At 72.4% G+C, this 57,671-nt stretch carries 43 protein-coding genes, 3 tRNA genes and 1 pseudogene (1 of these 47 cut by a window edge); 6 read left to right on the top strand and 41 right to left on the bottom strand.

Going from position 1 to position 57,671, the window contains the following annotated elements:
* The 5 genes from JOD48_RS05375 to JOD48_RS05355 all read right to left on the bottom strand — a co-directional run.
* Positions 1-196: the 5' end (the start) of an FAS1-like dehydratase domain-containing protein gene (locus tag JOD48_RS05375; protein WP_191791631.1), read on the bottom strand. 272 nt of this gene lie to the left of the window's left edge; 196 of the gene's 468 nt are visible here — the first part of the coding sequence; its start codon is at positions 194-196; its stop codon lies beyond the left edge, outside the window.
* 31 nt (positions 197-227) lie between these two features.
* A complete protein-coding gene (gene rpmG / locus JOD48_RS05370) occupies positions 228-398 on the bottom strand; it encodes a 50S ribosomal protein L33 (protein WP_030151977.1) in 171 nt (56 codons plus the stop codon).
* Between the two features lie 86 nt (positions 399-484).
* A tRNA-Met gene (locus tag JOD48_RS05365) sits at positions 485-561 on the bottom strand.
* 63 nt (positions 562-624) lie between these two features.
* A tRNA-Thr gene (locus tag JOD48_RS05360) sits at positions 625-697 on the bottom strand.
* 365 nt (positions 698-1,062) lie between these two features.
* Positions 1,063-1,144, bottom strand: a tRNA-Tyr gene (locus JOD48_RS05355).
* Positions 1,145-1,377: 233 nt separating this feature from the next.
* Here JOD48_RS05355 and rarD point away from each other — a divergent pair.
* The 4 genes from rarD to JOD48_RS05335 all read left to right on the top strand — a co-directional run bounded on the left by rarD (position 1,378) and on the right by JOD48_RS05335 (position 5,015).
* Positions 1,378-2,289, top strand: coding sequence for an EamA family transporter RarD (gene rarD / locus JOD48_RS05350; RefSeq protein WP_204810381.1), 912 nt, complete (start codon positions 1,378-1,380; stop codon positions 2,287-2,289).
* A 109-nt stretch (positions 2,290-2,398) separates the two neighbouring features.
* On the top strand, positions 2,399-2,893 hold the full coding sequence (locus JOD48_RS05345; RefSeq protein WP_191791633.1) for a YajQ family cyclic di-GMP-binding protein: 495 nt from the start codon (positions 2,399-2,401) through the stop codon (positions 2,891-2,893).
* A 221-nt stretch (positions 2,894-3,114) separates the two neighbouring features.
* Positions 3,115-3,963, top strand: a complete 849-nt coding sequence (locus JOD48_RS05340; protein ID WP_204807921.1) for an HAD family hydrolase — start codon at positions 3,115-3,117, stop codon at positions 3,961-3,963.
* Positions 3,963-5,015, top strand: coding sequence for an alpha/beta hydrolase family protein (locus JOD48_RS05335; protein ID WP_204807919.1), 1,053 nt, complete (start codon positions 3,963-3,965; stop codon positions 5,013-5,015). Before JOD48_RS05340 ends, JOD48_RS05335 begins: the two co-directional genes overlap by 1 nt.
* Positions 5,016-5,078: 63 nt before the next feature.
* On the opposite strand, the gene htpX is transcribed toward JOD48_RS05335, so the two are convergent.
* The 7 genes from htpX to JOD48_RS05300 all read right to left on the bottom strand — a co-directional run bounded on the left by htpX (position 5,079) and on the right by JOD48_RS05300 (position 11,394).
* The gene (gene htpX, locus JOD48_RS05330; protein WP_204807917.1) at positions 5,079-5,954 is read right to left on the bottom strand and encodes a zinc metalloprotease HtpX; all 876 of its coding nucleotides are present in this window, start codon (positions 5,952-5,954) and stop codon (positions 5,079-5,081) included.
* A 205-nt stretch (positions 5,955-6,159) separates the two neighbouring features.
* Entirely contained in the window at positions 6,160-7,590 is a 1,431-nt protein-coding gene (locus tag JOD48_RS05325; protein WP_204807915.1) for an FAD-dependent oxidoreductase, read from the bottom strand.
* A gap of 242 nt (positions 7,591-7,832) precedes the next feature.
* Entirely contained in the window at positions 7,833-8,360 is a 528-nt protein-coding gene (locus JOD48_RS05320) for a hypothetical protein (RefSeq protein WP_191791759.1), read from the bottom strand.
* A complete protein-coding gene (locus JOD48_RS20090) occupies positions 8,357-8,833 on the bottom strand; it encodes an LpqN/LpqT family lipoprotein (protein WP_204807913.1) in 477 nt (158 codons plus the stop codon). The genes JOD48_RS05320 and JOD48_RS20090 overlap by 4 nt, the downstream gene beginning before the upstream one ends.
* 79 nt (positions 8,834-8,912) lie before the next feature.
* Complete coding sequence (locus JOD48_RS20085) at positions 8,913-9,701, bottom strand: hypothetical protein (RefSeq protein ID WP_204807911.1); 789 nt, start codon at positions 9,699-9,701, stop codon at positions 8,913-8,915.
* Entirely contained in the window at positions 9,680-11,095 is a 1,416-nt protein-coding gene (locus tag JOD48_RS05305) for a hypothetical protein (protein ID WP_191791756.1), read from the bottom strand. The genes JOD48_RS20085 and JOD48_RS05305 overlap by 22 nt, the downstream gene beginning before the upstream one ends.
* On the bottom strand, positions 11,092-11,394 hold the full coding sequence (locus JOD48_RS05300) for a hypothetical protein (RefSeq protein ID WP_191791755.1): 303 nt from the start codon (positions 11,392-11,394) through the stop codon (positions 11,092-11,094). The genes JOD48_RS05305 and JOD48_RS05300 overlap by 4 nt, the downstream gene beginning before the upstream one ends.
* 124 nt (positions 11,395-11,518) lie before the next feature.
* Between JOD48_RS05300 and JOD48_RS05295 the strand changes: the two genes are divergently transcribed.
* A complete protein-coding gene (locus JOD48_RS05295) occupies positions 11,519-12,475 on the top strand; it encodes a hypothetical protein (protein ID WP_204807909.1) in 957 nt (318 codons plus the stop codon).
* A 15-nt stretch (positions 12,476-12,490) separates the two neighbouring features.
* On the opposite strand, the gene JOD48_RS05290 is transcribed toward JOD48_RS05295, so the two are convergent.
* From JOD48_RS05290 to JOD48_RS05150, 29 genes and pseudogenes are all read right to left on the bottom strand, one after another.
* Positions 12,491-13,036: a hypothetical protein gene (locus JOD48_RS05290; protein ID WP_204807908.1), complete on the bottom strand. Its 546-nt coding sequence runs from the start codon at positions 13,034-13,036 to the stop codon at positions 12,491-12,493.
* Positions 13,033-13,329 carry a WXG100 family type VII secretion target gene (locus JOD48_RS05285; RefSeq protein WP_030151988.1) on the bottom strand — a complete coding sequence of 99 codons (297 nt, stop codon included), beginning with the start codon at positions 13,327-13,329 and terminating at the stop codon, positions 13,033-13,035. Before JOD48_RS05285 ends, JOD48_RS05290 begins: the two co-directional genes overlap by 4 nt.
* Positions 13,330-13,436: 107 nt before the next feature.
* Positions 13,437-17,894 (bottom strand): type VII secretion EssC family protein, encoded by a 4,458-nt coding sequence (locus JOD48_RS05280; RefSeq protein WP_204807905.1) that lies wholly within the window; start codon positions 17,892-17,894, stop codon positions 13,437-13,439.
* A gap of 37 nt (positions 17,895-17,931) precedes the next feature.
* Complete coding sequence (locus JOD48_RS05275) at positions 17,932-18,630, bottom strand: FHA domain-containing protein (protein WP_191791751.1); 699 nt, start codon at positions 18,628-18,630, stop codon at positions 17,932-17,934.
* Positions 18,627-20,399: a serine/threonine-protein kinase gene (locus tag JOD48_RS05270; protein ID WP_204807903.1), complete on the bottom strand. Its 1,773-nt coding sequence runs from the start codon at positions 20,397-20,399 to the stop codon at positions 18,627-18,629. Before JOD48_RS05270 ends, JOD48_RS05275 begins: the two co-directional genes overlap by 4 nt.
* Positions 20,396-22,354 (bottom strand): FHA domain-containing protein, encoded by a 1,959-nt coding sequence (locus JOD48_RS05265; RefSeq protein ID WP_307823981.1) that lies wholly within the window; start codon positions 22,352-22,354, stop codon positions 20,396-20,398. Before JOD48_RS05265 ends, JOD48_RS05270 begins: the two co-directional genes overlap by 4 nt.
* Positions 22,351-23,193, bottom strand: coding sequence for a PP2C family protein-serine/threonine phosphatase (locus JOD48_RS05260; RefSeq protein WP_191791749.1), 843 nt, complete (start codon positions 23,191-23,193; stop codon positions 22,351-22,353). Before JOD48_RS05260 ends, JOD48_RS05265 begins: the two co-directional genes overlap by 4 nt.
* The gene (locus tag JOD48_RS05255; protein WP_204807901.1) at positions 23,190-24,734 is read right to left on the bottom strand and encodes an RDD family protein; all 1,545 of its coding nucleotides are present in this window, start codon (positions 24,732-24,734) and stop codon (positions 23,190-23,192) included. The genes JOD48_RS05260 and JOD48_RS05255 overlap by 4 nt, the downstream gene beginning before the upstream one ends.
* Positions 24,734-27,238 (bottom strand): transglutaminase-like domain-containing protein, encoded by a 2,505-nt coding sequence (locus JOD48_RS05250; RefSeq protein ID WP_204807899.1) that lies wholly within the window; start codon positions 27,236-27,238, stop codon positions 24,734-24,736. The genes JOD48_RS05255 and JOD48_RS05250 overlap by 1 nt, the downstream gene beginning before the upstream one ends.
* Positions 27,238-28,734 carry a DUF58 domain-containing protein gene (locus JOD48_RS05245; RefSeq protein WP_204807897.1) on the bottom strand — a complete coding sequence of 499 codons (1,497 nt, stop codon included), beginning with the start codon at positions 28,732-28,734 and terminating at the stop codon, positions 27,238-27,240. The genes JOD48_RS05250 and JOD48_RS05245 overlap by 1 nt, the downstream gene beginning before the upstream one ends.
* 4 nt (positions 28,735-28,738) lie before the next feature.
* Positions 28,739-29,713 (bottom strand): AAA family ATPase, encoded by a 975-nt coding sequence (locus JOD48_RS05240; RefSeq protein WP_191791745.1) that lies wholly within the window; start codon positions 29,711-29,713, stop codon positions 28,739-28,741.
* Positions 29,714-29,771: 58 nt separating this feature from the next.
* On the bottom strand, positions 29,772-35,834 hold the full coding sequence (locus JOD48_RS05235; protein ID WP_204807894.1) for an Ig-like domain-containing protein: 6,063 nt from the start codon (positions 35,832-35,834) through the stop codon (positions 29,772-29,774).
* A 392-nt stretch (positions 35,835-36,226) separates the two neighbouring features.
* The gene (locus JOD48_RS05230; RefSeq protein WP_307823980.1) at positions 36,227-37,249 is read right to left on the bottom strand and encodes a polyprenyl synthetase family protein; all 1,023 of its coding nucleotides are present in this window, start codon (positions 37,247-37,249) and stop codon (positions 36,227-36,229) included.
* The gene (gene nuoN / locus JOD48_RS05225; RefSeq protein WP_204807892.1) at positions 37,246-39,075 is read right to left on the bottom strand and encodes an NADH-quinone oxidoreductase subunit NuoN; all 1,830 of its coding nucleotides are present in this window, start codon (positions 39,073-39,075) and stop codon (positions 37,246-37,248) included. The genes JOD48_RS05230 and nuoN overlap by 4 nt, the downstream gene beginning before the upstream one ends.
* Complete coding sequence (locus tag JOD48_RS05220) at positions 39,072-40,637, bottom strand: NADH-quinone oxidoreductase subunit M (protein ID WP_191791742.1); 1,566 nt, start codon at positions 40,635-40,637, stop codon at positions 39,072-39,074. Before JOD48_RS05220 ends, nuoN begins: the two co-directional genes overlap by 4 nt.
* A 7-nt stretch (positions 40,638-40,644) precedes the next feature.
* Positions 40,645-42,684: an NADH-quinone oxidoreductase subunit L gene (nuoL, locus tag JOD48_RS05215; protein ID WP_204807889.1), complete on the bottom strand. Its 2,040-nt coding sequence runs from the start codon at positions 42,682-42,684 to the stop codon at positions 40,645-40,647.
* Positions 42,685-42,694: 10 nt separating this feature from the next.
* The gene (gene nuoK, locus JOD48_RS05210) at positions 42,695-42,994 is read right to left on the bottom strand and encodes an NADH-quinone oxidoreductase subunit NuoK (protein ID WP_138825647.1); all 300 of its coding nucleotides are present in this window, start codon (positions 42,992-42,994) and stop codon (positions 42,695-42,697) included.
* A gap of 1 nt (position 42,995) precedes the next feature.
* The gene (locus JOD48_RS05205; RefSeq protein ID WP_191791740.1) at positions 42,996-43,919 is read right to left on the bottom strand and encodes an NADH-quinone oxidoreductase subunit J; all 924 of its coding nucleotides are present in this window, start codon (positions 43,917-43,919) and stop codon (positions 42,996-42,998) included.
* Positions 43,916-44,584, bottom strand: a complete 669-nt coding sequence (nuoI, locus tag JOD48_RS05200) for an NADH-quinone oxidoreductase subunit NuoI (RefSeq protein WP_051703076.1) — start codon at positions 44,582-44,584, stop codon at positions 43,916-43,918. Before nuoI ends, JOD48_RS05205 begins: the two co-directional genes overlap by 4 nt.
* The gene (gene nuoH, locus JOD48_RS05195) at positions 44,577-46,034 is read right to left on the bottom strand and encodes an NADH-quinone oxidoreductase subunit NuoH (RefSeq protein WP_204807886.1); all 1,458 of its coding nucleotides are present in this window, start codon (positions 46,032-46,034) and stop codon (positions 44,577-44,579) included. Before nuoH ends, nuoI begins: the two co-directional genes overlap by 8 nt.
* A complete protein-coding gene (locus JOD48_RS05190; RefSeq protein WP_204807884.1) occupies positions 46,031-48,766 on the bottom strand; it encodes an NADH-quinone oxidoreductase subunit G in 2,736 nt (911 codons plus the stop codon). Before JOD48_RS05190 ends, nuoH begins: the two co-directional genes overlap by 4 nt.
* Positions 48,766-49,959, bottom strand: a pseudogene (gene nuoF / locus JOD48_RS05185) (NADH-quinone oxidoreductase subunit NuoF); the annotation flags it as partial. The pseudogene nuoF and the gene JOD48_RS05190, both read right to left, overlap by 1 nt.
* Positions 49,908-50,771: an NADH-quinone oxidoreductase subunit NuoE gene (gene nuoE / locus JOD48_RS05180; protein ID WP_204807882.1), complete on the bottom strand. Its 864-nt coding sequence runs from the start codon at positions 50,769-50,771 to the stop codon at positions 49,908-49,910. The pseudogene nuoF and the gene nuoE, both read right to left, overlap by 52 nt.
* Positions 50,768-52,117, bottom strand: a complete 1,350-nt coding sequence (locus JOD48_RS05175; RefSeq protein WP_204807879.1) for an NADH-quinone oxidoreductase subunit D — start codon at positions 52,115-52,117, stop codon at positions 50,768-50,770. Before JOD48_RS05175 ends, nuoE begins: the two co-directional genes overlap by 4 nt.
* Positions 52,114-52,818 (bottom strand): NADH-quinone oxidoreductase subunit C, encoded by a 705-nt coding sequence (locus JOD48_RS05170; RefSeq protein ID WP_204810378.1) that lies wholly within the window; start codon positions 52,816-52,818, stop codon positions 52,114-52,116. The genes JOD48_RS05175 and JOD48_RS05170 overlap by 4 nt, the downstream gene beginning before the upstream one ends.
* A gap of 89 nt (positions 52,819-52,907) precedes the next feature.
* Complete coding sequence (locus tag JOD48_RS05165) at positions 52,908-53,459, bottom strand: NuoB/complex I 20 kDa subunit family protein (RefSeq protein ID WP_191791733.1); 552 nt, start codon at positions 53,457-53,459, stop codon at positions 52,908-52,910.
* Positions 53,460-53,484: 25 nt separating this feature from the next.
* Complete coding sequence (locus tag JOD48_RS05160; protein WP_030152013.1) at positions 53,485-53,847, bottom strand: NADH-quinone oxidoreductase subunit A; 363 nt, start codon at positions 53,845-53,847, stop codon at positions 53,485-53,487.
* 148 nt (positions 53,848-53,995) lie between these two features.
* Complete coding sequence (locus JOD48_RS05155; protein ID WP_204807877.1) at positions 53,996-55,297, bottom strand: geranylgeranyl reductase family protein; 1,302 nt, start codon at positions 55,295-55,297, stop codon at positions 53,996-53,998.
* 211 nt (positions 55,298-55,508) lie between these two features.
* Entirely contained in the window at positions 55,509-56,204 is a 696-nt protein-coding gene (locus tag JOD48_RS05150) for a demethylmenaquinone methyltransferase (protein ID WP_191791731.1), read from the bottom strand.
* Positions 56,205-56,237: 33 nt separating this feature from the next.
* Between JOD48_RS05150 and JOD48_RS05145 the strand changes: the two genes are divergently transcribed.
* The gene (locus JOD48_RS05145) at positions 56,238-57,650 is read left to right on the top strand and encodes an isochorismate synthase (protein WP_204807875.1); all 1,413 of its coding nucleotides are present in this window, start codon (positions 56,238-56,240) and stop codon (positions 57,648-57,650) included.
* Positions 57,651-57,671: the final 21 nt, after the last annotated feature.

Raw genomic sequence — 57,671 nt, 5'->3', positions numbered from 1 at the left:
GCTGCGCGACGATGACCGCGAACGTGGGCGGCGCGATCAGGTCCGGATAGCCCAAACCCCGCGCAGTGGCCACATCGTGGTGCGCGGGGTGGGTCGAACCGACAGCAGCGGCGAACTCGCGGATCTTCTCGCGGCCGACCGAGTACGGGGCGGTGGCCGGGTACTCGCGACCGGCGTAGTCAGCGTTGATCGCCATGCGTGCGGAGCTGCTCAGTGGAGCCGCTGGATCAGCGGGTCTCGCGGTGAGCGGTGTGCTTGCCGCAGCGCGGGCAGAACTTCGCCAGCTCGAGACGGTCGGGGTCGTTGCGGCGGTTCTTCTTGGTGATGTAGTTCCGCTCCTTGCAGTCCACGCATGCGAGCGTGATCTTCGGGCGAACGTCTGAGCTCTTGCTTGCCACGGTAGTGCCACCTCTCGCGCCTCCGGAGGGCGCTACGTGCTTGCTAGGCCGCACGGCGCCGGCCGCCGTACGGTGTTGTCAGGAAGTGGTAGCGGGGGCGGGGCTCGAACCCGCGACCTCACGATTATGAGCCGTGCGCTCTGACCAGCTGAGCTACCCCGCCGCGTGATGAACGCGGGGTCGTGTCGCCAGTATTCCAGCGAGACGACCCCGCGTCACTTCACAGAGCCCCGAAAGGGAATCGAACCCTTGACCTTCTCCTTACCATGGAGACGCTCTGCCGACTGAGCTATCGGGGCAGCGGTAAGAAGATTACACGGGTTCTGGCGTGGTGCGAAATCGACCCCGGCGACCGCCCCGGACCCCAGTGATCAGGCCGATTCTGCGGCCCGACCGGGAGTCGCCCTCCTCGCTCTGCGGACGCGCGTCGGGCGAGCGGAACCGGTCCGACATGTCACGACTTCACCCCCGCCCGCACGAACTGCCCGTGCACACCGACGCGTCCCGGAGGTGCGCCGCCGGCCGGACGACCCTGGTGAGCTCCGCGGTCGGGCCGCAGACCGCGCCCCGGGAGACCCTGCCCGCGCCCCCAGGGCTCGACCCCGCACGTCGACCTCAACGCGAACGAGGCGCCACCCGACGGGTGACGCCTCGTTCATGTGCGTGGCAGGTGAGGGATTCGAACCCACGAAGGCTATGCCGTCTGATTTACAGTCAGATCCCTTTGGCCGCTCGGGCAACCTGCCATGTTGAGTTGTGCACTCCCGTCGGCCTCGCCCCGACCGTGCCGAGGCACAACCGAAAGACGCTTCCGAACTGCGGGAGCGTGGCAACAGTACAGCGAATCGGACCCCGGAGGAAAATCGACCCCTCACGATCCGCCTGCACACGCTTACAGTGGACCGTGAGCCAGGCACCCCAGCACCCCGTGAACGACCTCTCCGCGCCACCGGGCGCCTCCCGTCCGGGCGCTCCGGGCATCCCCACGCCGGCCCCGATCGACCGCCTCGGCGTGGTCCTCGGGGCGAGCGCGTACTTCCTGTGGGGCGCGATGCCCCTCTTCTTCCCGCTGCTCCAGCCGGCGGGGCCGCTCGAGATCATCTCCCACCGCGTGGTGTGGAGCCTGCTGTTCTGCCTCCTCCTGCTGCTCGTGATGCGCAAGCTGCCCGCGTTCCGGGCCGCGTTCCGCGTGCGCCGGACCGTGGGGCTGCTGGCGATCGCCGCGGTGCTCGTGGCCACGAACTGGACCGTGTACGTCTACGGCGTGCTGTCCGGGCACGTGCTCGACGCGGCCCTCGGGTACTTCATCAACCCCCTCGTCACGGTGCTGCTCGCGGTGCTCGTGCTCAAGGAGCGGCTGCGCCCCGCGCAGTGGGTCGCGCTCGGGATCGGCACGGCCGCCGTGGTCGTCCTCACGATCGGCGTCGGCCGGCTCCCGTGGATCGCGCTGACCCTCGCCGCCTCGTTCGGCCTGTACGGACTCGTCAAGAACCGTGTCGGGCGCGACGTCGAGGCCCTTCCCGGCCTGGCGGTCGAGACGACCCTGCTGTTCCCCGTGGCGCTCGGCTACCTGGTCTTCCTCGGGGTCACGGGTGTCGGGACGTTTGCCGCCGAGGGCACCGGTCACGCCCTCCTGCTCGCATCCAGCGGCGTCGTCACGGCCCTGCCCCTCCTGCTGTTCGGCGCGGCGGCCCGACGCCTGCCGCTGAGCCTCGTGGGCATGCTCCAGTACCTCGCGCCCGTGCTCCAGTTCCTCGTCGGGCTGCTCGTGTTCCACGAGTCCATGCCGCCCGCTCGGTGGGCCGGCTTCTCGCTCGTGTGGCTCGCGCTGATCGTGCTCAGCGTCGACGCCCTGCGCGCGATGCGCGTGTCCCGGCTCGCGGCTCGCTGACCGATCGGACCGCGGTCGGCTCGCAGGCGGGTGCCCGAGGCGACGCCCCCGGCCCCCGCCCACTACCGTTGACCCCAGACCAATCCACCTACCGTGTCAGGAGAGCACCGTGGCCGATTCATCGATGGACATCGTCAGCAAGGTCGACCGCCAGGAGGTCGACAACGCCCTCAACCAGGCGATCAAGGAGATCCAGACCCGCTACGACTTCAAGAACATCGGCGCGTCGATCGCCTGGAGCGGCGAGAAGATCGTCATGGTCGCGAACTCGGAGGAGCGCGTCCTCGCGATCCTCGACGTGTTCCAGACCAAGCTCATCAAGCGCGGCATCTCGCTCAAGGCGTTCGACACGGGCGAGAACGAGCCCAAGCTGTCGGGCAAGGAGTACCGCCTCGAGGGTGTGCTGAAGGAGGGCCTCGCGGGCGAGAACGCGAAGAAGGTCACCAAGATCATCCGCGAGGAGGGGCCCAAGGGCGTCAAGACGCAGATCACGGGCGACGAGGTCCGCGCGACGAGCAAGTCGCGCGACGACCTCCAGACCGTCCAGGCGCTGCTCAAGGGCGCGGACCTGGACTTCGCGGTGCAGTTCACGAACTACCGCTGACCAGCTCCTGACGGGCGCGTCGCTGCTCGGGCTCCTGCCCGACGGTGGCGCGCCCGTCCGCGTTCCGGGCCCCGCCGTGTCACGCCCGCGACGTGCGGGCGTGTCGCTACCGCGCCGACCTAGACTCGCGGCGTGGACACTCACCGACTCCCGGCGGTGGCGCCCGTGCTGAGCCACGGGGCCCTCGACACCGTCCCGGCGCGCGCCGCTGGGTCCCCGGCATGACCAGCCCCCTGCGCCGTCCTCGCGTGATCGCGACCGACCTCGACGGGACGCTGCTGCGCTCGGACGGCACGGTCTCCGACCGCACCCGCCGTGTCCTGGCCGCTCTGGACGAGGCCGGCACCCAGGTCGTGTTCGTCACGGCCCGCCCGCCCCGCTGGCTGACCGAGGTCGGGCGCCTGGTGGGAGGGCACGGCGTCATCATCTGCCTGGGCGGGGCGTGCGTGTACGACGTCGGCACGCGCCAGGTCGTCGAGTCCCGTGGCTTCGCGCTGCCCGCCCTGCGTGACGTGGTCAGCGACCTGCGCGCCGCGGTGCCCGGTGTCGCGCTGGCCGTCGAGCAGATCGACGGCCCGGTGTTCGACTCGACGTTCCGGCACGAGGAGGACATGCCGGACTCCTGGCGCGGGCCGGTCGAGCGCGCGCTCGACTCCCCCGTCGCCAAGCTGCTCGCGCGCACGGACGCCCTGGGCCAGGACGAGTTCTTCGAGCAGGTGCTCGACGTCGTGGGAGACCGTGCCCTGCTCGCGTTCTCCGGGGCCGCGGGGCTCGCCGAGCTCCTCCCTCCCGACGTGACCAAGGCCGGTGCGCTGGCCGCCTGGTCCTCGTCCCACGGCATCGGGGCCCACGAGGTCTGGGCGTTCGGCGACATGCCCAACGACCTGCCGATGCTCACCTGGGCGGGAACCTCGTACGCCGTATCGAACGCGCACCCGGAGGTGCTCGAGGCCGCGACCCACGTGACGGCGTCGAACGACGAGGACGGTGTCGCGGTAGCCCTGGAGCGGTTGCTCGACGGGGCAGCCCCATCGAGCACGCCGACGGCAACCGAGAGACAGGGCAGCTGATGCGCGCCCGACAGGGCACCGGGCCCCGCCAGGCACCCTCGGCCGCGACCGGCCGACGCGGCCGGACGGCGGCCCTCGCGCTCGCGCTCGCGCTCGCGCTCGCGACCACCGGGTGCACGAGCCCCGCCCCTGCGGATCAACAGGTGCCCGCATCGACCTCCTCCCCGGCCACCGCGCCCGACGACGCGATGCTCACCACGTTCTCCTACGGCCCGCGCCCGGCCCGGACCGCCGACCTGATCCTGCCCGCAGCGCTCGCCGCAGGCACCGAGGAACTGCGTACGCCGTCCGAGACCACGGAGGTCAAGGAGGCGGGAGAGACCGTCGACGTCGTCGTCCTGGTCCACGGCGGCGGCTGGGGCGCCGAGTACGACCGCTCGTCCGAGGCCGCGGTGGCCCGCGACCTCACCGACGACGGCGTCGTGGTGTGGAACCTCGACTACCGCGGCGTGGGCGCGGCCGACCCTGCCGACGACGGCGGTTGGCCCGGCACGTTCGAGGACGTCGCGGCAGGCCTCGACCTGCTCCCCGAAGCCCTCGGGACCGTGGGCCTGACGCCCGGGCGCGTGGCCGTCGTCGGGCACTCCGCGGGCGGGACCATGGCCCTGTGGCTCGCGGCCCGGCACACCCTGCCCGACGGCGCCCCCGGAGCCTCCCCGCACGTCCGGCCCGACCTCGTGGTCACCCAGGCGGGCGTGAACGACCTGGCGGCCGCGGGGTCGGTGCACGGGTCGCGGGGGCCGGTCGAGGCGCTCATGGGCGGCTCGACGAGCGAGGTCACCGACGACCGGTACGACCTGGCGGACCCCACCGCGCGGCTCCCGCTCGGCGTCCCGACGCTCGTGACGACCGGCGACCTGGACGCCGTGGTCCTGCCCTCGGTCGCGACCGGCTATGCCGAGGCGGCGCGAGCGGCCGGGGACGACGTGACGCTCGCGGTGATCCCTGGCGAGGACCACCTGTCGCCCCAGAACCCCCGCTCGGGCGCGTGGGCCGCGGTGCGCGACTGGCTGGCCGAGCGCGGCATCACGTCGGCGGGGGCCGCGAGATAGAGGGAGCTCGGCTCTCCCTCGGCGGCAGGGACCTTCAGCGACGGGTGCCTCGGCGACGCGGGCTCAGTAGCGCGTGATGCCACCCTGCTGGCCCGCCATGCGCTCGAGGCGCTGGATGCGGTCGGCCATGGGCGGGTGCGTCGCGAACATCTTCGCGACGCCCGCGCCGCGGAACGGGTTGGCGATCATGAGGTGCGAGACGTCGACGAGGTCGCGGTTCTGCGGCAGCGGCGCGCGTGCCGTCCCCTGCTCGAGCTTGCGCAGCGCCGAGGCGAGCGCGAGCGGGTCGCCCGTGAGCTTGGCGCCGTCCTCGTCGGCGTCGTACTCGCGTGTGCGGGAGATCGCGAGCTGGATCACCATCGCGGCCACGGGCGCGAGGAGCGACATGGCGATCGCCGCGAGCGGGTTGCCCCCACGCTCGCGGTTGCCACCGAAGATCAGCAGGAACTGGGCCAGCGACGTGATCACGCCGGCCATGGCGCTGGCCACGGACGACGTGAGGATGTCGCGGTTGTACACGTGCATGAGCTCGTGCCCCAGCACGCCGCGCAGCTCGCGCTCGTCGAGGAGCGTCAGGATGCCTTCGGTGCAGCAGACCGCGGCGTTCTTGGGGTTGCGACCCGTCGCGAACGCGTTGGGGGCCTGCGTGGGCGAGACGTACAGCTTGGGCATCGGCTGACGCGCGGCGGTCGAGAGCTCCCGCACGATCCGGTACATCGCGGGCTGCTCGAGCTCGCTCACCGGCCGCGCGTGCATGGCCCGGATCGCGATCTTGTCGGAGTTCCAGTACCCGTACGCCGTGGTCACGAGACCGATCGCGACGAAGATCCACAACGTGCTGGCCGACCGTCCGAACACGGCCCACAGGCCCAGGATCACGACCCACATGATCCCGAAGAGCCCTGCGGTCTTCAGACCGTTGAAATGCTGATGACCCACGCTCAGCCCCTTCCGTCGAGCACAGGATGCCGTGGTGCGAGCATCCACCGGGAGAACGCTCGGCGCACGCGGGGGGTTCCCTGCGCCGCCTGACCCGGACGGCTCGGCATGCCGGGCCTGAGCGCGGCTCCGTCCTCGCAAGGACGACGACGGCGCCCCGGCCCGGGTGGGCTGGGGCGCCGTGGCGTGGTGCGCGTCGTGCGGGTCAGGCCTCGGTGGCTGCCTCGGTCTGGCGGCGGGCGATGCGGATCATGTCCTCGCGGGGCACGACCTTGATGCGCTCGCGCCCGTGCGGCTCCCCGAGGGTGCGCTCGTGGGCGTCCAGGACCTCCCAGTCGGCCCACTGGACGACGTCCACGCCGCGCTCGGTCAGGAACTCCAGGACCGCCTCGGGCGAACCGTGCGGCGCGACGCGACCGGCCTCGAGGTCACCCTCGACCGCCTCCACGCCCTCCGAGGCGGCGACCGCACCGGTCACGTCCTCGACGAGGTGGCGGACGGTCTCGGACGCGTCGGACTTGGTGTGCCCGATCAGCCCGACCGGGCCACGCTTGATCCACCCCGTGGCATACACCCCCGGGATCTGCGCACCATCGATGTCGATGACCCGACCCTCACGGTTGGGAATCACACCCTTGAGGTCGTCGAACGGGATCTCGGGCAACGGCGACCCGAAGTACCCCACCGCCCGGTACACCGCCTGCACCGGCCACTCGAAGAACTCCCCCGTCCCGCTGACCGTCCCGTCCCCGTTCAACCGGGTCCGCTCGGTACGCAACCCCTCGACCCTGCCCTCGCCCAGCACCGCGACCGGCGCATGCAAGAAATGCAGGTGCAACCGCCGCGAAGCCGTGAACTGCGACGGGTCCTTGAGCGTCCAGTCCGTCAACGTCTTGACGACCTGCTTGGTCTGGTTCGAGGAATTGATCGCGGCCATCGACCCCTCGTCGAACTCGAAGTCCTCCGGATACACGATCACGTCCACGTCCGGCACGTGCCCCAGCTCACGCAGCTCCAACGGGGAGAACTTCGCCTGCGCCGGACCACGACGCGCGAACACGTGCACGTCCGTCACCGGCGACTCCTTCAACCCCTGATACACGTTCTCCGGGATCTCCGTGGGCAACAAGTCGTCCGCATGCTTGGCCAGCACCCGCGCCACGTCCAGCGCCACGTTCCCCGCCCCCAGCACCGCGACCTGCTCGGCCTCCAACGGCCACGTGCGCGCCACATCCGGGTGCCCGTCGTACCACGACACGAAATCCGCCGCACCGAACGACCCCGGCAGATCGATCCCCTCGATCGCCAACGCCGCATCCCGGATCGAACCCGTCGAGAAGATCACCGCGTCATAGAACTGCCGCAGATCATCCAGCTTCAGATCCACCCCATACTCCACATTCGCGAGCAGACGCACATCACCCCGGGCCAACACCTTGTGCAACGCCACGATGATCGCCTTGATCCGCGGATGATCCGGCGCCACCCCGTACCGCACCAACCCGAACGGCGCAGGAAGACGCTCGAACAAGTCGATACTCACCTCGACGCCCGTCTTCGACAGAATGTCCGCCGCATAGATACCAGCAGGACCAGCGCCAACAATGGCGACACGCAACGGACGAGAGCTGCTCACAGGAAAGAACGCCTTCCGGTCGAGGAGGGGAGGTCGGCCCGCAGGAGGTGGGCGGACCGGTCACGCGGGCTGTCCGGGTGAGTCCGCGGCCGCCAACGGGAGAACCACTCGATTGTACGACTGAGGTGAACCTTCACACTGCCAGCGAATCTCGCCTAGTGGAATGGCGTCTCATGATCCGGCCGAATGTTACGGCGCGGGCGGGGCGGGCGGCGGTCAGAGGCAGCCTCCGCTCGTGAGCCTCACCTCTCGAAGAGGCGCACGAAACGGTTGTCGACGCGAGGCCGCCAGCCGAGAGACCGGAGCGTCGAGAAGACCGGGACCTTGATGGTCGACGGGCTCGCCGACACGGCGGCGAGGTGCGCGACCTCGTAGGCCCGGTCCCCCGACGAGGTCACGCGCTGCGCGACCACCAGGCTTCCCGACCGTGTACCGAAGGTCTTGCCGCGGTGGGCGTCCCAGCGCGCCTCGGCGTGGACACCGACCGGCGAGGCGGCCACGCTCCTGCGCGACCTCCCGCTGATCTCCGTGAACCGGTAGACCGCGCGTCGGGCGTCGAGCCGCACCACGAGCCGGTACGACCTGGTCGCCTTCCCCGCCCCGAGCAACGAGCGCCACCGGGCCTCCCAGCCCGTCCAGGTCAGCGTGACCTGGGCGCCGTGCTTCCACTCCTCGACCGATGCCGAGTACGGCAGGTCGCCGGAGCCGAGACCCAGCAGGGCCGCGACCACGTCGTCGAGCGGTGCGGCGTCCGCCACCGCGCCGGTCACAGGGCGATGCTCAGGCTGTCCTGGATCGCACGGATCTCCGGCAGCGTGCTCGGCATCTGTGCCCCCGTGCACGACCCCGTCACCTGCACCAGGTCCTTGACGGGCCCGCGGTCGACGAGCACGATCCGCACCGCCTGGACGAGCGCGCCGAGAGTCGGCTCCGCGAAGATCCCCTCGATACGGAACCCGGCGTGCCCCTGGACGTCGATCTCCGAGCGCCCGAGCTCCTTGTACTGCGGAAGCGCGGTCAGCCGCGCGACGACCTCGCCGATCGCCTGGTCGAGCGTGTGCTCGGCCCGGACCCGGTTGAGGACCGTGATGACGTTGGCGCGAAACTCCCCACCGGCGGCGTCCTTCGCCAACGCGAGCGGCAGGCCCACCTCAGGGAGCGGCTGCCAGCCGTCCGGTTGGTCGAGGCTCACACCGGGGTAGGCGGGGAACTGCTCGCTCGGGAACTGCAGGGTCGACGGCACGGTCACTCCTCTTCGGGGTCCACGGGGCCCGGACAGTCTAGGCGGCAGCGCGTCCTGACGGCCCGGGCCTCGCGGGACGTCAGGACGCCGCGACCTCGCCGGCGTCCTGCAGCAGCCCGACGAGGGCACGCCACACGTCACCCGGGCTCCGCCGTTCCAGGACGACGGGCGTCGCGGGATCCGGGACGTCGAGCCCGAACGGCTCCGCGGGCGCGACGCGCTCCCACAGGCCGAGCGGCCCCGCGTCGACGACCGCGAGCGCGCGGACCGTGGACCCGCCGGGCGCATGGACCGTCACGCGCCACGTGAGCCTGGCGGCGTCGAGGACGTCGGCGGCGCCGCCCAGCGCCTCCTCCGGGTCGGCCGTGCCGTCGGACGCACCCAGCGCGCCGACCGTCGTGGTGAGGACGTCGGGCAGGGAGCCGCCCCCGGTGGCGCCGTCCCGCCCGAGCCCGACCGTCGTGGCGATCCACGGCACGACCATCCCGACGTCGACCGGGAGGTACTCGGCCTGCGCGGTCCCCGGCCAGCCAGAGCGCGCCCAGCACACGGCCACGCCGCCGACCGAGGCGAAGGCGAGGCCGTGGTAGACGATCCCGTCGTCGCTGCTCGTCTCGACGTCGACGAGGAGCGAGCTCCCCGCCAGCGCCTGGGCGAGCTCGCCGGCCGCCGGGTCGACCGCGTCGTCGGCGCCGAGCACGCCCGCCTCGCGCAGCGCGTCGACGGCGGCGTCGAGCCCTTCCTCCACCACGCCCTCCTGGGCCAGCTGGCCCAGGACAGCGAGGTGGTCGGGGAAGAGCAGGAAGCGCCGACGACGACGATCCATCGCCGCGGGCAGCCCTTCGGTCAGTCGAACGGGTTGAGCCACGAGCCGAACTCCTTTGCCTTCTCGACGCCGGCGTCCACCGCGTCGCCCACGACCTCGGTCGTGGCGTTCCATCCGTCAGCGACCATCTCCGCGCCGTTCGCGGCGAGGTCCTCGATCTCGTCCCAGTGGGCGATGATCTCGGTCGTGCCATAGATCGCTCCCGTGATGACGGCAGCGCCGATCGTCACGGGGTTGGGGGCGATCATCGCAGCCGTGAGGCTTACGTTGAAACCGAGCTCCGCGACGTCCGCGACGTAGTCGATGCCGTTCTCCTGGAACGCATCGATCGGGTTGCCCTGGGAGGCCACGTTCACGAGGCTCATGCCTGTCGCGCCGACGGCACCGACCACGCCCAGGCCGCGCAGGACGCCCGAGGCCTTCGCACCTGCGCTGAGGCCTGCGCGCAGAGCACCGGTGTCAGCGGCCGCGGCAGCCGCTCGACCTGCTGCCCACGGCGTCATCCCACCGGCCGTCCCCGTCACCCCGGACGTGCCGAACATGACTCGTCCGAAGGCGTTGAGCCCGTTGAACGTGTTCGCCCCGACACCGGCCCCGAGGCCCAGGCGGAGCCCGAGAGCGTCGAGCCGCGGGCTCAGAGCCTTGACGATCAGGCTCGAGACCGAGTTCTGGGTCAGCATCTTGTCCCTGGCCCAGTGCATCCACAGCGCCGCGCCGTACTTCGCCGTGTAGAAGCCCGAGTAGGCGACCCCGCCTGCCGCCGTCGCCGCCCACACCGTCGAGCCGAGAGTCCCCTCGTGCCCGGCCATGCCGGGAAGCATGCTCAGACCGTTGGCGACGATGCCGTTGACGTAGTCCTCGAACGACTCCCGGTGCCCCCGCACCAGCACCGAACGGGTGTCCTCGAGCGCACGGCGGCACGCGAGCGCCGCGGCCTCGAGCGTCTCCCGAGCCCGGTCCGCCGCAGCGGTCTGCGCCTGGAACGCCACCTGCGCGTCCCAGATCGCTGCCTGGCGCTGCTGGCCGGTGTAGAAGGCCATGTCGGGGCTAGCCGTCGTGTCGATCGTCCGCAGCGCGGAGCCGCACGACGCGGCAGCGTCGTCGGCGAACCCTTGTGCCGTGGCGACGGTCGTGCGCGCCGTCTCGAGCGCGTCGGCATAGGTCCGCAGCGCGCCGGCTCCCGTGCTCATCGCCCCCTGCACGTTCTCCACGAGCAGCGCGACGCCCTCGACAGCGACGGGCGCCGCCTCGCCGGCGACCCCGACCCAGTCGTCGCCGAGCGCACGGGCTCGGGCTCGCAGTGCCCGCAGCGCGTCGCCGAGGCCGTCGTGCACCGTTTCGAGGCCGCGGGCGGCGGTACGCAGCCCCTCCGGGTCACCTTCGACCGGGGCGAGCCGGGGAGCGGACGGCGCCGGCGTGTCGACGAAGTAGGTCATCGGAGCTCCCTCGCACCGTTGGCCAGCACCTGGTCCTGCTCCGCATAGGCCGCCGCAGCGTCGCCGAACTGCGTCGCGAGCTCACCCAGCGCCACCGCCAGGGCGCCGAGACCGGCACCCCAGTAGTCTCCGAACTCGCTCGCGCCCGCAACGACGTGCGGGTGGCCACCTGCTGCCGAGGCAGCTGCTGCCTGCTGAGCGATGTCGCCTGCCAGGTCCCCCAGCGTCCCCGCGGTGGTTCCGAGCGAGATCGCTGCCGCATCGATCGCCTCGGTGTCGACGCGAAGCGTCATCGTCATGTCCTCTCGTCCGCACGGCTCTCCACCGCGCGTGGCCATGCTGCCAGATGCTGCCGATGCTTCACCATGGGGACAACTCCCCACACGCGCTGTCGCGGCAGCCACCGACGGTAGCCTGACTCCCGTGACGCACCACGACGAGAACGGCGGCGCGCTCCCGCAGCCGCAGGGCGACGCCCGGGAGACCTCCGCCGAGACTGCGACGGACGCCGCCGACGCCGCTCGTCGACCTGACGCGCGGCGGGTCCCACGGCTCGACGCGCTCGTGCCGGGGTCCTTGCTCGACCGGGGCCGCGCGGCGCTCGCCGGGGTCGAGTCGGCCCGCGCGAACGTCGAGGCCACCGGTGCGAGCATGCGCGGCCTCGGTCGACGGCTGCGCGCACCGGGCGCGCTCTTCGGGCCGCCGGCACCCGCGGTCGGCGTCCCTGCCGCGCCCGAGCAACCTCTGCACCGCAGCCAGGCCGAGGTCGCCGCGCTCCTCCCCCGCTCGTTCGAGGTCGCCGTGCCCGAGGCGCGGGGGGACGTCGGCCAACGGGGGTGGACCGGGCGAGTCTTCCTGGTCGGTGAGCACTCACCGGGATACCTGGTCCGCCGCTGTCCTCGCGCTCCGCTCGGCACGGGGGAGATCGCCTCCGGCCTCCTGGAGCTGGCGGTGGAAGGGCTCGTCGGCCAGCACACCGGCGGCAGCGACGACCCTCACACCGTCGAGCTGCTCGACCCCGAGGGGCACGTGCTCCTGCGCAGCACGCCCCTCGTCCCTCGTCGCCACGACAGGACCCTGCGCGAGGTGTCGCTCGCGGACGGGACCCCGGTCGCAGCCGTCGTGGGGGGCTCACGAAAGGCCCACCATCGCGAGGTCGTGCCCCGCGGCGCGCTCCGCGGCGCCCCCGTGCTCACGGACCTTCTCGACCTCTACCCCGGCCGGGACAACGCCGCGCGTGTCTGGCGCGGCCTCGACGAGCTCGCGTCGATCCGCACGGAGGACCGTCAGCGCATGCTCACCGTCCGCGACCTCACCGCCGACGACGAGGCTCTGCTCGTCTGGGCAGCGGCGCTCTGCTGGTGGGGTGCAGGCACCTGACCGTCGGCCCGTCGTTCAGACCGTCGCGCCGGCCGCCCCGGCGAGGCAGACCTGCAGGGCAGCGACGACCTGCTGAGGCTTGCTGCACTGCACGCGGATCCAGCTTCCGTCCGTGAGGCGCAGCAGCAGGAGCCCTGCACCCAGGGTGGGGGCATAGGCTCCGCCGACAAGCTTGCCCCCGGCGACGGTCGTGCCGTCCGGCAGACGTTCGCCCTCGTGGAGCAGGCCATGGGCTGCGACGTGCGCGACCACGCTCGGGTCGATCGTGGCGGCGGGGAAGTGGTCCCTGCCGGCCCGCAGACCCGTCTGGTCCACGACGATCTTCTGGTACCGCCGGGTGGAGTACACCGTCACCAGCACGACCGCCCCGACGATCACGCCGATCATGGGCCACACGAGCGCGTCCCACCAGCCCCGGACCACGGTGTCCACGAGGAACGCGACGGCCGTCGGTACCGCGACCCACGTCGCCGCGCGGCCGTACCCGCCGCCCGACTCCCGGTACGGCAGGACGGCCGCCCCGACGTCGGGGCGGCCGTCCGAGGGTCCAGCAGTCGTCACCGGGCGATCGCGGAGCCGAGACGCGCGTCGAGCTCCTCCATCGAGTCCGCGGCGCGCGCGAGGAACGTGTGCATCTCGACGAGCCCCTCGACCGCGTTCTTCGCGCCGAGGTTGAACTGGTCGTAGGAGGCCATGAACTGCGTCGAGGCCTGGTCCGTCACGAAGCCGGACGAGACGAGCGCCGTGACCTGCTTCATCAGATCCGCGAGGATCTCGTCGAGGTGCCCCTTGCCGATCTCCAGACGGCCCGCTGCGTCCCGCATCTCGCTGTAGGTGACGTTGACGTTCGCCATGTCGATTCCCGCTCTCTTGATCCATCGTCGGCCTCGCGGCCCGTTGTCGTCGCAACCGTACCGAAGGTGCGGTCGCATGGGTATGGGGAGAACTCCCCACGCGCGCGTCAGCCCATCGGGACCTGTACCCGGGTGGTGCTGCCGCGCGCGATGTAGTAGCCCCGGCCAGGGGGGAACTCCGCACGGGAGACCCTGGGCAGGGAGGTCTTGAGCAACGAGTCGCCCTCGAGCGCCTCGGGCTGCAGCAGCAGCCCGCGGCGGCCGTTCTTCATCTCGGCGAGCAGGGGCCACGGCGAGCCCCACCGGGAGGACTCGGCCTCCGCGACCACGAGGCACGAGCCTCGCTGGGCCGCCTTCATGAGCGCGACGAGCGGTGCGTCCGCCGGTGACTGCAGGTACTCGTCGACCCCCTCGACGAAGACGGCGACGGGTCCGGCCGCCAGGTCCTCGGCGACGTCCTGGGCGAGGGCCACGACCTCGTCGACGCTCCGCGCGACCCGGTCCCAGGGCGCAGCGGACACCAGCGAGGACCCGGGGTGCGCCGCGAGGACGATCCGGGTCTTCGGGGCCGCGCGGACCAGGGACCTCGCGAGCGCCGCGAGCGCCGTCGTCCGACCGCTGCCGACGGGCCCCGACACGAGGAACGTCCCCTCGGGTGCCCAGCCGAGGGCGTCGAGCGTCTCGTCGCCGATCCCCAGCACGGGCTGCCCGTCGACCTCGTCCGGCAGCACGTCGGCCGTGTACTCCTGCGGCAGGGCGCCGATCCTCGGTGCCTGGAGCACCCCGGCCTTGCGCATCGAGTCGCCCAGCCGCACGCAGGAACGCGCCTGCTCGGCGGCAGAGGTCGTCCCGCCGATGACCGCGACCTGGGTCTCCGCACCGTCGACCACCGCGCGGCCCGGCGGCGACGACGGGGTGAGCACGTCGCCGGGGACGTCGAGCAGCCCGTACCCGTCGTCGGAGAGCCGGAGCACGACGTTGCGCTGCACGGCCGAGCGGACCGCGGTCGGCACGGCGCCCGCACGGTCGGCCGTGAGGGCCACGTGGATGCCGAGCTGGCGTCCCTCGGCGAGCACGTCACGGAACACGTCGAACCACACGGCCCGGCCCGCGCCCTGCTCGAAGTCGTCGCGGAACGCGCCGAAGCCGTCGACGAGCAGGAGGATGCGCGGCACGTCCGTGCGGCCCGTGAGCGCGCGGTACTCGGTGACGCTCGACGCGGAGGCCTCCGCGAAGAGCGGGCCGCGACGGTCGAGCTCGGCGCGCAGCATGCGCAGCAGGCGGACCACGCGCTCGACGTCGTCGCCCATGATCACGGACCCGACGTGAGGCAGGGACTCGAGCATCCGCAGGCTACCGCCCGCGAAGTCGAGGCCGTAGACCTGGACCGCCCCGCCCCGGGGCGTGATCCCCGCCGCGATGCCCAGCGTGCGCAGCGCGGTGCTCTTGCCCGCACCGCCCGTGCCGTACACGGCGAGGTGGCCGTCGGTGTCCGGGCGGAAGTACGTCGGCCGTTGGGCCTGCACCTCGGGCAGGTCGGCGACGCCGATCAACAGCTCGGTGTCGGTGCGCTGACGCAGGCGGGCGAGGTCGTAGACCCCGGCGAGCGAGTCGAGCCACGGGCGGCGCGGGCTCGGGATCTCGGCGTGCCTGCTCGCGGCCCCGATGCACGCCACGAGGCGCTGCTGGTCGTTGGGGCCGAGGTCCGTCTCCTCGGGCACGACCGCGGGCTGCGGCGCGTCCCAGCGGATCTCGCCGCCGAACCGCAGGGCCGCGACCTCGATGCGCAGCGGCTGCGCCTCGTCCGAGGTCCAGCCGCCGGCGTAGGCCGACTGGAACGGGCGCACCCTGCCGGGGCCCGTCTTGGCCAGCCCGCGCCCCGGGAGCCCGGGATCGAAGTGGGCCGCCTCGGGGGTCCCGACGACGTCGGACGAGTCGGACTCGTCAGCCATGCGCAGGGCGACGCGAAGGTTCGTGTTCGCCCGCAGGTTGTCGCGGATGACGCCCGCCGGGCGCTGGGTCGCCATGATGAGGTGGATCCCGAGCGAGCGCCCTCGCTGCGCGATGTCGACCACGCCGTCCACGAAGTCGGGCACGTCGGAGACGAGCGCCGCGAACTCGTCGATGACGATCACCAGGGCCGGCGGAGCGTCGGGGTCGCCCCGCTTCTCGAGCTCGAGGATGTCCTTGGCCTTCTTGCGGTTGAACAGGTGCTCGCGGTGGTGGAGCTCGGCCCGCAGGCTCGTCAGGGCACGCCGCACGAGGTGCTGCGACAGGTCGGTCACGAGGCCCACGCAGTGCGGGAGCTGGACGCAGTCCGCGAACGCGGAGCCGCCCTTGTAGTCCACGAACAGGAACGTGACCCGGTCCGGGCTGTACTCGGCAGCCATGGCCAGCACCCACGCCTGGAGGAACTCGCTCTTGCCCGAGCCGGTCGTCCCGCCCACGAGGGCGTGCGGGCCGTGCGTGCGCAGGTCGAGCTGCATGGCCTCCGACCCGGCCGAGCCGACGAGCGCCCGCAGCCCCCCGGCGCGACGTCGCCTCGGCACGGCCCCCGGCGTCCGGTCGGTGATCGAGAGGTTCTGGTTCCACCGGTCGATCACGGCCTCGCCGGACGTCGCCATGTCGGGGCCGAGCAGCGTCAGCAGGGACACGGTGCGCGGCAGGTCGCTCGCGTCCTCGTCGACGACCCCCGCGTCGAACACCGGTGCCATGCGACGGCCGTACTCGACCGCGGCGGCCGCGTCGACCGTCTCGAGCACGACGTCGTCGACGGACAGGCCGAGCCGGACCATGCCCACCGAGGTGCGGTCGGGACCGACCTCGACGTAGGTGCGGCACGCGGCGGGCAGTCCCCGGACGCTGTCGGCGACCCACACGGGGAACACCCCCGCGTCGGGCCCCGTCTCCGCGAGCTGGGCGAGACGTGCACGGTCCACGTCGACCTCGGAGGACACGAGGACGACGACCGCGGGCAACGGCGAGCTCGTCCCCTCGACGGGTCCGCCTCCGCCCTCCCCGACGCTCGCACCCCGCTCGAGGGCGGCGTCGCGGGTCCGGGCCGCGCCTCGACGCGTGGCGCGCTGGCTCTTGAGCCGGGTCCGGATCAGCTCCTCGAGCTGGGCCAGGAGCACGGCGCCGCTGCTGGCGCTGTCGGCGAGGTGGTTGCCCTCGATCGGGCTCGTCGAGGCCGACGTGTGCGGCATCCACTTGAGCCACTCGAGCGAGCGCGACCACGTCGGTGTCACGAGGGAGCAGACCACGAGGTCGGTGGGCGAGTGCAGCACCGTGAGCTGGACGAGCACGGAGTTGACCACGGGCTCCACGAGGTTCTTGGCCCCGGCCAGCCCCAGCGCACCGGCGTCGTGCAGGTTCTCGACCACGGGCACGCCCGAGACGAGCTCGTGCCGGTCGACCAGCTCGTCGAGACGCCCCTGGAGCTCGGGGACCATCTCACCGCGCCCCGGCGTCTCGACCTCGTTGCGCGAGGGCATCGAGCCGAGCCCGAGCCGCACGTTGAGGAAGGACCAGTGCTCGGGGCGGCGCGTCCACAGCAGCGGCCCGCGACGCAGCCCCTCGGCCAGCGTGAGCGGCGTCGCCGGTGCCTCCTGGAGCCTCGCCGACCGCTCGGCGACCTCTTCGTCGCGCAGCGCGGCCCGCAGGCCCTCGAGCCGCTCGTCGAACCTCTTGACGTCGCGCTCCAGACGACGACGGCGCCGCTGGCGCTCGGTCACGTAGCTGCCGACGAGCATGAGCGGGCTCATGAGGATGAACAGGAGCGCGGTCGGGCGCTGCGTGACGAAGAACATCAGGAGGCCCATCACCACCGGCGCGACGAGGGCCAGCGCCGGGAAGGTCTGGGGCTCCTCCTCACGGTTGGCGCTGGGCGCCGTGAACTTCTCCCCCGCGTAGCGCGGCTCGACCTTGGGCGAGCGGTTGAACGGGACGGGCCCCGCGACCGGACCACCCGCAGCGCTGCCGAGCGGGTCGACCACGACGACGGTGTCGCCGAGCACGAGGGTCTGCTGCCGGTCGACGCGCAGCCGGGTGACCAGACCGCCGTCGACGACGATGCCGTTGGCCGAGCCCAGGTCGACGACCTCGGTACGGTCGGACACGTCGATCCGGGCGTGCTTCTTCGAGACGAGGGGGTCGGACAGCACGAGGTCGCACCCCGGTTCGCGTCCCACGACGTAGCGCCCCGCGACGAGGTCGCGCTGCAGCCCGGCGTCCGGCCCGGCCACGACCCGCACACGGGCCAGCACGTTCTGGACGTCCTGCATCGTGCTGGCGGCGCGGGCGGCGTCGAGGAGGTGCACGACGGCCCCGGAACCGAGCCACGCCTCCGCGATCGGGACGTCGGGGTCGAGGACGACCGACTGCTCCTGCCCGGGGAGCTGGGCGCGCAGGGTGAGCGGGGGGACGTCGACGAGCGACCCCATGTTCCGGGGGTCGCGCACTGCGACGGCGCGGGCGACGTCGCCGACCGTGCTGCCGGCGTCGGCCGTGACGACGATGTCGTCGCTCGTGCCGTCGTGGCGCACGAGAGTCATCTTGAGACGCACAGGGACGTGTCCTTCGTAGCAGGTGCGTGGACGGGGTTCAGGAGCTCTCGTCCACCAGGTCGAGCAGGGGCAGGTCCTCGGTCGTCACGAGGCGTGAGGCCACCGCGTACTCCACGAGCCGTGCACGACGGTTCGTGGCGAGCGCCCCGACTCCCCCGCGCAACCCCTTGACGCCGATGCGGTCCAGCCGCTCGCACACGTTGTCGAGCTTGCGGTTGAAGCGGGTCGTGGCCCAGCCGAGGCGGCGTGCGGCGTCGGCGGAGGTCGGGATCTCGGAGAGCCCGGTCCCGTCCCGGCGCAGCACGGGCTCGGCGAGCGCCAGGATGAGCTGCTTCTGGGTGATCGTGAACGGGATGGCCCCGATCGTGGTCGCGCCGTCGGACGGCTCCTCGGAGCGGATCTCCTGGTAGGGCGCTCCCTGGAGCTGGACCAGCAGCTCGTAGGTGGTCGGCCCGGCCGTGAAGACGACCGACATGGACGGGAACACGAGCGGCAGGCGGTTGCCGGGCGACAGCCACGACTGGACGCCGCCGCCGGCGTCGCAGACGGTCGCCGAGATCAGCGAGCCGACGTTCGCCAGCCACCAGATGCCGTTCTCGTGCGAGATGCGAAGAAAGTGCCGGTGCAGGTACGGGTTGTCCTCGATCTCGAGGTCGCCGTCGCGCCCGATGTCGAACGTCCCGCCGGGGACGGGGCGGAACCACTCTCCGCAGAACTCGATCGCGAGGTCGCTCATGGGGTCACGCATTCCTTCACCGGGACGGACGGCTTACCGTCCCGGACGGTACGGATCTCGACGCAGACGGTCTCGTTGGCTCCCGCGGGGACCGCCACGGACAGTCCTCCCGGGGGCGCCGGGGCCGGCGAGGTCTCCTTGGTCGGGTCGATGTGCTGCCACACGTAGGTGTCGCCGATCAGGACGCCCTCGGGGGCGGACCAGGTGAACAGAGCGCTCCCGTTCGCGGCGTCGTACTGCGCCTGCAGGTCCTCGGGGGGCGGGACCAGGTCGCCGAGGTTGTCGTAGGGCACGTCGGCCGGCTCGTCCGCCGAGGTCGTGCCGCCCCCCGTGTCCGTGTCGGTCGCGGTCCCGTCGGGCAGGAGCGCGTAGATCCCGACCGCCACGAGCACGAGCACCCCGGCGCCCGCCAGGAACGGCCAGAGGGCACGCCGCGGCCGCGGTCCTGCCTGCTCGGGCTCGGGCGAGGAGCCCGGGGCGCGGTGCACGGTGTCGTCGGTCGGCGGCCCCCACACGGCGGTCCCGGTCGCGGCGGTCCCCGGGCCGGGCGCGGGGCGCGGCGGGACGTACCCGGTGCCCGACGCCGGAGCCTGGGCCGGGCGCGCGGGTGCGGGCGCGTAGTACGCGACCTGGGCGGGCGTCCCTGCCCCGGGCTGCGCGGCGTAGGCACCGGGCACCTCGGGAGCGTGCGGAGCAGGAGCGTGCGCCGCAGGAGCGGAACCGCCCGTCGCCGCTCCGACGGGCACGTGCCGCTGGACCGGCGCGGTACCGCTCGTCGTCGACGGCGCGCCGGTCGAGTAGGTGCCCCCGGCACCTCCTCCGCGGGGGTCGATCGAGACGACCGCGCGCAGCCGCGTACCGCCGTCGTCGTCGGCCTCCTCCTCCTGCGTGATCCCCGTGTCGGCGAGCACGTCGATGGGGGTGACGGCGAGCGAGAGCTCGTTCTGGACCTGCTGGAGGGCTCGCGCGAAAGCGAGCATCGTCGGGTACCGCGAGGCCGGGTTCTTGGCCATGGCGGTCCCGAGCACGCGCTCGAGCGACGGCGGCACGTCGGTGCGTCCGGTCGGGGCCAGCGGCGTCGACTCGATGCGCGTGATGAGGCTCGCGCTCGAGTTGGACCCTCCTGGCAGCTCGAACGGCGCCCGCCCGGCCAGCAGGGTGTACGTCGTGGCGGCGAGCGCCCAGACGTCCGTCTCCTTGCCTGCCCACGGGTCCTCGGCGAAGGACTCCGGGGGCGACCACGGGATCGACATGCCCTCGGCCCGGGAGGCGTCGTCCATGGTCGAGGAGATGCCGAAGTCCGTGAGCGCAGGGTGGCCGTACTCGGTCACGAGGATGTTCGCCGGCTTGATGTCCCGGTGCAGGATCCCCGCCCGGTGCGCGGTCTCGACCGCTCCCGCGATCTGCACGGCGATGCGCAGCGCCTCGGCGACGCTCAGCCGCTCGGACCGGTAGCGGGCCCCCAGGTTGGGCCGCGAGCAGTACTCCATGGCGAGGTAGGGGCGCCCGTCGGACGTCACGTTCGCCTCGTACATGGTCACGATCGACGGGTGGGTCGAGAGCGTCGCCATGAGGTCGGCCTCGACGTCGAACGCGGCGCGCTGCGACTCGCTCGACCACTCGTGCAGCAGGACCTTGATCGCCACCCGGCGACGGGGGCGCTGCTGCTGGTAGAGGAAGACGTCGGAGAACCCGCCCGAACCGACGACCGACACGTACTCGTACCCGTCGATCAGCGGGGGCGGCGACGGGGCACGCTTGCTGCTCATAGCAACCCTTCGAAGGTGAACGTCACGCCGTCACCCACGTCGACGACGTCGTGCGACCCGACCATCGCGGGCTCCCCCGGGTGCAGGCGCCGAGGCGGCTGACCAGGGCGCAGGAGCGTGGTGCCGTTGGTCGTGTTGAGGTCGCACACCAGCACGTGCCACCCCTCGAGCTGGATCTCGACGTGAGAGCGCGAGATGTCCTGCTCCGGGCTCGGCACCGCGACCAGGCGCGGCAGGTCGTTGCTCTGCGCTCGCGTCGTGCGGGGGCGGCGTCCGAGCACCACCGGGCGGTCGAGCTCCACGACCTGCCCGTTGGAGAGCGTGAACCGGCCCAGCGAGGGCCGGGTCACGAGGTGGGCGTCCCCCACCAGGACGTGTGCGCAGCTCCCGCAGGTGTCCCGCGACGGAGGGTTCGCGTGACCGTCCACGCACACGCGGGCCAGGATCTGCTGGGAGCCCGGAGGCGCGGGCGGCGCGAAGGTCGGGCCTGCGGCCGAGGCCCGGCCGTCGACCGGTGCGGGACCTGGCGCCGGGACGCCGGTCGGGAGCGGCACACCGCCGAGCGGCACGGCCGCTCCGGGCTGCACGGGAGGTGCGGGCGGCACGGGAGGTGCGGGCGGCGCAGGGACGGCGATGCCCGCACCGGCTCCGGACACCTGGGCGCGGAGGTCGGCGATGACCGAGGAGAAGACGGTGTGCCCGTCGTGGTCGTCCCCCGCCAGGTCTTCTCCGACCGCCACCTCGTGCCCGGTCGTCGAGTGGCCGCCGGCGGGCGCGAGGTCCACCGGGGGGCCCGGTCGCCGGGCCTTGTCGCCCGTGACCGTGGCGGCGCGCACCGACGCGGCGGGCGTCGACCCGGTCCACTCCCGAGGGATGCCGTCGATCATGCTCGCAACAGGCTCGGGCGTCGCAGCGGGCGGCACGGGGGTCGCGTTCTCGACCGACGCCACGGAGACGGGGGTGGGGACGGGAGGCACGTCGTCCTGCTCGTCCTCCTCGTCGATGCGGATCGCGGCGTCCTCGACGGTCCGCAGGACGGTGGACTCCCACAGGTGCCCGTAGCCGTCGTCGACGGCCGCCACCGCGTCGTCGAGGTCGTCGAGGTCGTCGACCGGAGGGACGACCGTGAGCTCGGGCGCGATCGTCTCCATCGAGACGATCGTCTCGGCCGACCGTTCGTCGACCGGCGAGCGGGTCGGCACGACCTCGTCGTCCGGCGCGGCGTCGAGGCCCGGTACTGCTGCGACCAGGGCGACCGGGGCGGCGTCGTCGTCGGGCCCGACGGCGACGGCGGCCAGGCTCGGTACCGCGACGAGGGGTGGTTCCAGGTCGTCGTCCTCGGCCAACGCCGCGCTCCCCACCAGGACCGGCTCGAACGCGGACGCCGGGCGCGCAGCAGGGGCGACGGGGGGCTCGGCGGTCGCCTGCCCGGTGTGCTCCGCACGAGGGGTGGCCGCGGGCACGGCGGACGTCCCGACGAGGTGCCGGACGATCCGCGACGCCAGCACCACGCCCTCGTGGAGCGGCAGGCCGACGAGCGCCACCTGTCCAGGACCCGCCTCCAGGGCCGGGGCGTCCTCGACCCCGAGCTGGACGGAGACCTCCTCGACGTCGTCCACGAGACGCTCGGACCAGGTGGTCACGTCGTCGCCGTCCACGTGGACCCGGGACGAGGACGTGCTGAGCGTGACGGAGACCGCGCCACGGACGGCGACCTGGGCGCGTCGCCCCGACACGACCGCGACGGCGAACGGCGGCATGGTCCGCAAGGTCGCCCCGAGGACCACGGTCAGGAGCTGGATGACCTCGATGACCTCGACGTCGGCGTCTCCTGCCGCGTCGAGGCCGTCCCACAGGCGTCCGACCAGCTCGCTCGTCGCTCCCTCCGGGAGGACGACGATCGCACCACCCCGGACGAACCCGAACGCGCTCCCGGTGTCGTAGCGCAGTCTCACGACCTCTCCCCCATCTGCAGGCGAATCTCTCGCGGCAAGGTGTCCTCGTCGGCATACCCGAGGTTCTCGCGGGGGGCCGTGGAGCCGTCGTCGGTGTCCCCCCACGCCCCGGTCGCGTCGACGACGACGACAGTGATGTTATCCCGCCCTCCGGCGACGATGGCCTCGTTGACCAGACGGTCGGCTGCGGCCTGGGGGTCCGGCTGTGCGAGCAGGATCTCCGTGATCCGTTCGTCCGAGAGCTCGCCCGTCAGGCCGTCGGAGCACACGAGCATCCGGTCCCGCGCGGCGATGGGCACCCAGCAGAAGTCCGGCTCGGGCGGGAGCGAGGCCCCGACGGCGCGCGTGACGACGTGGCGTCGCGGGTGGGTCAGCGCCTCGGTCGCCGTGAGCATCCCCGCGTCCACCATCTCCTGGACCTCCGAGTGGTCCACGCTCAGCTGCTCGAGCACCCCGTGCGACATCTGGTAGGTCCGCGAGTCGCCGATGTTGACCACGAGCCAGTAGGGCATGCCCTCCATCTGGGCCACGACGACGCCGGTCACGGTCGTCCCGGCGCCTCGGCCGGGCTCGGTGCTGATGGCGCGGACGTCGTCCTGCGCCACGACGAGCCGGTCACGCACGTCCTCGGGTGAGACCGTGGCCAGCGCGCCGAGCGGGCGGAGGGCGTCGATGGTCGCGGAGCTCGCGACCTCGCCGGCGTCGTGCCCGCCCATGCCGTCGGCGACGAAGAAGACCGAACGGTCGGCGAGGAACCTGTCCTCGTTGAGGAGCCGTCGCGCCCCCCGGTGCGAGCTCGCGCCCCAGACGAGGCTCACCCCGGCGGGCCATCCGCTCATGCGACAGGTCCCGGGTGGACGACGATGCGCCGGTCCCCGACGGTGATCACCGAGCCGACGGGCACGGGCACGCGCACGCCCGGGTCGAGCGCCACCGGCGCCCCGCCGGGCGGCAGGAGGACGGTCCCGTTCGTCGACCCACGGTCCTGCACCCACAGGCCGTCGGCGTCGAAGCCCAGCTCGGCGTGCGTCTTGGAGACGGACCGCGTCGGGTCCTCGACCCGGACGAGAGTCGTGGCCTCGGCCCCCGTCGCCTGGGGGTTGCGTCCGACGAGCGCGGGTCCGGAGAGGGGGACCCGCTGTCCGGACTCGAGCTCGAGCACCGCCCCGGGCGTGCGGGCCGCCTCGTGCGCCTCGCGCCGGATCTCCCGGGCGCTCAGACGCGTCGAGTCCCAGTCGGGTTCCTCGTAGGCAGGTGCCGGTGTCGCCGTGGTCGCAGGGCCCCCGAGGGGAACGGGGCCCGGCTGCGGCGCGACCGGTGCGGGGCCCGGCTGCGGCGCGACCGGTGCGGGGCCCGGCTGCGGCGCGACCGGTGCGGGGCCCGGCTGCGGGACGGCGCCTGGCACACCCGTGATCAGCCCGTCCGCGGGCACGTGCGAGGGCTGCTGCGGCTGCTGCGGGAAGGCCCACGGGTCACCGACGGGAGCGGGCCCGGCCCCCGGGGCCGGGCTCGCTGGCTGCGCGGCGAACGCCCCGGTGACGGGCACGTGTCCCGACGCCGAGGAGCCGCCGTACCCGCTCGGGTTCGCCGCGACCGGCTGGGTGCTCGGCTTCCCGACGACGCCGACCGTGGCGCTCCCGTCCTGGAGTCCGCGGACGTCGAGCACGAGCGCCTTGGCTGCCTTGTCCTGCCATCCCTGGTTCCGTCCCGAGCCGTCGAAGGCCGGGGAGAGGACGACGAGCAGCTCGCCGATGCCCAGGGCGAGGGCTCCGAGGAAGGTGATGATCCAGCGCAGCGCCGCCCGCCCGAAGCCCAGGGGCGACCGGTCCTCGGCCCGGACGGACCGGACACCCGTCGCGAGGTTGCCGAGCGTCCGGCCGGTGCTTCCCTCCCAGACCCAGATACCGACCCAGGACGCGAGGGACACCGCTCCGGCTACCGCGTACACGAACAGCAGTCGGCCGAGCAGCTCCTGCGCGTCGGCCTGGGTCGTGACCGAGGCCAGCGCGGTCGCAGACACCCCGGCCACCGCGCCGCCGCCGAGCAGGACGGCCGCGAAGACCACGGAGACCGCGGCGGCGTCGACCAGGAACGCGAGGAACCTGCGTCCTGTGCCGGCCACCGGCGCCCCGTCGAGCCCTGCCCGGGGCGCGGCGGCGTCCGTCCGTCGCAGGAACGGCACCGCGCGCTGGGTCGCCGCAGCGACGTCGCGCTCGGTCGTGACCGCGATCGACGGCTCGCGGCCCGACGACGGTGCGTCGCCGACGGTTGCGCCGTACGGCACCGCGGTGCTGGGCATCTTCGTCCCGCAGACGGCGCAGAACGACGAACCCGCCGGCTGCGCCGTCCCGCAGGCGCTGCAGCTCAGCTGCTCGGACATCAGGACTCCCCTGGCTTCGGGCCGGAACCGGTCGGTGGTCTCTTCACGGTCCGGACGGGCGATCGGGCCGACCGGCGCAGCGCCGGGACCCAGGAGGGGACCCATGCCGGTCGAGCACCCCGCAGGGATCGTAGCGACACCGCTGCACGCAGGCGTTGTCCGCGCGGCCTCGTGGAGCGCATGCCCACCAGGACCGAGTCCACCTCGCTCCAGAAGGCGTCGACCTCCTGGGCGCTCGGGTCCCCGGTGCCGAACACCGTGGCGTCGGCCGAGCGTGCGAGGGTCACGGTGGGCGCCGCCGCCACGGGGAACGCCTCGGCGAGCGTGCCTGCGCCCTCGCGGCGGGTCGCGCCCGCGGGGACGGGAGCACCCAGGTCCGTGGCGGCGTCGAGCACCTCGCGCCAGCCACCGCTGATGCGGTCGACGGGCCTGTCGGCCGACCTGCGCCTCTTGCGGCGCTGCGACTTGAGCAGCAGGACCAGGAGCAGGGGCAGCGCGAGGACGAGCAGCGGGACGGCCACCGTGACGGCGACCAGGGCTGCCCGTCCCCAGTCGAAGGCGTCAGACTCGGCGTCGTCCTTCTTCTCCTCGTCGTCGATCGTGCCTGCCTCCGCGTCCGCAGGCTCCTCGGGCGGCTCCGGGTCCTCGAGGACCGGCGGCTTGGGCACCTGGTCGCTCTTGGGCTCGGGCTCGATCTTGTTGTCCTCCTCGGGGATGGCGTCGATCGGCACCCAGCCGTAGCCCGCGAACGGGACCTCGACCCACGCGTGCACGTCTGCCCCCGTCGCGACGAACGGCGTGCCCTCCTCCCAGACCTCCTGGTCCGGGTAGAAGCCCATGACGACGCGCGCGGGGATGCCCGCCGACTGCGCCATGAGGGCGAGGGCCACCGCGAACTGCTCGTCGTCGCCGACCATCTCGTCGGCCGCGAGCAGCGTGTCGATACGCTCGGCCGAGTGGCCGGGACGCGAGGGGAGCTGGGTCTCGAGGCCGCTCGAGAAGATCCCGCTCGCCTCGAGCCCCGTTTCGAGGTTCTTGAGCTGGACGACCGGGTCGGTCTCCTCGGCCATGAACTGCGCGGCCTTGCCCCCGACCGAGTCCGGGACGTTGAGGGACCTCGGGAGCTTCGCGTCCAGGATGTGCGACGACTCCAGGTCCTCGGGAGAGGGCGTCGGCGCGACGATCGCGTCGAGCCGGAACGTGTCGCCGGGGCGCAGGCCCGCGGTCACGACCCCGGTGCCCGTCTCCGAGTTGTAGAAGGTGGTCCCCCGCAGCGCCTCGCTGCGGTCTCCCGTGTACTCGATGCCCGCGAGGGCGCCGACGTCGGGCAGCCAGACGCCCCGGTAGTCGCCGACGGTGATCGTCAGGTCGGTAGGCGTGCCCTTCGCGACCGTCGCGATCTGGTCGCCGGCGCGCGTGAAGACTCCCGAGCCCGCACCGCTCGAGACGTCGTAGACCACCCCGTTGTACGTATCGAGGGTCGCGAGTCGTACACGGGCCCCGGCAGGGAGCCCGTCGACCGTGAACAGCTCGTCGTCCGTCATCTCCTTGGCGTACTTGCGGAAGGACGCGAGCGGGCTCACGTACTCGTGCAGGTCGAGCGGCGGGACGATCTGCTCTCGCAGGACCATCCGCTCGGTGTCCGGGGTCACGAGCGGGACGAGCAGGACCGCGGCCACCGCCCCGAGCGCGAGCATCGCCGCGCCGCCGCGCGCACGGTGCCAGCGCAGGCGCCGGGTCGCGACGACGCTCGCAGCCGTCAGGACCTGCCGCTCGCCGAGGCGCGCCTCGGTCGCGCGCCACGCGCCCCACAGGAGCCCGACGACGACCAGCACGAGTCCCTGGACCACGGGGAGCGCCGGGACGACGGTCCCCAGCAGGATCACGGCGACGAACACGACCACGACCGGGACGAGCGCCCACTGCCCGGCACGGACGCGCCAGGCGATCGTGCCGGCGACCAGCGACGCCAGGAAGAGCAGCAGGAAGGGCACGACGCCCAGCTCCGGGAAGGACTGGAGCGGCGGGACCGAGGTCACGCTCTCCTTCCAGCCGGTGACCGAGCCCAGCAGCAGGCCCCGGACGGTCTCGAGGGTCGGCAGGACCCCGGCGACCGTCGTGCCCGGCAGCGCGAACGGCCCACCGAGGACCACGTACGCGACCATGGCCACGGCGGTGACCGTGACGGTGCCCCAGCGTCGCCAGGCACCGAGCCACGCGACGCCCAGCCCCAGGCCCAGGCCACCGAGCGCGGGCAGGAGGTAGCCCGCCGAACCCCACGCCGGGCCGAAGCCGACCACGGCGGCCCCCAGCATCACGACGAGGGCGAGCGCGTCGACGGCCCCCGTCGCCCGCACCGCACGCGGCGCGTCGGCCCCGCGCAGGCGGGTCGAGGAGCGTGCGGTCGTCACGTTCGACCGCGTGCCGGTGCCGCCCGTGTGCCCGGGTTCCGTACCGGGACCGGTCGGCGGGGCCTGCCGGCCCCGCGTGTCGTTCTCGGTCATCAGTCGTTCAGCCTCCGCAGCGCGAGGGGGAGGTCGCCGAGCTCCCCGATGGTGAGCACGACGAGCTCGGCGATCCGGTGACGGCTGACCTTCGCCCCCGGGACGCACTGGATCGCCATGACCCGCACGTCCTGGGGGAGCCGGGCCGAGGCGGCGCGCAGCTCGGTGGGCGAGACCGAGCTCCCCACGACGAGCGCGACGACCGACGCGTCCGTGACGGCCGCACCGGCCACGCGCGCCAGGTCCACGAGGCTCGTGCGCAAGGACCTCGTCTCGACCCGAGCCAGGTCGTCGAGGAGCCGCACGCGGTTGTCCCCGCGCAGGCTGCCGTCGTTGACGAGGACGGTCAGACCGCGGTCCTCCTTGATGGCCTGGAGGCCGAGCGAGCCGCACGAGCTCACCGCGAGCTCGAACTCGTCCGGGTGGGCGTAGTCCTCGGCGCGGGTCGAGAGCACGACCGCGAGGTGCGACCGCCGCGTCTCCTCGAACTGCCGGACCATGAGCTGCCCCGTGCGGGCGGTGGTCTTCCAGTGGATGTGGCGACGGTCGTCGCCGGGGACGTAGTCGCGCAGCGCGTGGAACGACACGTCGGAGTTGGAGATGTCCTGGGTGACCCGGCCTTCGAGGTCGCGCAGGAAGCCCGTCGAGGAACCCGACAGGTTCTTGGTCCGCGGGTGCACGAACAGCTCCTCGGGGTCCGTCCAGACCACCTCTCGGCGCAGCAGGCCCAGGGGGTCGGCTCGCACCGACCGCACCGGGCCCACAGGGATGACCGAGCGCCGGTGGGTCGGGATCGTGAAGATCTCCTCGTGGCTCGCCCCCGGCCGCAGCCGCGGTACGGGGAACGACGCGACCCCCGCCCCGACGGGCAGCTCCATCACGGCGGGCAGCAGCGGTCGCTGAGACTCGTTGCTCACCTCGAGTGTGCCGACGGCCCGGTCCCCCACCGTGACGCGGCGCTGCCCCAGGTCGAGGTTCACGGTGTAGCGGAACGTCCCGCGGACGAACGCGATCGCACCGAGCATCGCCACGGTCGCCACGACCGCGACGGCGAGCAGCTCGACCCACGAGAAGGCCAGTCCGCTCCACCAGGCGGCGACGAGCCCCACGAGGACCGCCCAGCCGAAGGGGCTCACGACCGCGGCCACCACGGACAGGCCCTTCGTCGCCGACTCCGTCACCGGAGCGAGGAGCGAGCGCAGGCGTGCGCCCAGGCCCTCGTCCCCGCTCGTGCCCGACGGCGTCGCGAACCTCGGGCGCGCGGGTGCCGCCGAGCCGAGGGGCGAGGCGGCCGACGCCGGAGAAGCCGTCGCCGTGCGCCGGCGTCCGAGGAGCCGTGACCGCGCCGGGCGTCCGGAAGGGGTGCCGGGCGCCTGGGCCGAGCCCTGGCCGGGGCGCGACGCCGCCCGGGACGCGTCGTCCCGGGGCACGCCGCCCGGGCCGTTCGCGCCAGTCGGTCCGCCGTGCGCCGCGACGGGAGATTCGGTCGTGGTCATCGGGTCAGGCCGACCGGCGTTCCTGCGGTGCGGCGACGTCACCGAGGATGCGCGCGAGCACGCCGTCGTTGGTCGCGCCGGCGAACTCGGCCTCGGGGTCGAGGACCAGGCGGTGCGCCCAGGCGGGCAGCGCGAGCTGCTTGACGTCGTCGGGCAGGACGTAGTTGCGTCCGTGCGCGGCGGCCCACACCTTGGCGCAGCGCACCAGGGCGAGCGCCCCTCGCACCGAGACGCCGACCCGGCACTCGGCCGCGTTGCGCGTCTCCTCGGCCAGGCGCGAGATGTACTCGAGCACCGCGCCGTCGACGTGGACGCCCGCGGCGAGGTCGGCCATCTCCGCGACGGCCTGCGTCGTGATGAGCGCCTGCAGGGTCGCGCTGCGGTCCCGCACCGAGGCGCCCTGGAGGATCTCGACCGTGGCCGCGTGGTCCGGGTAGCCGAGCGAGGTCTTCATGAGGAAGCGGTCGAGCTGTGCCTCCGGCAGGCGGTACGTGCCCGCCTGCTCGATCGGGTTCTGCGTCGCGATGACCATGAACGGGCGGCCGACCGAGTGCGTCACGCCGTCGACCGTGATCTGCCCCTCCTCCATGACCTCCAGGAGCGCGGACTGCGTCTTGGGCGACGCGCGGTTGATCTCGTCCGCGAGCACGATCGACGCGAAGATCGGGCCCTGGTGGAACTCGAACTTCGCCGTCTTCTGGTCGTAGATCGTCACACCAGTGACGTCGGACGGCAGCAGGTCCGGCGTGAACTGGATGCGGTTCTGGGTTCCCTGGACGCTCGCAGCGAGGGCGCGCGCGAGCGACGTCTTGCCCGTGCCCGGGGCGTCCTCGAGGAGGATGTGCCCCTCCGACAGCATGCAGGTCAGGACCAGGCGCACGACGTGCGCCTTGCCCAGGACGGCCTGGCCGACGTTGCCGACCAGGCGGTCGAAGGTCTGAGCGAACCAGGTGGCCTGCTCGGGGGTCATGGTGGTCATCAGGGGGTTCCTCGTCGTGTCGATCGTTCTGTCGGTAGGGCGTGGGCCGTGCTGCGGGTCACCAGATCGCCGCTCTCGAGTCGCCCCACACGTTCGTCTTGACCCAGATCGTGGTCCCGGCGTTCCCGTGGAAGCACCACATGGTCCCGGACCAGTTGCCGTCCCCGTCGGTCCGCTGCGAGGCGCCGTTCAGCGCGGTGCTCGAGAACCCGCCGGAGGTCGGGCTGAACGCGTGGTTGCCGCCGTAGCTCGACCAGCACTGGGTGCTGAAGGAGGTGTTCGGTTCCGCGTTGCGGATGTTCAGCACGAGGTAGGCGCACGCCGGGTCGCCGCACTGGGAGTTGTTGACCGAGCTGCCTCGTGAGGTCCAGATGTCGCGTGCGGGCTTGGCGTCCGAGGTCGCGGCCGCGCACCTCTGGGCCGTCTGCCCCTCGGTGTCCTTGACGGTGACGCAGATCTCCTTGGTGTCGGAGTAGCCCGCCGGGACGTTGACGTTCCCGCTCGCCGCCCCGCTCGAGACCGCTCCCGTGACCGTGGTCGTGTAGTCGCGACCGTTGCCCGAGGTGCTCCACGCGAAGCCGACGGCCTGGTTCCCACCGGAGGCGCTCACGTTCGGGGTGGGGATCGGGCCGTACGGGTTGGCGCTGGCCTTGTTCGAGGCGGCTCCGTCCCCCCGACCGCCGTCGGCCTTCACCACGGCGCGGACGAAGAAGTCGTAGCCGATCCCGTTCTTGAGACCGCTGACGACCTTGTTCGCTCCCAGGGCGGACCAGCCGGAGCCGTTGTGGCTCCACTCGTAGCTGATCTCCCCGTCCCTGGCGCCGGCCGCCGAGACGTTGCCGAACGCGAGCTGCACCGTGCCGTTGGCGCCCGTGGCCTTGGCCGTGAGCCCCGCGACGGCTCCGGGCGCGGCGAACGCGCGCTGCGGGTTCGACTCGGGGCTGAACTCCGCCTCGCCGAACTTCACCGTGGCCTTGTTGTGGGCCTTGACCCGGAACGTGTAGTCGGTGCTGTCGGCCGGCACGCCGATCGTGGCGGTCGTCGCCGTGGCAGAGGCCGTCGAGACGACCGCTCCCCCGCGCAGCGCCTCCACCGTGTACCCGCTGATCGGTCCACCGTTGGCGTCGGGCGCCGTCCAGGTGATCTTCATCTGCGACGTCGCACCCAGCGAGGTCCTCGCCGCGGAAGGCTTCGCGGGGGCGGCAGGCTTGCCCGCCGGGATCTCCGGACGCGAGGCTCCCGACCACTCCGACGGGTCGGGGGCCGCGTTGACCGCCTGGATCTCGAAGGTGTACGACCCACCGTTCTGCAGCCCGGTCCACTCGTAGGTGGTCCCGGCGACGCAGGTCTTGTCGGCGCTCCCGCCCGGCCCGGAGATCCGGATGTTGACGCACGTGATCGGGGAGCGGTCCGTGTAGGTCTGGTTGACCCACGCGAGCTTGATGGACTTGTCACCGAACTCGAGCGTGGGAGGTGCGGGCCGGTTCGGCTTCTCGTCCGGACGCGCCTCCGCGGAGGCCGGCGAGGCGTTCGAGTCGTTGACCTCGTTCGTGGCGACGACCGTGAACGTGTAGGTCACGTTGTTGGTCAGGCCGTCGATGGTGCACGTGGTCGTCCCGCACGTGCGCTCGTCCCCCGCCGACGAGCGCACGGTGTACGAGGTGATCTCCGCACCGTTGTTCGCGGGCGGGTCCCACGTGAGGACGACCGTCTTGGAACGCACCTCGACGACCCGTGGAGTCGACGGCGCGTCGGGACGCCCCTGGACGGTGACCTGGATCCTTCCCTCGACCTCGCGGTCGGGGTCACCGGTCGCGTCCTGGATGCGGTAGCGCACGACCATGACTCCGAAGAACGTGTCGCTGGGTGTCACGACGACCTTGTCGCCCGAGATCTGGGCGGTGCCCGACCCCGTGTCGACCACCGGCACGCCGACGACCTTGAGCGGGGTCTCGGGGAACGGGTTCGAGTCGTTGGACAGGACGTCCACCGGGACGTCCTTGCCCTGGTGGGCCTTGTCGACCGTGTCCGCGTTGGCCTTGGCCAGCGGACGGGTCGACGCCACGACCTTGACCACGAGCTGCCCCTCGACCGGGGGGTGCTCGCCGTCGGTCACGCTGATCGGGACGTTGAGCACGGTGCCCTTGGGAATCGCCGGGGTGGCCTGGACGGTCGCGGTCGTGCCGCTGAACGAGAGCGAGAGACCGTCCGGCACGGCGCCGGCCTTGAAGGTGACCGGGTCGTCGTCCGGGTCGTCGACGAAGCGGGCGAGGTCGACGGTCGCCTCCTCCCCGGCGGCGACGTCCACGTTGGAGGCCGAGAGCACGGGCGGGAGGTTCTTCGGCGCGAGGACCACGACCGGCAGCGTGAGCAGGGCCTTGTGCCCGTCCGGGTCGTCGGGGCCGCTGCCGTCCGTGACCTCGAACGACACCGCGGCATCGCCCGCGTAGTCCACCCGCGGGGTGTACGTCAGGTTCGTGGGGTCCGTGACCGCGACGGTGCCTTCGAGCGCCGACACCTTGGACTCCTCGGTCAGTCGCGGGGTGCGTCCTTCCAGGACGAGGACGTAGTCGGTGATGTCGATCGGGAGGGTCTCACCGGCATGCACCTCGAGCGGCGCGATCCCGGGCCGCAGCTGCGGGATCTGCTCGGTCAGGCCGGGCACCTTGACGAAGGCCTTCGACGTCAGCCCGTCGACGTCGGTCACGGTGTACGTGACGACCTGGCGCTCCTGCGTGAGGGGCACCGTCAGCACGCCGTCCTTGTCGACGCTCACACCGACGGCGTCGGTGGACACGGTGAGCTCGTCCCCGGACCCGTCGGGGTCGTCGTCGTTCTCCAGTACGGGCACGCTCACGCTGGTCTTGCCGAGGATCGAGTCGACCGGCACGGCGTCGTCGCGGGCGATGGGCGCCAGCAGCGGAGCCGCCTGGTCCACGTTCACCGTGACCGAGGCCGCGGCGCGGGCACCGTAGGCGTCCTCGATGCCGTAGTAGAAGGAGGTCGAGCCTGCCTCGGCAGGGCTGGTGATCACGATGCGGTCGCCCGCGACCTCCGCGTCGAGCTCCTCGGGCGCCTCGAGCCCGGCGGAGCGCAGGGCGATCTGGTCGCCGTCGGGGTCGGTGTCGTTGGCCAGCGCGGCGACGGAGACGGTCCGGCTCGGCCGGACGGTGACCTCGTCGTCGATCGCGACGGGCGGCTGGTTCGCCGAAGGCGGTCGGGAGATCCCGACCTGCGCCGTCCCGGTCGCGACCGCACCGCGCGCGTCCTGCACCGAGTAGGTGAACGAGTCGGAACCGGTCGCCTGGTCGGAGGCGTCGTAGACGAGGTACCCGTCCTCGACGTAGGCCCTGCCCTGGCTCGCCTGGGAGGCGATCCCGGTGAGCTGGACCGAGTCGCCGTCGGGGTCGATCCCGTCGAGCGGCACGACCGTGCGCACGCTCGCACCGGTCAGGACGCGCATCTGGACCGGCAGGGGCTGCGGCGGGGAGTTCTCCTCGCCGTCGCGGATGTGGATCGTGACCTGGGCCGAGTCCTCCTGGCCGTTCTTGTCCCGGACCCGGTAGATCGCGTACGCGGTGCCGGCCTCGGCCCCCGCCTTGAACCGCAGGTTCCCCTCGGACGCGAAGATCTCGCCCTGCTCGGGCGCGACCCCCTGCTCGAGCTCGTCCTGGAGGAACAGCTCGAGGCCGTCGGGGTGCGTGTCGTTCTTCAGGACCGGGATCGTGACCACGTCACCGACACGCACCGTGGCCTCGTCGGCCGCGGCGTTCGGCGGCTGGAGCTTGACGGGCGCCGGGACCGGGACGATCCGCACCTGACCGGTCGTGGACTGGTTTCCGTTGGACACCGTGTACTCGACCGTGACGGGCGCCTCGAGGCGACGGATCTCGGTGATCCGCAGCATCTGGTGGGCCAGGACGGCGACCGAGACGCCCGCGTCGTCGGGCACCCTGACCGACTGCACCACCAGGACCCCGCCTGCGGGGTCCGAGTCGTTGGCGAGCACGTCCACGAGGGTGCTCCCGCCCGAGGGCAGCAGAGCCGTGTCGGAGACCACGATGGGCGGGCCCTCGGCCGCGGAGGCCGGCAGGACGTCGACGCGGACCAGGCCCGTCGTCGCGTTCGGACCGTCGGAGACCTGGTACGTCAGGTCGTAGGACCGGGGCTCGTTCGAGAGGAACTGGAACGTGCCCGCGTCGTAGTTCGGCGTGATCTGGGCGGGGGCGGACTCGGCGACCGTGGTCAGGCGCAGATCGTCCCCGTTGGCGTCGTAGTCGTTGCGCAGGGGTTCGACGGTCACGGGCTGACCGGCCGGGACGACCACGTGGTCGGCGACCGCCACCGGCGCGAGCTGGCCGGCGCCGGACACGTCGACGTGCAGGATGCCCTCGAAGACCTCGCCCTGCCCGTCGGCGACCATGATCTTGACGGTCTTGCGCCCCGTCGACGTGCCGCCGTCGCGGAACTCGACCGACCCGTCCGGCCGCGAGCGCACCTCGTCGCCGGCCGAGGTCGCCGACGCGGCCGCGAGGTAGAGGTCGTCACCGTCCGGGTCCCGGAAGAACGGGAGCACCTTGATCTGGGCCGACTTGCCCTGCTCGACGACCAGCACCGGCTCCCCCGTCTGCACGGGCGCCGCGTTCTCGCCCCACGGCGAGACCTGGAGCTGCACGCCGGCCTCTGCGACCCCGCCACGACCGTCGCTCACCGAGTACCGGAACGTCGAGTGCCCCTTCTGCGCGTCCGCGCCCACGACGGCCTGGAGGGCCGCACCCCCCAGCACCGACTGGATCTCGGCGCTGCCGGGCCCCTCGCCCACGAGCGTCGCCGTCATGACGTCACCGTCGGGGTCGACGTCGTTGCCCAGCACGGGCAGGAGCGTGGTACGTCCGGGGCGGACGCCGAACACGTCGTCCTGGGGCTGCGGCGGCTGGTTGGGCTGGCTGCGGTCGAGGACGAACTGGTCGACCTGCTCCGGGGTCGTGAGCTCGGCGTCGGACTCCTCGCCCTCGGCCTGCTCCGGCAGGACCAGCTCCCAGTCCTCGACCTTCTCGTACTGGTCGGCGGCCATCCACAGCGTGCCGGCGGCCAGGTCGTTCAGCACGATCGCCTTGCGGTTGACCCGGTACTCGAGCCGCCCCTGGGGGTCCACGCCCTCCAGGCGCCGGTCGACGTCGTCGTCCGTCCCCTCGCAGTCACGGAGCACCTGACCGGTCTGCGACCAGGCACCGTAGGTGCACCCGCCGAGCTGCACGGGTGCCGACGGCGTCCCCGACGCGGCCCGCGTCACGGCCTTCCCACCGCCGAGCGGCTGCAGCACGAGCCCGGACGCGGTCGCGACCGCGACGTCGGGCGTCTTCGCACCCGGCTGCTGGAGCCGCGCGTCCGCGCCGTCCGCGAGGTCGACGGTCTCGCCCCCGGGCAGCACGAGCCGCGAGGACGTCCGGTCGAGCACCACTGCCTCGGCGCCGACGGTCGTGACCTCGACGTCGTCCCCGTCCTTGACCGGCACGCTCGTCGTCGTGACCTCCTGCGCCTCCCCGGCAGGCGAGGTCACGACCTTGGTGAGCTTGCCCGTCGCCGGGACCACGACGTAGGCCGTGCCGTCCTGGGAGACCTGGACCTCACCGTCGCCACCGACCTCCGCGGTCGGCTCGGTCGACTCGGCGTCGAAGCCTGGCGCGGCCGAGAACGGCATGACCCACAGCAGGCCCTCCTTGCCGTCCAGGACCGCGACCGTGGAGCCTCCCATCGCGACCTGCGCACCGGTCGGAGGACGGACGGACCCGTCGAGCTTGAGCCGCGCCACGTCGACGGGGCTCACCGATCCCGCGCCGTCGTCGACCAGGAGCACCCTGCCGGCGTCCTGGAGCACGTCGAACGACGCAGAGCCCGCGAGCAGGGAGCCGTCGAGCGCCTGGGACTCGAAGTTGAACCGCCCCAGCGCACCTCCCGACGTCCGGGTGACCCACACGCCGGAGTCGTTCAGCTCGACGTCCGCGGTCGCCTGACCCTCGTAGGTCACCGCGAACGCGACCAGGAGCGTCGAGAAGATCGACACGGTGCCGACCGAGGCGACGGTGCGCCGCTTGTCGTAGAGCCGGGAAAGGAAGGTCACAGAATCTCCGTGGGTGCGAGTGGTGCCACCGGTGTCCAGGGCCGTTCCTGCCAGGTGCCCCTACCCGTCGCGGGTTCGAGGATAGCGGCACGAGCGGGGTGCTCTGACATCCACTGGATGGGGAGAACTGCCCAGTTCTCAACTGGCAGTAGATTTCCCTGGGCATCTCCGCAGGCGGCAGCGCCCGACGTCGCGCTGCCGGACGTCGCGCCGGGGCCCCGGGAGGTCCGGCCCACGTCCACGAGCCGAGACGGTGCCGGACGGCCCTGCACCCCACGCGGCCACCGGCCGCCCGCCCACCGCCCGCGCACCACGACCGAGGGCGGTGCGCAGGACCCGTGGGTCGTGCGCACCGCCCCCAGGGGTTCGTGCTGCTGCGGTGGCGAGAGGTCTCAGGCCGCGCGGTCCGCCAGTGCCTGGGCGAACGCGACGAGCGCCTCCTTGACCGGTCCGGCCGGCAGGGGCTCGAGCTCGTCGATCGCCGCGCGAGCCCACCCGACGGCCAGCGCCCGGGTCTCCCCGAGGACCTCGTGGGCCCGCAGCGCGGCGACCGCGGCAGCGAGCTCCTCGTCCCCCGAGAGATCCGAGTCCAGGAGGTCGACGAGAGCGGCGTCGGCCGCGGTCCCCGTCCCTGCCGCGACGCGTGCGCGCAGCAGCAGCGCCGGCATGGTCGGCACCTTCTCCCGCAGGTCCGTGCCCGGTGTCTTGCCGGACTCGGCGCCCGAGGAAGCGAGGTCGAGCACGTCGTCGGCGAGCTGGAAGGCGACACCGAGCTTCTCGCCGTACTCGGCGACGACCTCGACGACGGCCTGGTCGCAACCGCCGAACATCGCGCCGAGCCGGGCCGAGGTCGCGAGCAGCGAAGCGGTCTTGTCCGCGAGGACGCCCAGGTAGTGCTCGACCGGGTCGTCGGACTCCGAGGGGCCCGTCGTCTCGTGGAGCTGGCCGAGGCACAGCCGCTCGAAGGTGCGCGCCTGGATGAGGACGGCCTCGGGCCCCAGCGCCGCGACCGTCGACGCCGCACGGGCGAAGAGCAGGTCTCCGATGAGGATCGCGACCGAGTTGCCCCACACGGCGTGCGCCGACGGAGCACCGCGGCGCACGGGCGCGGAGTCCATGACGTCGTCGTGGTAGAGCGAGGCCAGGTGGGTGAGCTCGACGACGACGGCCGCCTCCACCACCTCCGGCCTGGCGCCGTCGCCCAGCTCCGCGCACAGCAGCGCGAGGAGCGGGCGCAGGCGCTTGCCGCCGGCGTTGACGAGGTGGCGGGACGCGGAGTCCGCGAGCCCGTCGGAGTGCGCGACGGCGTCGCTCAGCCTCGCCTCGACGGTCGTGAGGCGTGCGGTGAGCGTCGCGGCGAGCTCCGGATCGGTCAGGGGGATCGCCGTCGTGGAGACGGGTGGCACAGTGGTCACGGTCTGAACTTAGCCGCCTCGAAGGCCAGATCGAGAACCGAGGACGGCAAAACGCCGAGAAGGATGACGCCGATCACACAGATCGTGATGGCGATCGTGGTGAATCCCTCCGACCGGACGACCGTGACACGGCTCACGAACGCGGCCACGGAGCGGGCCTGTCCGCCTGTCGCCCCTGTCGCCTCGACGACCTGCTCGCCGTCCTGGTCCGCGCGCGGTGCGGCTGCACCGGGCTCCGTGACGGCGTCCGACGCGGCCCGCGGCGAGGGCGTGAAGAACATCAGCACGATGACCCGCACGTAGAAGAAGACCGCGACGGCCGAGGCGATCACACCGATCAGGGCGAGCGGCCAGGCGCCCACCGCGACGGCCGACTGGAACGCCGTGAACTTGGCGATGAACCCCGCCGTGAGCGGGATCCCGGCCATCGACAGCAGGAAGAGCGCGAACGCGCCCGCGAGCCACGGGCTCCGCCTGCCCAGCCCGGCCCACTCCGTGAGGTGCGTGGCCTCGCCCAGGACCGCTCCGCCGTCGGGCGAGGTGGTGGACGTCCCCGCGGACCCGGCTGCCGTGGCGCCCGGCACCGCGCCGACCGTCGCGAGCTCCGCCTCGGCGGGGACCACGACGGGCTGCGGGGCGCGCTCTCGCACGAGCGTCACGACCGCGAACGCTCCCACGGTCGCCAGGCCGTACGCCAGCAGGTAGAACAGCAGCGCGCGCACGCCGAACCCGCTCAGCTCGCCGAACCCGACGAGCGCCACGACCAGGAAGCCCGCGTGCGCGATCGACGAGTACGCGAGCAGGCGCTTCATGTCGGTCTGGATGACACCGATCACGGTCCCGACGATCATCGTGAGGATCGCGACGACCCACAGCGCGACCACGAGCTTCTCCTGGAGGTCGGGCGGCAGCGCCGAGCCGACGACGTACAGCACGCGCAGGAGCGCCCCGAAGGCCGCGGCCTTGGTGCAGGCCGCCATGAAGCCTGTGACAGGCGTGGGGGCGCCCTGGTAGACGTCAGGGGTCCACGAGTGGAACGGCGCGGCCCCCACCTTGAACAGCAGCCCGGCGAGCACCATGACGAGGCCGAGCAGCACGAGGCTCGTCATGCCGTCGAGACCGCCGCCCTCCAGGAGGGCGCCACGCACGTCCGCGAGCCGCACCGAACCGGCGAAGCCGTAGACCAGCGCGACCCCGAAGATGAAGATCGCCGACGCGAAGGCCCCCAGCAGGAAGTACTTGAAGGACGCCTCCTGCGACAGGAGCCGACGGCGCCGCGCGAGCGCCGTGAGCACGTACAGCGGAAGCGAGAGCACCTCGAGCGCGACGAACATCGTCAGCAGGTCGCCCGTCGCGGGGAAGATCATCATGCCGCCGACCGCGAAGAGCACGAGCGGGAACACCTCGGTCTGCTCGAGACCGCGCCGCCGCGCGAGGTCCTCGTACGCCGAGCCCGGCACGGCCGCGGCCGTGGGAGCGAACGCGTCCTGCTTGGTCGAGGTGCGGTCGGCGATCACGAGCGTCGCCAGGAGCGCGAGGACCACGACGATCCCCTGCACGGCCAGCCCGAACGGGTCCACCACGAGCGAGCCGCCGAGCACCCTCACACCGCTCTGCTCGAGCACGTCGGGCCAGAGCAGGACGATCGACGTGAGCGCCCCGGCGAGCGCGGCGAGCGCGAGCACGACCTGCACCACCCGGCGGGCACGGTCGGGCACGAAGGCCTCGACGAGCACCCCGACGACGCCCGCACCCAGCACGACGATGACCGGGACGAGGTAGGCCCACTCGATCACGGGGGCCACGAAGGCGGCTGCGGTGGTCACGAGTCGCTCCCTTCAACGCTGAGGAGATCAGGGGTGGTGGGCGGGTTCTCGACGCCCACGGCCGTCATGGTCGCGTCCGCGGGCTCGCGCACGAGGTCGAGCGCCGGGGCCGGGTAGAAGCCGAGGACGAGCAGGGCCACGACCAGGGGTGCGACGACCCACTTCTCGCGCGCCCCGAGGTCCGGGGTTCCCAGGAGGTCCTGCGGGGCCTTGCCCGTGAAGACCTTCTGGTAGGTCAGCAGGACGTACAGGGCCGCGAGCACCACGCCCAGGACCGCCACGAGAGCTGCCGGGTGGCTGCGGGAGAACGTCCCCACGAGCACCATGATCTCCGAGACGAACGTCGAGAGACCGGGCAGGGACAGGGCAGAGAGACCCGCCACGAGGAACGTGCCCGCGAGGACCGGCGTGACCCGCTGGAGCCCGCCGTAGTCGGCCAGGCGCTGCGAGCGTGCGGGGTGCCGCGCGACCAGGAACCCGGCGAGCAGGAACAGCGCCCCCGTCGAGATCCCGTGGTTGAACATGTAGAACGAGGCACCGGAGACGCTCAGCGACGTGAACGAGAAGATCCCGAGGACGATGAAGCCGAAGTGCGACACCGAGGTGTAGGCGATGAGCCGCATGATGTCGCTCTGACCGATCGCCATGAGCGCGCCGTAGAGGATCGAGACGACCGCGAGCACCACGACCACGGGCGCCGCCCACTGGCTCGCGTTCGGGAAGAGCGGCAGGCACAGCGTCAGCATGCCGAACGTGCCCACCTTGTCCAGGACGCCCACGAGCAGCGTCGAGGTGCCCGCGGGGGCGTGCTCGGCGGCGTCGGGCAGCCAGGTGTGGACCGGGAACAGCGGCGCCTTGATCGCGAAGGCCAGGAAGAACCCCAGGAAGAGCAGCCTCTCGGTGCTCACCGCCAGCGGGTTCGCGGCGAGGTGGTCGACCAGGTTCTGCGTCAGGAAGCCCTGCTCACCGCCCGGCCCGTTGAGGTACAGGGCGATGACCGCGACGAGCATGACGAGCCCGCCCGCGAGCGAGAACAGCAGGAACTTCACGGCCGCGTAGCGCCGCTGCGCCCCGCCCCCGAACCCGCCGATCATGAAGTAGACCGGGATCAGCATGGCCTCGAACAGCACGTAGAAGAAGAACACGTCGCGGGCCACGAAGACCGCGACCATGAACGCCTCGAGCAGCAGCACGAGCCCCAGGTAGTGGCGGAGCTTCGCGAGGTCGCCGTCCTGCTCGCGCCACGCCGCCAGGATCACGAGCGGGACGAGAAGGACCGCCAGCCCGACCAGCAGGAGCGCGACCCCGTCGGCCCCCACCGCGTAGCTCACGCCGAGCTGCGGGATCCACGCGTGCGTCTCGGTGAGCTGGTACGTGCCCGCGTCGGCGGTGTCGAACGCGCTGATCGCGAGGCCCAGGAGCACGAGCTCGGCGAGGCCGAACACGACCGCCACGGTCCGCAGGTGCTTGCGCGCCGACGTGGCGCCCAGCCCCCAGACGGCGGCCGCGCCGACGAGCGGCAGGACGATCAGGAGAGTCAGCCAGGGAATCTCGGTGGTCATCGGTCCCTCAGCTCCCTGTTCCGGTGGTCACGGCGAGGACCACCGCGACGATCACGATCAGGCCGGCGAGCATCGTCGCCGCGTACGACCTGACGAATCCGTTCTGCATGCCGCGCAACTTCTCCCCTGTCGCGCCGACGAGGCCGGCAAGACCCATCCAGCCGCCGTCGACCATCTGCCGGTCCCCGTAGACGAGGGACCGCGTGAGGTACTGCCCGGGCCGCATGAACACGGCCTCGTTGACCTGGTCCTGATAGAGGTCCTTGCGGGCCGCGCGGGTCAGGACCGAACCGTGCGGCGGGACGATCGGGACACGGGACACCGCGAACTGACGCCAGGCCAGGAGCACGCCCAGCAGGACGAGGACCAGGGTCAGCGTGATGAGCGACCACACCGGCAGCACCGGTTCGGCGTGCTCGGCATGGCCCGTGACGGGCGAGAGCCAGTCGACGAACACGTCGCCCATCGCGAGCAGCCCGCCCAGTGCCACCGAGCCGACCGCGAGGACGATCATGGGCGCCGTCATGAGCGCGGGCGACTCGTGCGGGTGCTGCACGGGGCCGTCGGTCGAGAGAGGCCCCGTGGGGTTGCCCGACCCGTCGTTCCAGCGCTTGTGCCCGTGGAAGGTCATGAAGAACAGGCGCGACATGTAGAACGCCGTGATGCCCGCTCCCAGCAGCGCGACGCCGCCGAAGACCCACGCGCGCCACTCCTGGCCGTCGATCGGCACGAACGCCGCCTCGATGATCTTGTCCTTGGACCAGAACCCGGAGAACGGCGGGATCCCGAGGATCGCGAGCCAGCCCAGGCCGAACGTGACCCAGGTGACCTTCATGTACCTCGACAGTGCGCCGAAGCGGCGCATGTCGACCCCGTCGTCCATGCCGTGCATGACCGAGCCCGCCCCGAGGAACATGCCTGCCTTGAAGAAGCCGTGCGTCACGAGGTGGAAGATCGCGAACGCGTACCCGATCGGTCCCAGCCCGGCCGCGAGCATCATGTAGCCGATCTGCGACATCGTCGAGGCCGCCAGGACCTTCTTGATGTCGTCCTTGGCGCAGCCGACGATCGCCCCGAACAGGAGCGTGACCGCGCCGACGAGGACCACGACGAGCTGCGCCGTCGGGGCTCCGTCGAAGATCGGCGCCGAGCGCACGACCAGGTAGACGCCCGCGGTGACCATGGTGGCCGCGTGGATGAGCGCCGAGACGGGCGTGGGGCCCGCCATGGCGTCACCGAGCCACGCCTGGAGCGGGAACTGCGCCGACTTGCCGCACGCGGCGACCAGGAGCGCGAGGGCGATCGCGGTCAGCAGCGCCGTGCCCGCCCCCGGGGCGTCGGCGAAGACCGTCGCGAAGTCCACCGCGCCGAAGCCCGCGAACATGAGCATGAGCGCGACGATCAGGCCGAGGTCGCCCACGCGGTTCATGATGAACGCCTTCTTGGCGGCCACCGCGTTGGCCCGCTCGTGGTTCCAGAACCCGATCAGCAGGTACGAGGCCAGGCCCACGCCCTCCCAGCCGACGAACAGCACGAGGTAGGAGTCCGCGAGGACCAGGACCAGCATGGCCGCGACGAACAGGTTGAGGTACGCGAAGAACCGGCGCTTGTCCTTGTCGTGCTCCATGTACGCGACCGCGTAGACGTGGATGAGCGTGCCGACGAACGTCACGAGCAGCACGAACGTCATGGACAGCGGGTCGAGCCGCAGGCCCACGCCCACGTCGAGCCCGCCTGCAGCGATCCAGTCGAAGAGCCGGTGGTCGACCACCCGCTCGTCGGCGGGCAGGCCCAGCATCGAGAAGAACACCACCAGCGCGACGATGAACGCGCCGCCCGACATGAGCACCCCGAACCACGCGCCCCACCGGTCGCTGCGCCGTCCCGCGAGCAGCAGGACCGCGGCCCCCAGGAGCGGCAGCAGGATCAGCAGCGGGGCCAGCAGGAACGGCCCGGGCACGACGGTCGAGGCCGGGACGATCTCCTGGGTCGGCAGCGCGGCCGGCACGACGTGCGCGAGGGCTGGAAGCAGAGTCACCGTTGGCATGCCTGCCCTCTCAGTTCTTCAGCAGGTTGACGTCGTCGACCGAGGCCGAGCGGCGGGTACGGAAGATGGCCACGATGATCGCGAGCCCCACGACGACCTCGGCCGCGGCCACCACCATCACGAAGAAGGCGATGACCTGACCGTGGAGGTCACCGTGCATGCGGGCGAACGTCACGAACGTCAGGTTGGTGGCGTTGAGCATGAGCTCGATGCCCATGAAGACGATGATCGCGTTGCGTCGCAGCAGCACGGTCGTCGCGCCGATCGCGAAGAGGATCGCGGCGAGCACCAGGTAGTTGGTCAGCTCCATGTCAGCTCTCCTTCCCGTGCTCGGTGGTCGGCCCGGACGTGGTGTCGGTCGGGAAGGCCCCCGGCTCGGCCGCAGGCACCGGCGCCTCGCCCGACAGGTCCGCGGCGGCCTCCTCGTCGGTGGCGGCCGTGAGCTCGGGGAAGCGCCGGGCCGTCAGCTCGGGCTCGTGCTCGGCGAGCACGGCCCGCTCCTTGGCGAGGATCCGTCCCGCGGAGCGCTCCTGCCCGCGGATGCGCAGGATGCGCGAGACCGAGTGCTCGATGGGGCGACCCTGCGGGTCGAGCGCGGGGGTGTCCATCGCGTTGTTCTGCGCGTAGACGCCCGGCGCCGGCAGCGGGGTCAGGAGCCCGCCCTCGGCGAGCGCGGCGACCTTGGCGTCGGAGATCTGCCGCTGCCCGACGCGCGGCACGAGCCGGCGCCGGTGCGTCAGGACGAGGGCCGCGATCGCCGCGGTCACGAGCAGGATGCCGACGACCTCGAGCGCGAACACGTAGTCGGCGAACAGGATGCGGGCGAGCGCGACGGGGTTGGACTCGGCGTTGGCCGCCGTGAGCCCGACCGAGGGCGGGAACGTCGCCTGTGCGACGACCCCGACCAGCACCGAGCCGAGCCCCAGCCCGAGCAGCACCCCGATGAGGCGCTGGCCGCGGATGGTCTCGACGAGCGAGTCCGACGCGTCGACGCCCACGAGCATGAGCACGAACAGGAAGAGCATCATGACGGCGCCCGTGTAGACCACGATCTGCACGACGCCCAGGAACGCCGCCTCCTGCGCGATGTAGAGGATCGCGAGGCTGATCATGACGAACACGACGCAGATCGCGGCGTGCACGGCCTTGCGGGCGAACAGCAGGCCGAGCGCGGCCAGCACCATGAGCGGGGCGAGGACCCAGAACAGGACGACCTCTCCCCCGCTGACGGTCACCGGACCACCTTCCGGACCTCGGGGCGCCGTGCGGCGGCGGGGTCCTCGACGGGCGGCAAGGTCGGGTCGTCGGGCCTGTGCTCGCGCACCCAGTCGATCTGCTCGGGCACGGGCCCGGTCACCTCTCCCCGGTAGTAGTCGGTGTCGGTCGTCCCGGGCACCATGGGGTGCGGGGCGGCGAGCATGCCCTCGCGCAGCGGCGCGAGCAGGTCTTCCTTCTCCCAGATCAGCCCTTCACGGGTCGGTCCGGTGAGCTCGTACTCGTTGGTCATCGTCAGGGCCCGCGTGGGGCACGCCTCGATGCACAGCCCGCAGAAGATGCAGCGCAGGTAGTTGATCTGGTAGACGCTGCCGTAGCGCTCGCCGGGCGAGCGGTGCGCCCCGTCGGGCAGCGCGGAGTTGTCCGCTCCCTCGACGTAGATCGCGTCCGCGGGGCAGGCCCAGGCGCACAGCTCGCACCCGATGCACTTCTCGAGGCCGTCCTCGTACCGGTTGAGCTGGTGGCGACCGTGGTAGCGGGGCTTGGTCGGCACCTTCTCGAACGGGTACTGCTCGGTCACGGTCGGCTTGAACATCGAGGAGAACGTGACCCCGAATCCGGCGACGGGCGCGAGCAGCCCGCCGAGCCCCTTCCTCTGGGGGATCAACGACTCGTAGTCAGCCACGGGGGACCTCCTCGTCCTGGGCGTCGGGAGCTGCGGGGCCCCCGCCGGATGGCGGGCTGCCCTCGGGGACCAGGCGCCGGGCTCGGCGCGAGGCGCTGGGCAGGGACTGGCCGGGCAGCGGCGGGACGGGGAAGCCGCCCGCGAAGGCGTCGAAGGGCTCGGGCGAGGCGGTGGCCGCCTTGCGGTAGGGCGAGGTGCCCGACGGCGTCGCTCCCCCGGCGTCTCCGGCTCCCCCTCCGGGTTCCTTGCGGGCGGGCCACAGGAAGATCGCGAGCAGCGCGACGGCGAACAGCGCACCGGCAGCGACGAGGATCGTGCGGTTGTCGACGTCGCCGAAGCGGATCATGCCCTGGACGACCGCGAGCACGACGATCCAGGCGAGCGCGGCCGGGATGAGGATCTTCCAGCCGAACTTCATGAACTGGTCGTACCGCAGGCGCAGGAGCGTCCCGCGGACCCACACGAACACGAACATGAAGGCCCAGACCTTGACGAGGAACCAGAGGATGGGCCACCAGCCCTCGTTGAACATGCCGTCGTTGATCGCGGACAGCGGCCAGGGGGCGCGCCACCCGCCCAGGAAGAGCGTGGTCGCCACGGCCGAGACGTTGATCATGTTGATGTACTCGGCGAGGAAGAACCAGGCGAACTTCATGGACGAGTACTCGGTCATGTAGCCCGAGACGAGCTCGCCCTCGGCCTCCGGGAGGTCGAACGGCAGGCGGTTCGTCTCGCCGATCATCGCGATGATGTAGATGACGAAGCTCGGGATGAGGATGAGGGCCCACCAGACGCGCGTCTGGGAGTCGACGATCTCCGAGGTCGACATCGAGCCGGCCATGATGAACACGCTCACCAGGGCCAGGCCCATCGCGAGCTCGTAGCTGATGACCTGGGCCGTCGAGCGGACCGCGCCGAGCAGCGGGTAGGTGGAGCCCGAGGACCAGCCGCCGAGCACGATCCCGTACACGCCCACCGAGGCGCACGCCAGGATGTAGAGCACCGCGACGGGGAAGTCGGTGAGCTGTGCGGGCGTCGAGTAGTCCGTGAACGGGATCGTGACGTTCGGCCCGAAGGGGATGACCGCGAACGTCAGCAACGAGCAGAACACCGCGATCATGGGCGCCAGGATGTACACGAACTTGTCCGCCGCGGAGACCGTGAGGTCCTCCTTGAGCAGCAGCTTCATGGCGTCCGCGAGCGACTGGAGCAGCCCGAAGGGCCCGTGCACGTTGGGTCCGGGACGGACCTGCATGCGGGCCACGACCTTGCGCTCGAACCAGATGGCGATGAGCACGCTCGTGAGCAGGAACACGATGATGAGGACGGCCTTGACCAGGTAGGTCCAGCCGTTGTCCTGCGAGAAGTCGGCCGCGATCCCCGGTACTCCCGGAGTCTCCGTGACCAGGGCCGCCTCGGAGGCCAGGGCCAGGTTCAGCAGACCGGTCATGATGCTCCCCCGTCGGTGGGCTGGGTGGACCGTGCGGTCACGGTGGACCGCGCGGCGGGCTCGATCCGCACGAGCGTCCCCGGCGCGACGCCGAGGTCGCGGTGGACCTGCGACCCCTGCGAGCCGAGCGGGAGCCACACGACGTGCTCGACCATGTCGGTCACCACGACGGGCAGCTCGATCGACCCGCGGTCGGTCGAGACCCGCACGACGTCGCCCTCGAAGAGGTCGGCCGCAGCGGCGGTCGTCGCGGACAGGCGGGCGACGGGGCGCTTGGCGGTGCCGGCGAGGAACCGCTCGCCGTCCTGGCCGCGGCCTGCGTCGAGGAGCAGCCGCCACCCGGCGAGCACCGCGGTGCCCGGCGCGACTGCGGGCGGCTCGGCGGCCGCGGCGGCGGGTGCCGCCGAGCGTTCGCCGTCCCAGGTGCCGAGCTGGTCGATCTCGGACCGGACCTCGTCGAGCGTCCGGGTCCCGAGCGTGACTCCCGCGGCGTCGGCGAGCGCGTCCAGGACGCGGTGGTCGGGCATCGCGGTCGTGGCGAGCGCCGCGGGGAAGGTCCGCACGCGGCCCTCCCAGCTCACGAACGCCCCGGCCTTCTCGACCGGCGGGGCCACGGGCAGGACCACGTCCGCGAGCGCCGTGACGTCCGAGGCACGGACCTCGAGGGACACGACGAAGCCTGCGGCGCCCAGCGCGCGACGCGCGTGGTCGGGGTCGGGCAGGTCGTCGGTGTGCAGGCCGCCGACGAGCACCCCGCCGAGCTGCCCCACGGACAGCGCGTCGAGGATCTCCCCCGTGTCGCGTCCGGTCGCCTCCGGGAGGTGCTCGACGCCCCAGGTGACGGCCACGTCGACGCGTGCTGCGGCGTCGGGCACGGGGCGTCCGCCCGGGAGGAGGCCCGGCAGCGTGCCTGCCTCGACCGCGCCGCGCTCCCCCGCCCGGCGCGGGACCCACGCGAGCCGTGCTCCCGTGCTCTCGACCAGGCGCAGCAGCGCCGAGTACCCGCCCGGGACGCCGGCGAGACGCTCGCCCACGAGGACCACGGCTCCGGGCCGTGCGAGCGCTTCGCGCAGAGCCGAGACCTCGGTGGGCTCGTCGACCGACTCGGGCGCGTCGGGGCCCACGGCGCCCTCGTGGCCGAACAGGGTCTGCGTGCCCGAGGCGAGCGCGTCGAGCCACTCGGGCTCGGTGCCGGGCGCTGCCCGCAGGAGCGTGCCGTCGAGGCGCTGCACGCCCCGGCTCGCGAAGGGGGCGATCGAGAAGACCCGCAGGCCACGCTTCTGCACGCCCTTGCGCAGGCGCAGGAACGTGACGCCCGCCTCCTCCTCCGCCTCGAGGGCCACGAGGAGCACGGCGGGAGCCTTCTCGAGCTCGTCGAACGTCACGCCCAGCCCCGTGCCCGCGACGCGGTGGGCCAGGAAGTCGGCCTCCTCGGCCGAGTGCACGCGGGCGCGGTGGTCGACGTCGTTGGTGCCCAGGACCACGCGGGCGAACTTGCCGTACGCGTAGGCGTCCTCGACGGTCAGGCGACCGCCGGGGAGGACCCCGACGCCGCCCGCCGCGCGGGCCCGAGACAGTCCGTCGGCCGCGACCTCGAGGGCCTCGGCCCAGCTCGCGGGGCGCAGCTCGCCGCGCGTGACACGGCCCTCGGTGTCGACCTCGCGGTCGCGCACGAGCGGGTGGGTCAGGCGGTCCGGTGCGTCCTGCCAGTGGAACGCGAAGCGGTCCTTGTCGGTGATCCACTCCTCGTTGACCAGCGGGTCCTCGCCCGCCAGGCGCCGCAGCACGACGCCGCGGCGGTGGTCGACGCGGATCGCGGACCCGCACGCGTCGTGCTCGCCGACGCCCGGGGTGGAGACCAGGTCGAAGGGCCGCGAGCGGAAACGGTACGCCGCGCCCGTGAGGGCCCCGACCGGGCAGATCTGCACGGTGTTGCCGCTGAAGTAGGACGCGAACGGGCGACCGGACTCGTCCTCGAGGGCCGCCCCGACGGGGGCCTCGAACCCGGCCTGCGCGCCGTAGGGCATCGCCGCCGCGGGAGTGCTCGGCTCCGCGTCACCGTCCGCGAACCCCAGGACGCGCGCGTCGTACCGGCCGATCTGCTGCTGCGCGCCGCGCTTCTGCAGGTCGATGAACGCGTCGCCCGCGATCTCTGCGGAGAACCGGGTGCAGCGCTGGCACAGGACGCAGCGCTCGCGGTCGAGCAGGATCTCGGTCGAGATCGCGATGGGCTTGGGGAACGTGCGCTTGACGTCGACGAAGCGGCTCGTCGCGCGCCCGTTGCTCATGGCCTGGTTCTGCAGGGGGCACTCGCCGCCCTTGTCGCACACCGGGCAGTCGAGCGGGTGGTTGATGAGCAGGAGCTCCATGACGCCGTGCTGCGCCTTGTCGGCGACAGCGGAGGTGTGCTGGGTCTTGACGACCATGCCCGGCGTGGCCTCGAGCGTGCACGAGGCCTGCGGCTTGGGCATGGGGCGGACGTTGCCCTCGCGGTCGGGGGTGGCGACCTCGACGAGGCACTGGCGGCACGCGCCCGCGGGGGCGAGCAGCGGGTGGTCGCAGAACCGCGGGATCTGGATGCCGACCTGCTCGGCGGCACGGATGACCAGGGTGCCCTTGGGCACGGCCATCTCGATGCCGTCGATCGTGAACGACACGTCGTCGGGGCGGGCGGGGGGCTTCGCGCCTCCCGCCGCGACCGCGCTCGACGGGCCGGGCGTCGTGGTCGTCATCAGTGCGCTCCTGCCGTCAGGGCCTGCGGGGCACGCCGGGGCGTGTAGTCGAACAGCGCGGCGGCCGAGGGGTCGAACGGGCAGCCGCGCCCGGTGATGTGCGCCTCGTACTCCTCGCGGAACAGCGCGATGCTGCTCGTGACGGGCGAGGTGGCACCGTCGCCGAGCGCGCAGAACGCGCGGCCGAGGATGTTGTCGCACGTGTCGAGCAGGACGTCGAGGTCTCCCTCGGTGCCCGTGCCGGTCTCGATGCGGCGCAGGATCTGCTTGAGCCAGTACGTGCCCTCGCGGCACGGGGTGCACTTGCCGCACGACTCGTGCGCGTAGAAGTCCATCCACCGGCTCACGGCCCGCACCACGCACGTGGTCTCGTCGAAGATCTGCAGCGCGCGCGTGCCGAGCATCGAGCCCGCCGCCGCGACCGACTCGTAGTCGAGCGGGGTGTCGAGGTGCGCGTCGGTGAACAGGGGCGTCGAGGACCCGCCCGGCGTCCAGAACTTCAGGCGGTTGCCGCCGCGGACCCCGCCGGCCATGTCGAGGAGCTCGCGCAGCGTGATGCCGAGCGGCGCCTCGTACTGTCCCGGACGGACCACGTGCCCCGAGAGCGAGAACAGCCCGTGCCCTGCCGAGCGCTCGGTGCCCATGGACTTGAACCAGTCGGCGCCCTCGTTGACGATCGCCGGGACGCTCGCGACCGACTCGACGTTGTTGACCACGGTGGGCCGCGCGTACAGGCCCGCGACCGCGGGGAACGGGGGCTTGAGTCGCGGCTGGCCGCGCAGGCCCTCGAGCGAGTCGAGCAGCGCGGTCTCCTCGCCGCAGATGTACGCCCCCGCGCCCGCGTGGACCGTGACGTCGAGGTCGAAGCCCGAGCCCTGGATGTCCTTGCCCAGGTACCCGGCCGCGTAGGCCTCCTCGACGGCCCGCAGCAGGCGGCGGTACACGTGCAGGACCTCGCCGCGCACGTAGATGAACGCGTGGTCGCACCCGATCGCGTACGACGTGATGGCCACGCCCTCGATCAGGAGCTGGGGGCTCGCGAGCATGAGCGGGATGTCCTTGCAGGTCCCCGGCTCGGACTCGTCGGCGTTGACGACGAGGTAGCGGGGGCCGCCGTCGGGCGCGGGCAGGAAGCCCCACTTCATGCCCGTGGGGAACCCGGCGCCGCCTCGGCCGCGCAGGCCCGAGTCCTTGGCTTCTCGCCCGTGGCGTCGGCGGGCGTGGTGGGCGTGCGCTCGGCGCTGGACTGCTCACGCCCGACGGCGGAGGCGCCCGCCGCGGCCGCCGCACCCGTGTCCGTGGCCGGCTCGTCGACCTGTTCCGGAGCTGCCCCGCCCGGTGCGGTCCAGTCGTGCTCGCGCGCGAGCCGTAGCCCGGCGAGCGTGGGGCCGCCGGCCCCGACGCCCTCGTCCGCGCGGCCGTCCGAGAACCCGGCGAGCACGCGGCTCATCTGCTTGAACGTGCAGACCGAGGCCGCGCCGCGCGTGGGGGCGACGTCCTCTCCAGCCCGGAGGCGGTCGGCGAGCTGCGTGGCACCCGCGGGGGTCTGGTTGTCGAAGAACTCCCAGTTGACCATCACGACGGGCGCGTAGTCGCACGCCGCGTTGCACTCGACGCGCTCGAGGGTGATCGCGCCGTCGTCCGTCGTCTCGTCGTGCCCGACGCCCAGGTGCTCCGAGAGCTCGTCGAAGATCTCGTCGCCGCCCATGATCGCGCACAGCGTGTTGGTGCACACGCCGACGGTGTAGGTGCCGTTGGGGTGGCGCTTGTACTGCGTGTAGAAGGTCGCGACGGCCGACACCTCGGCGGCCGTGATGCCGAGCTGCTCGGCGCAGAACGCGATGCCGTCGCGCGAGACGTAGCCGTCCTCCGACTGCACCAGGTGCAGCATGGGCAGCAGCGCGGACCTCTTCTCCGGGTACCGGGCGATGATCGCCGCGGTGTCCGTGGCGAGGCGCGCGTACGTCGCCTCGTCGTATCCGGACCTCCTGGCCTCGAGCGTCATCGGTCCACCCCTCCCAGCACCGGGTCGAGCGAGGCGACCGCGACGACGACGTCGGCGACCTGGCCGCCCTCGCACATCACGGCGACCGCCTGCAGGTTGTTGAACGAAGGATCACGGAAGTGGGCCCGGTAGGGGCGCGTGCCGCCGTCGGACACCAGGTGCACGCCGAGCTCGCCACGAGGGTGCTCGACCGACTGGAACACCTGCCCGACCGGGACCCGGAAGCCCTCGGTGACCAGCTTGAAGTGGTGGATCAGGGCCTCCATCGAGGTGCCCATGATCTCGCGGATGTGGTCGAGCGAGTTGCCCTGACCGTCCGCGCCGACCGCGAGCTGAGCGGGCCACGCGATCTTCTTGTCGGCGACCATGACGGGCTGGCCCGCCGTGGCCTCGAGGCGTTCGAGGCACTGCTCGACGATCCGCAACGACTGGTAGCACTCCTCGAGGCGCAGCACGACGCGCGAGTAGCAGTCGGCCTCGTCCGAGGTGGGGACGTCGAAGTCGTACGTCTCGTAGCCGCAGTACGGGGCGGCCTTGCGCACGTCGTACGGCAGGCCGGTCGAGCGCAGCACCGGGCCCGTGATCGCGAGCGCCATGCAGCCCGAGAGGTTGAGGTGCCCGACGCCCTGGAGGCGTCCCTTGAAGATGGGGTTGGCCAGCATGAGGTCGCCGAGCTGGCCGAGGTAGCCGCGGATCAGCGGGTCGGCCTTGCGGATCTGGGCGACGACGTCCGGCGGGACGTCCTGCGCCACGCCGCCGGGGCGCACGTACGCGTGGTTCATGCGCAGGCCCGTGACGGCCTCGAAGACGCGCAGGATCTCCTCGCGCGCCGTGAAGGAGATGGTCATGACGGTCGTCGCGCCCATCTCGTTGCCGCCCGTGCCCAGGCAGACGAGGTGCGACGCGATCCGGTTGAGCTCCATCATGAGGACGCGGATGATGCTCGCGCGCTCGGGCACGTCGTCCGTGATCCCGAGGAGCTTCTCGACCGCGAGGCAGTACGCGGTCTCCTGGAAGAGGGGGGCGAGGTAGTCCATGCGGGTGCAGAACGTGACCCCCTGGGTCCACGTCCGGTACTCCATGTTCTTCTCGATGCCCGTGTGCAGGTAGCCGACGCCGCAGCGGGCCTCGGTCACCGTCTCGCCGTCGATCTCGAGCATGAGCCGCAGCACGCCGTGCGTGGACGGGTGCTGGGGGCCCATGTTGACGACGATGCGCTCCTCGCCCAGCTGGGTGGCCTCTGCGGCGATGTCCGCCCAGTCGCCGCCCGAGGCCTCGAAGCTGGGGATGCTCGGGTCGAAGTCCCCGTACGGCGCCTTCGTGGCGTGGGGGGTGGTGGTGCTCACGAGTACGACCTCCTCTGGTCCGGCGGGGGCACCGTGGCGCCCTTGTACTCGACCGGGATGCCGCCGAGCGGATAGTCCTTGCGCTGCGGGTGGCCCGGCCAGTCGTCGGGCATCTCGATGCGGGCGAGGGCCGGGTGGCCGTCGAACACGATCCCGAAGAAGTCCCACGTCTCGCGCTCGTGCCAGTCGTTGGACGGGTAGACCGACGTGCTCGACGGGATGTGCGGGTCCGCGTCGGGGACGGAGACCTCGAGGCGCAGGCTGCGCCCGTGGGTCACCGACGTCAGGTGGTAGACGGCGTGCAGCTCACGGCCCACGTCGTGCGGGTAGTGCACGCCGCTCACGCCCATGCTCAGCTCGAAGCGCAGGTCCTGCTCGTCGCGCAGCGCGCGGGCGACCGTCACGACGTGGTCGCGGCGCACGTGCAGCGTGAGCTCGGCGTGGCGCCCCGGGGGGTCCACCACGACCTGCTCGACCGCGTCCTCGAAGCGCACGCCGCCCTCGGCGAGGACCTCGGCCAGGACGTCGACGGCCTCGTCGAACCAGCCGCCGTACGGGCGAGCGCTCGGCCCCGGCAGCACCACGGGCCGCACGAGCCCGCCGTACCCCGAGGTGTCGCCCGAGCCCTTGGCCCCGAACATGCCCGTGCGGACCTCGACGACCTCGAGCGGCTCGCGGCCGCCCGTCTCCGGCCCGGTCACGAGCTCGTCGCCGGGGACGTCGCCCTTCGCGACCTTCTCGCGCTGGACGTCGTCCGCGGGCCGGCCCGTCGAGCCGTCGTTGGTGCTCGTCACCGCAGCAGTCCCTTCATCTGGAACGTGGGGGTCGCCTCGAGGGCCGCGGCCTCCGCGGCCTTCGCCGCCTCGCGCCGGTTCACGCCCAGCGGCTCGGCCTGGATCTGCTCGTGCAGCGCGAGGATCGCGTTGATGAGCATCTCGGGGCGCGGCGGGCAGCCGGGCAGGTAGATGTCGACCGGCACGATGTGGTCGACGCCCTGCACGATCGCGTAGTTGTTGAACATGCCGCCGCTCGACGCGCACACGCCCATCGACAGCACCCACTTGGGCTCGGACATCTGGTCGTAGACCTGGCGCACCACAGGCGCCATCTTCTGGCTCACGCGACCCGCGACGATCATCAGGTCGGCCTGCCGCGGCGAGGCCCGGAAGACCTCCATGCCGAAGCGGGACAGGTCGTAGCGCGACGCGCCGGCCGCCATCATCTCGATGGCGCAGCACGCCAGGCCGAACGTCACCGGCCACAGCGACGCCTTGCGGAAGTACCCCGCGAGGTTCTCCACGCTCGTGAGCAAGAAGCCCGAGGGAGCCTCTTCGATCCCCATCTGCGTTCTCCCTAACTGGTTCCGGCTAGTCCCACTCGAACCCGCCACGGCGCCATTCGTAGACGAACGGCACGGTGATCAGGGCGAGGAAGCTCAGCATGGCGACGAGCCCGAAGGTGGCCAGGACCGTGAAGTCCACCGCCCACGGGTAGAGGAAGACCACCTCGATGTCGAAGATGATGAAGGTCATCGCGACGAGGTAGTACTTGATCGGGAAGCGCCCTCCGCCGACCGCGTGCGGCGTGGGCTCGATGCCGCACTCGTACGCGTCGAGCTTGGCGCGGTTGTACCTCTTGGGGCCGATCACGGCGCTCGCGGCGACCCCGCCGAGAGCCAGGACGGCTCCGATCCCCATCAGGACGAGGACGGGCACGTACGGGTTGGTCATCGGTCTGCTCTCCGGGGGGCGCGCTGGGGCAAGTCGGGAGTGCTGCCGCCGGGCGTCCGCGCATCGTTGCGTCGGCCCGGGTCCGAGGGGCTGGGTGGTGACTGCGTGAACAGCGATGACGGCTTCCTTGCCGTCGCACCAGGATCGGTCATGCCGATGGCACCACCCTCGTCAGGCCCGCGATGACGCGGTCGACGACGTCGCCCCCGCGGGGTTCGTAACAGTCGGACAGCAGCTTGAGGACGAAGCGCATGACGAGCGGTCGAGGCAGGCCGTACCTGGTGCACAGCCGCATGATCTCGGGGTGCTCGATGAGCCGCACGAAGTACCGGCCGAGCGTGTGGTACCCGCCCAGGTCGCGGCGCATGATGTCGGGGTAGGTCGCGAGCGTGCGCTCGCGGGCGGCGTCGGTGCTGCGGGCCCGGGACTGGGCCACGACGTCGGCCGCCACGCGCGCGGCCTGCATGGCGTAGGCGATGCCCTCGCCGTTGAACGGGCTGACCATGCCGCCCGAGTCGCCCACGAGCACGACCCCGCGCGAGTAGAGCGGCTTGCGGTTGAAGCCCATGGGGAGCGCGGCGCCGCGCACGGGGCCGAGCTGGTTCTCCGGGGTGAACTCCCACTCCGCGGGAGCGTTCGCCATCCACCTGGCGAACAGGTCCTTGTAGTCCACGTTCGCCGCGGACTGGCGGGCCGGGGTCGAGTTGACCGAGCCGAGCCCGACGTTCGCGGTGCCGTCGCCGAGCGCGAAGATCCACCCGTAGCCGGGCAGCAGGTTCGACCTTCCGGCCGGGCCGTCCCACAGCTCGAGGTGGGACTCCATCCACTCGTCGTCGTGACGAGGGGTCGTGAAGTAGGTGCGGACCGCGACGCCCATGGGCCGGTCCTGGCGCTTCTCGAGGCCGAGCGCGAGCGCGAAGCGGGACGAGACGCCGTCGGCCGCGATCACGACCGGGGCGCGCAGCTCGTACTCGTCGCCGGCGCGGCGACCGTTCTCGTCGAGGGGGCGGGCCGTGACGCCCACGACCCGGCCGGTGCGCTCGTCGAGGAGCGGCCCGGTCACGTTGGTGCGTTCGAGGAGCTTGGCCCCCGTGCGCTGGGCGTGCTCGGCGAGCGTCTGGTCGAGGTTCATGCGGGAGCGGGCGAGGCCGTAGGAGGGGTACGCCTTGAGCTCGGGCCAGGGCAGCTCCCACTGGCGACCGCTCGCGACGACGCGCAGTCCCTTGTTGCGGATCCAGCCGTCCTCGGCGCGCGTGGGCACGCCCATGCGCACGAGCTCACCCACGGCGCGCGGCGTGAGGCCGTCGCCGCAGATCTTGTCGCGGGGGAAGGAGGCCTTCTCGAGGAGGAGGACGCTCAGGCCGGCGGCGGCGCAGTAGTGGGCCGCGGTGGCACCGGCGGGGCCTGCGCCCACGACGATGACGTCCGCGTCGTCGGTCCGATCACGCACGTTCTCACCTCGTTCCGCCCTGGGGCACACCTCGGAAAGACCCTTGTGAAGTCGCTCACAATGGACATCGCCACTCTAGCCACACATGCTCGCGATTGTGTAGCAAGGCAACCCTTCCTTGAGCGACGAACACCCTGGTCGCAGGGGCAGGAGGGTACGACGGAGCGAGGCGGGTCCGTGCGTCGGGCCCGCCTCGCTCCGTGCTGGTGCGTCAGGCGGGGCGGATCCCGCGGTGCAGCGCGACGAGGCCACCGCTGAGGTTGCGGTACGCGACGCCCTCCCAGCCGGCGTCGAGCATGAGGTGCGCGAGCTCGGGCTGCGTGGGCCAGGACTTGATGGACTCGACGAGGTACTCGTACGAGCCCTTCTCCTTGGTCACGGCCCCGGCCACGACCGGCAGCATCCGCATGAAGACGTCGGTGTAGAGCACGCGGAACGGCTTCCACGTCGGCTCGGAGAACTCGCAGACGACCAGGCGCCCGCCCGGGCGTGTCACGCGCAGCATCTCGCGCAGCGCCGCGCTCGTGTCCACGACGTTGCGCAGCCCGAACGAGATGGTGACGGCGTCGAACGACGCGTCGGCGAAGGGCAGCGCCGTGGCGTCCCCCGCGACGAAGGGCATGTCGGGGCGGCGGCGCTTGCCGACCTGGAGCATGCCGACCGAGAAGTCGCACGGGACGACCTCGACGCCCTCGTCCGCGAACGGTTCGCTCGACGTGCCCGTCCCGGCCGCGAGGTCCAGGACGCGCTCGCCCGGCAGGGCCGCGACGGCGTCGACCGTGTGCTTGCGCCACCGCCGGTCCTGCCCGAGGGAGATGAGGTCGTTCGTGAGGTCGTAGCGACGGGCGATCCCGTCGAACATGGAGGCGACCTCGGTGGGCTTCTTGTCCAGGCTGGCTCGCGACATGCCGCCCATCGTTTCACGCCTACGCTGGAGACGATGACTGAGCACTCCCACCTCCCGGCGGGCTCCGACGACCTCGGTGCTCCCCCGGCAGGCTCTCCCCGCACCGGCTCCCCCGGGTCCCCCGCCGTCCCTCGCCTCGTCGTGCGCACGACGCGGCTGCCCGGCGGGCTGCCCGACGACCTCACGGCGCTGACCGACCTCCTGCCCGACGCCCGACCGCTCGCCTGGGTGCGGCGCGGCGACGGCCTCGTCGGGTGGGGCGAGACCCTGCGGCTCGAGGCGTGGGGGCCGGGCCGCTTCGCGGACGCCGAGGCCGCGTGGCAGGAGGTGCTGGGCGCGGCCGTCGTGCACGACGACGTCTCGCTGCCCGGCAGCGGCCTCGTCGCGTTCGGGTCGTTCGCGTTCGACGACGCGTCCGGGACCTCGGGCGACGCCCGACCGGGCGGGACGATCGTGGTGCCGCGCGTCGTCGTCGGGCGTCGGGGCGGGCCGGGCGGCACGGCGTGGGTGACCAGCATCGCGGAGGGCGACTCCCTGCCCGACGACGTCGCGTCGGTCCTCGACCCGGCGCACCGCACGCCCGTGGTCGGGCCGGGCCGCGTGACCACGGTCGACGGCTCGCTCAGCGCGGGCGACTGGACCGCGGTCGTCGCCGAGGGCGTCGAACGGATCCGCCGGGGCGAGCTCGAGAAGGTCGTGCTCGCACGCGACGTGGTCGCGACCGCCGAGCACGCCGTGGACCCCCGCTGGATGCTCGGGCGCCTCGCGGTGGCCTACGACGCGTGCTGGACGTTCTCGGTCGACGGCATGGTCGGCGCGACCCCGGAGCTGCTCGTGCGCAGCGAGAAGGGGCTCGTGACCTCGCGCGTGCTGGCCGGGACGATCCGTCGCTCGGGCGGCGCCGAGGCCGACGACGACTCGCTGCTGCGGGCAGCGCACCTGGCCCGCTCGTCCAAGGACCTCGAGGAGCACGAGTACGCGGTCGCGTCGGTCGCCGACGCGCTCGCGCCCTTCTGCTCGTCCATGAACGTCCCCGACGCGCCGTTCGTGCTGCACCTGCCCAACGTGCTGCACCTGGCGTCCGACGTCACGGGCGTCCTCGCGTCGGGGACCGACGGCGGCCCCGCGCCCACGAGCCTGGCGCTCGCCGCCGCGCTGCACCCCTCGGCCGCGGTGTGCGGGACGCCGACCCTCGCGGCACGCGACCTCATCCGGGAGATCGAGGGCATGGACCGGGCCCGCTATGCGGCTCCCGTCGGCTGGTTCGGCGCGGACGGTGACGGAGAGTGGGGCATCGCGCTGCGCTCGGCCGAGCTGTCCTCCGGCGACCCGCACCACGTGCGCCTCTTCGCGGGCTGCGGGATCGTCGCGGCCTCCGACCCGGCGGCCGAGCTCGCGGAGTCCGAGGCCAAGCTCGAACCCATGCGGTACGCGCTCGGGGAGTGAGACGGGCGTCCGCACGGTGGA

Source organism: Oerskovia paurometabola (assembly GCF_016907365.1).
GTDB classification, from domain to species: Bacteria; Actinomycetota; Actinomycetes; order Actinomycetales; family Cellulomonadaceae; genus Oerskovia; species Oerskovia paurometabola.
The sequence above is the reverse complement of the archived record's forward strand: the minus strand, read 5'-3'. Positions and strand labels throughout refer to the sequence as shown.

Excerpts from the sequence above, each read along its gene's own strand:
- JOD48_RS05150 (WP_191791731.1), bottom strand. The coding sequence starts at position 56,204 with ATGTCGCGAGCCAGCCTGGACAAGAAGCCCACCGAGGTCGCCTCCATG.
- JOD48_RS05190 (WP_204807884.1), bottom strand. The coding sequence starts at position 48,766 with ATGACGACCACGACGCCCGGCCCGTCGAGCGCGGTCGCGGCGGGAGGC.
- JOD48_RS05340 (WP_204807921.1), top strand. The coding sequence starts at position 3,115 with ATGACCAGCCCCCTGCGCCGTCCTCGCGTGATCGCGACCGACCTCGAC.
- JOD48_RS05145 (WP_204807875.1), top strand. The coding sequence starts at position 56,238 with ATGACTGAGCACTCCCACCTCCCGGCGGGCTCCGACGACCTCGGTGCT.
- JOD48_RS05335 (WP_204807919.1), top strand. The coding sequence starts at position 3,963 with ATGCGCGCCCGACAGGGCACCGGGCCCCGCCAGGCACCCTCGGCCGCG.
- nuoH (WP_204807886.1), bottom strand. The coding sequence starts at position 46,034 with ATGACCGGTCTGCTGAACCTGGCCCTGGCCTCCGAGGCGGCCCTGGTC.
- nuoL (WP_204807889.1), bottom strand. The coding sequence starts at position 42,684 with ATGCCAACGGTGACTCTGCTTCCAGCCCTCGCGCACGTCGTGCCGGCC.
- JOD48_RS05160 (WP_030152013.1), bottom strand. The coding sequence starts at position 53,847 with ATGACCAACCCGTACGTGCCCGTCCTCGTCCTGATGGGGATCGGAGCC.
- JOD48_RS05165 (WP_191791733.1), bottom strand. The coding sequence starts at position 53,459 with ATGGGGATCGAAGAGGCTCCCTCGGGCTTCTTGCTCACGAGCGTGGAG.
- JOD48_RS05240 (WP_191791745.1), bottom strand. The coding sequence starts at position 29,713 with ATGACCACCATGACCCCCGAGCAGGCCACCTGGTTCGCTCAGACCTTC.
- nuoK (WP_138825647.1), bottom strand. The coding sequence starts at position 42,994 with ATGGAGCTGACCAACTACCTGGTGCTCGCCGCGATCCTCTTCGCGATC.
- JOD48_RS05245 (WP_204807897.1), bottom strand. The coding sequence starts at position 28,734 with ATGACCACGACCGAATCTCCCGTCGCGGCGCACGGCGGACCGACTGGC.
- JOD48_RS05260 (WP_191791749.1), bottom strand. The coding sequence starts at position 23,193 with ATGAGCGGATGGCCCGCCGGGGTGAGCCTCGTCTGGGGCGCGAGCTCG.
- JOD48_RS05300 (WP_191791755.1), bottom strand. The coding sequence starts at position 11,394 with ATGACGATGACGCTTCGCGTCGACACCGAGGCGATCGATGCGGCAGCG.
- JOD48_RS05305 (WP_191791756.1), bottom strand. The coding sequence starts at position 11,095 with ATGACCTACTTCGTCGACACGCCGGCGCCGTCCGCTCCCCGGCTCGCC.
- nuoE (WP_204807882.1), bottom strand. The coding sequence starts at position 50,771 with ATGACGCTCGAGGCCAGGAGGTCCGGATACGACGAGGCGACGTACGCG.
- JOD48_RS05255 (WP_204807901.1), bottom strand. The coding sequence starts at position 24,734 with ATGTCCGAGCAGCTGAGCTGCAGCGCCTGCGGGACGGCGCAGCCGGCG.
- JOD48_RS05275 (WP_191791751.1), bottom strand. The coding sequence starts at position 18,630 with ATGAGCGACCTCGCGATCGAGTTCTGCGGAGAGTGGTTCCGCCCCGTC.
- JOD48_RS05285 (WP_030151988.1), bottom strand. The coding sequence starts at position 13,329 with ATGGCGAACGTCAACGTCACCTACAGCGAGATGCGGGACGCAGCGGGC.
- JOD48_RS05220 (WP_191791742.1), bottom strand. The coding sequence starts at position 40,637 with ATGACCACCGAGATTCCCTGGCTGACTCTCCTGATCGTCCTGCCGCTC.
- JOD48_RS05270 (WP_204807903.1), bottom strand. The coding sequence starts at position 20,399 with ATGAGCAGCAAGCGTGCCCCGTCGCCGCCCCCGCTGATCGACGGGTAC.
- JOD48_RS05250 (WP_204807899.1), bottom strand. The coding sequence starts at position 27,238 with ATGACCGAGAACGACACGCGGGGCCGGCAGGCCCCGCCGACCGGTCCC.